This is a genomic window from Longimicrobium sp. (genome assembly GCF_036388275.1).
In the GTDB taxonomy this organism is placed as follows: Bacteria; Gemmatimonadota; Gemmatimonadetes; order Longimicrobiales; family Longimicrobiaceae; genus Longimicrobium.
This window is the reverse complement of record NZ_DASVSF010000033.1, coordinates 1-45,662: the sequence shown is the minus strand read 5'-3', so window position 1 is coordinate 45,662 and position 45,662 is coordinate 1. Positions and strand designations below refer to the sequence as shown.

28 protein-coding genes and 2 riboswitches are annotated in these 45,662 nt (G+C 71.9%); of the genes, 16 read left to right on the top strand and 12 right to left on the bottom strand.

Features of this window, described 5'->3' with window-relative positions; genetic code table 11:
• Window positions 1–596 precede the first annotated feature (596 nt).
• From VF632_RS08690 to VF632_RS08680, 3 genes are all read left to right on the top strand, one after another.
• Window positions 597–1,907 (top strand): hypothetical protein, encoded by a 1,311-nt coding sequence (locus VF632_RS08690; protein ID WP_331022482.1) that lies wholly within the window; start codon window positions 597–599, stop codon window positions 1,905–1,907.
• Complete coding sequence (locus tag VF632_RS08685; protein WP_331022481.1) at window positions 1,904–4,195, top strand: Ig-like domain-containing protein; 2,292 nt, start codon at window positions 1,904–1,906, stop codon at window positions 4,193–4,195. Before VF632_RS08690 ends, VF632_RS08685 begins: the two co-directional genes overlap by 4 nt.
• A gap of 301 nt (window positions 4,196–4,496) precedes the next feature.
• Window positions 4,497–6,059: an Ig-like domain-containing protein gene (locus tag VF632_RS08680; RefSeq protein WP_331022480.1), complete on the top strand. Its 1,563-nt coding sequence runs from the start codon at window positions 4,497–4,499 to the stop codon at window positions 6,057–6,059.
• Between the two features lie 136 nt (window positions 6,060–6,195).
• On the opposite strand, the gene VF632_RS08675 is transcribed toward VF632_RS08680, so the two are convergent.
• The 3 genes from VF632_RS08675 to VF632_RS08665 all read right to left on the bottom strand — a co-directional run bounded on the left by VF632_RS08675 (window position 6,196) and on the right by VF632_RS08665 (window position 9,749).
• Window positions 6,196–7,950, bottom strand: a complete 1,755-nt coding sequence (locus VF632_RS08675) for a DUF885 domain-containing protein (protein WP_331022479.1) — start codon at window positions 7,948–7,950, stop codon at window positions 6,196–6,198.
• 137 nt (window positions 7,951–8,087) lie between these two features.
• On the bottom strand, window positions 8,088–8,525 hold the full coding sequence (locus VF632_RS08670) for a hypothetical protein (protein WP_331022478.1): 438 nt from the start codon (window positions 8,523–8,525) through the stop codon (window positions 8,088–8,090).
• A 57-nt stretch (window positions 8,526–8,582) separates the two neighbouring features.
• Window positions 8,583–9,749: a hypothetical protein gene (locus VF632_RS08665; protein WP_331022477.1), complete on the bottom strand. Its 1,167-nt coding sequence runs from the start codon at window positions 9,747–9,749 to the stop codon at window positions 8,583–8,585.
• Between the two features lie 143 nt (window positions 9,750–9,892).
• On the opposite strand from VF632_RS08665, the gene VF632_RS08660 reads away from it, so the two are divergent.
• Window positions 9,893–12,577: a BTAD domain-containing putative transcriptional regulator gene (locus tag VF632_RS08660; RefSeq protein WP_331022476.1), complete on the top strand. Its 2,685-nt coding sequence runs from the start codon at window positions 9,893–9,895 to the stop codon at window positions 12,575–12,577.
• On the opposite strand, the gene VF632_RS08655 is transcribed toward VF632_RS08660, so the two are convergent.
• Window positions 12,507–13,205: a hypothetical protein gene (locus VF632_RS08655; protein WP_331022475.1), complete on the bottom strand. Its 699-nt coding sequence runs from the start codon at window positions 13,203–13,205 to the stop codon at window positions 12,507–12,509. The two genes, VF632_RS08660 and VF632_RS08655, sit on opposite strands and share 71 nt — an antisense overlap.
• 260 nt (window positions 13,206–13,465) lie before the next feature.
• On the bottom strand, window positions 13,466–15,010 hold the full coding sequence (gene guaA / locus VF632_RS08650; protein ID WP_331022474.1) for a glutamine-hydrolyzing GMP synthase: 1,545 nt from the start codon (window positions 15,008–15,010) through the stop codon (window positions 13,466–13,468).
• A 238-nt stretch (window positions 15,011–15,248) separates the two neighbouring features.
• On the opposite strand from guaA, the gene VF632_RS08645 reads away from it, so the two are divergent.
• A complete protein-coding gene (locus VF632_RS08645; RefSeq protein WP_331022473.1) occupies window positions 15,249–15,989 on the top strand; it encodes a hypothetical protein in 741 nt (246 codons plus the stop codon).
• A 58-nt stretch (window positions 15,990–16,047) separates the two neighbouring features.
• Here VF632_RS08645 and VF632_RS08640 read toward each other — a convergent pair whose 3' ends face one another.
• Genes VF632_RS08640 through VF632_RS08630 form a run of 3 tightly spaced genes read right to left on the bottom strand, consistent with a single transcriptional unit; the run spans window position 16,048 to window position 21,717 of the window.
• Window positions 16,048–16,347 (bottom strand): hypothetical protein, encoded by a 300-nt coding sequence (locus VF632_RS08640; RefSeq protein ID WP_331022472.1) that lies wholly within the window; start codon window positions 16,345–16,347, stop codon window positions 16,048–16,050.
• A gap of 5 nt (window positions 16,348–16,352) precedes the next feature.
• Window positions 16,353–20,153 carry a glycosyltransferase gene (locus VF632_RS08635; RefSeq protein ID WP_331022471.1) on the bottom strand — a complete coding sequence of 1,267 codons (3,801 nt, stop codon included), beginning with the start codon at window positions 20,151–20,153 and terminating at the stop codon, window positions 16,353–16,355.
• 55 nt (window positions 20,154–20,208) lie between these two features.
• Window positions 20,209–21,717, bottom strand: coding sequence for an HD domain-containing phosphohydrolase (locus VF632_RS08630; RefSeq protein WP_331022470.1), 1,509 nt, complete (start codon window positions 21,715–21,717; stop codon window positions 20,209–20,211).
• A gap of 258 nt (window positions 21,718–21,975) precedes the next feature.
• On the opposite strand from VF632_RS08630, the gene VF632_RS08625 reads away from it, so the two are divergent.
• Entirely contained in the window at window positions 21,976–23,514 is a 1,539-nt protein-coding gene (locus tag VF632_RS08625) for a DUF3131 domain-containing protein (protein ID WP_331022469.1), read from the top strand.
• Between the two features lie 468 nt (window positions 23,515–23,982).
• On the opposite strand, the gene VF632_RS08620 is transcribed toward VF632_RS08625, so the two are convergent.
• Window positions 23,983–25,113: a glycoside hydrolase family 26 protein gene (locus tag VF632_RS08620; protein ID WP_331022468.1), complete on the bottom strand. Its 1,131-nt coding sequence runs from the start codon at window positions 25,111–25,113 to the stop codon at window positions 23,983–23,985.
• Window positions 25,114–25,127: 14 nt separating this feature from the next.
• Window positions 25,128–25,218, bottom strand: a riboswitch (cyclic di-GMP riboswitch).
• A gap of 1,016 nt (window positions 25,219–26,234) precedes the next feature.
• The gene (locus VF632_RS08615) at window positions 26,235–30,119 is read right to left on the bottom strand and encodes an HD domain-containing phosphohydrolase (RefSeq protein WP_331022467.1); all 3,885 of its coding nucleotides are present in this window, start codon (window positions 30,117–30,119) and stop codon (window positions 26,235–26,237) included.
• A gap of 290 nt (window positions 30,120–30,409) precedes the next feature.
• On the opposite strand from VF632_RS08615, the gene VF632_RS08610 reads away from it, so the two are divergent.
• The 10 genes from VF632_RS08610 (at window position 30,410) to VF632_RS08565 (ending at window position 43,552) form a co-directional block, all read left to right on the top strand.
• Window positions 30,410–31,135 carry a polysaccharide biosynthesis/export family protein gene (locus VF632_RS08610; protein ID WP_331022466.1) on the top strand — a complete coding sequence of 242 codons (726 nt, stop codon included), beginning with the start codon at window positions 30,410–30,412 and terminating at the stop codon, window positions 31,133–31,135.
• Between the two features lie 6 nt (window positions 31,136–31,141).
• Window positions 31,142–33,577 carry a GumC family protein gene (locus tag VF632_RS08605; protein WP_331022465.1) on the top strand — a complete coding sequence of 812 codons (2,436 nt, stop codon included), beginning with the start codon at window positions 31,142–31,144 and terminating at the stop codon, window positions 33,575–33,577.
• Between the two features lie 369 nt (window positions 33,578–33,946).
• Window positions 33,947–34,038, top strand: a riboswitch (cyclic di-GMP riboswitch).
• Between the two features lie 16 nt (window positions 34,039–34,054).
• The gene (locus tag VF632_RS08600; protein ID WP_331022464.1) at window positions 34,055–35,647 is read left to right on the top strand and encodes a sugar transferase; all 1,593 of its coding nucleotides are present in this window, start codon (window positions 34,055–34,057) and stop codon (window positions 35,645–35,647) included.
• Window positions 35,648–35,672: 25 nt separating this feature from the next.
• Window positions 35,673–37,220, top strand: a complete 1,548-nt coding sequence (locus VF632_RS08595) for a lipopolysaccharide biosynthesis protein (RefSeq protein WP_331022463.1) — start codon at window positions 35,673–35,675, stop codon at window positions 37,218–37,220.
• 110 nt (window positions 37,221–37,330) lie between these two features.
• Window positions 37,331–38,395: a glycosyltransferase family 2 protein gene (locus VF632_RS08590; protein ID WP_331022462.1), complete on the top strand. Its 1,065-nt coding sequence runs from the start codon at window positions 37,331–37,333 to the stop codon at window positions 38,393–38,395.
• A complete protein-coding gene (locus VF632_RS08585) occupies window positions 38,392–39,318 on the top strand; it encodes a glycosyltransferase family 2 protein (protein ID WP_331022461.1) in 927 nt (308 codons plus the stop codon). The genes VF632_RS08590 and VF632_RS08585 overlap by 4 nt, the downstream gene beginning before the upstream one ends.
• Window positions 39,308–40,702, top strand: coding sequence for an O-antigen ligase (locus VF632_RS08580; protein WP_331022460.1), 1,395 nt, complete (start codon window positions 39,308–39,310; stop codon window positions 40,700–40,702). The genes VF632_RS08585 and VF632_RS08580 overlap by 11 nt, the downstream gene beginning before the upstream one ends.
• Entirely contained in the window at window positions 40,699–41,763 is a 1,065-nt protein-coding gene (locus VF632_RS08575; RefSeq protein WP_331022459.1) for a glycosyltransferase family 2 protein, read from the top strand. The genes VF632_RS08580 and VF632_RS08575 overlap by 4 nt, the downstream gene beginning before the upstream one ends.
• A 17-nt stretch (window positions 41,764–41,780) precedes the next feature.
• Window positions 41,781–42,617: a WecB/TagA/CpsF family glycosyltransferase gene (locus VF632_RS08570; RefSeq protein WP_331022458.1), complete on the top strand. Its 837-nt coding sequence runs from the start codon at window positions 41,781–41,783 to the stop codon at window positions 42,615–42,617.
• Complete coding sequence (locus VF632_RS08565; RefSeq protein WP_331022457.1) at window positions 42,614–43,552, top strand: GNAT family N-acetyltransferase; 939 nt, start codon at window positions 42,614–42,616, stop codon at window positions 43,550–43,552. Before VF632_RS08570 ends, VF632_RS08565 begins: the two co-directional genes overlap by 4 nt.
• Window positions 43,553–43,638: 86 nt before the next feature.
• Here the strand turns inward: VF632_RS08565 and VF632_RS08560 are convergent, their stop codons facing one another.
• Window positions 43,639–44,391: a polysaccharide deacetylase family protein gene (locus VF632_RS08560; RefSeq protein ID WP_331022456.1), complete on the bottom strand. Its 753-nt coding sequence runs from the start codon at window positions 44,389–44,391 to the stop codon at window positions 43,639–43,641.
• A gap of 4 nt (window positions 44,392–44,395) precedes the next feature.
• Window positions 44,396–45,556, bottom strand: coding sequence for an acyltransferase (locus VF632_RS08555; protein ID WP_331022455.1), 1,161 nt, complete (start codon window positions 45,554–45,556; stop codon window positions 44,396–44,398).
• Window positions 45,557–45,662 lie beyond the last annotated feature (106 nt).

Sequence of the window (45,662 nt, the reverse complement as noted above, 5' to 3'; positions counted from 1 at the left end):
CGCGGGCCGAAGGATCCAGCCTGGGGCACGTACAAACTGGGGCGCGGCAGCGGTCACCGTTGCCGAGGCCTCGGCTGCCGTGGGGCCCTCACCCCGCCGCGCTGACACGCGTGCGACCCTCTCCCACAAACAGCGTGGGAGAGGGGGTACACTTCGGGCTGGGGGCGTGTCCGGCGGAATCCGGTGCTCGGGCCGGCGCCCCCCCTCCCCAGCCCTTCCCCCGCAAACAGCCGCGGGGGAAGGGAGCCAGTCGAGCGCGCGCGGCCTGCCTTCGTGCAATCGAATTCTCCTCTCCCCCATGGGGTTTGTGGGGGAGAGGCCGGGAGAGGAGGGCGGCCCCAGCATGCGCCAGAGTCAGCCTGACCGCACGCTCTTCCCCTCGGCGCGTCCCCCCACCGGACCGCGATCACGTTTCCGAACCCTGCCGGTTCCTGCAACGCGCTGCTACAAAAACCGGCAGCGTGCCCGTCGCGAGGCATCGCGGAACCGGGAAAACGTGAGCAATGACGACCTTTTCCATCGGTCCTCGCCACGGAACGGCACGTGCCCTTACATCGGCCCATGACCGCAGCCGACTGCCCATCCATCGACCACGCGTGACCCAGCGAGCCCTGAAAATCGACGCCGCGCTGAAGGCCATCCCCGAAACGGATGACCTGGCGCACCTGCGCGCGGCGCTGCTGTCGGCGTCGCGTGCGGACGTCGGGCTGGAGTGGGGCTCGGCGGGGGACTACGCTACGATCGACATGCGCCTGGCGGACCCGGCTGCGCTGGAAGCCCAGATCGAAGAACTCGCGGACCGGGTGCGCCGCCGGGTGGAGCGGGTGATGCGCCACACCGTCCGCGCCCTGGGCGCCGTGGAACGCGGAGACGTAGCCGAAACCGCACGGCACCTGGTGGCGGCCGGCGAGGTGGAGGAGGGCGAGCGGCGGCTGCTCGCGGCCCAGCATTTCTATGAGCGCGCGCTGGAGTTCGGGCGCAAGCCGCGCGACCGCCGCGGTGAGGGCCTGGCGCTTCGCCGGCTGGGCCGCGTCGCCCGCGCGATGGGCGAGTGGGAGCTGTCCGCGCGGCGATACAAGGAGGGCTTCGAGGTGTCCGTCGCCCAGCGCGACGACGTGGGCGCTGTGGTGGCGTGCCAGGGGCTGGGAAACGTGCACGTGGACCAGAGCCGCTGGAGCGAGGCGCGCGCCTGGTACCTTCGCGGCGTGGAGCGCTGCCCGGCTCGCCCGCCCACCGTGGAGTACGTGCACCTGTGCGTGGGGCTGTCGGTGGTGGAACGCCGCCTGGGCGACCTGGATGCCGCGGCGGAGTGGCTGGCGCGCGGCGAGGAGACCGCGGAGGCGGGCCTGGGTGACGCGGTGATGGGGTTCGTGGACCACGCCTGGGGGCGCCTGCACCTGGCCCGCGGCGAGGCGGCCGAGGCCGAGTCCGCCTTTCGCCGTGCACTCGCGCGGGAGCTGGACCCGGTGGTCCGCGTGGCGGTGATGGTGGGGCTTTCCGAGCCCCTGGTGCGCCAGGGCCTCGCCGGCGAAGCCTTCACCATTGCGCGCGACGCCGAGGCGCTGGCCATCCACTCCGGCGCGGTGCTGAAGCTGCCGGACGTGTACCGGGCGCTGGGCGCCGCCGCGGCGGCGCGCGGCGACACCGAGGCGTTCCTGTTCTACGAGCAGGCGCTGGAGGTGTGCCGCGACCACGGGCTGCCGGCGTTCGAAGTGGCCGCGACGCAGCACCACTACGGAAGGTTCGAGGCACGGCGCGGCGATTTCGAGGCCGCGGCCGCCCGGCTGCGGGAGGCGCACAGGTCGTACGCGGAGATGGGCGCGGGGATGGAGATGGACGAAGTGGCGGAAGAGCTGGGGCGCATGGGCGCCGCGGTGCACGACAACGAACCGGGACACACGGTATGAGGATGATCGCGAGCGCGTCGGCGCTCCTCCTGGGATTGCTCGCCGCGGCATGCAATGGCGAAGTGGTAGGCGGCGGCCAGCGCCCCGCGCGCGTGGTGGTGGTGTCGGGCGACCTGCAGCGCGACACGGTGGGCAAGGAACTGGCGCAGCCCCTGGTGGTCCGCGTGGTGGACGAGCGCGACAAGCCGGTCAAGAACCAGCTGGTCAACTTCGTGGTGACCGCGGGCGGAGGGTCGGTGTTCGCGGGCTCCGCCCTCACCAACGGTCAGGGCGAGGCGCGCGAGCGCTGGACGCTGGGCACCGTGGCCGGCGACACGCAGCGGGTGGAGGCGCGCGCGGTGGACGCGGCCACGGGGCAGGCCATCGTCTTCGAAACCTTCCGCGCGGTCGGGGTTCCGGACGTGCTGGCCGGGCTCGCGGCCGTGGGACCCACCACGCGTACCGGAACCGCCGAAGACCCGGTGGCGGATTCCCTGGCCGTGCGCGCGGTGGACAAGCGCGGCAACGCGATCGCCGGCGTGCAGGTGCAATGGGCGGTGGTGGAAGGCGGCGGAACGCTGAATCCTGCCGTGTCGGCAACGGACGCAGGCGGAATCGCGCGGTCGTCCTGGACGCTCGGGCCCGCGGTGGGCAGCCAGGTGGCCCAGGCCACTGCCGCCGCCGGCGCACCCGTCAGTTTCACGGCGACGGCCGGGGCACTCCCCGCCGTCCGCGTCGAAATCAGCCCCCGTGCCCTGAGCTTCAGCTCTCTCGGGGTATCCGCCCCCATCACGGTGAATGCGTACAACCGCAACGGCGCTCCGGTCCCGGGAGTACCCGTGATGATCATCGCGGAGAACGCGAACGTCGTCGACGTCACCAGCCTGCCGTCCGTGGTTTCCAAGGCCGAAGGCACCACGCGGGTGATCGCCGCCATCGGGAACCTGCGCGACACCATCCCGGTGACCGTGCGCCAGGTAGTCGCGTCCCTGTCCGTGGAGCCACCGGGCGGCTTCGACGTGACCGTGGGGGGCGAGGCCCGGTTCGTAATCCGCCCGCTGGACGCGAACGGCCACTTCGTCGCCACTCCCGGGCTTGCCTTTTCCAGCTCGGCGCCGTCGGTGGCTACGGTGGATGCCACCGGCCTGGTGCGAGGGGTGGGCCCCGGCGCGGCGGAAATCACCATCACCGCCGGAACGATCTCGGTGAAGCGGCCGTTCCGCGTTCACCAGCCTGGACTCAAGGCGCTCGCCGTGGGCGCCGGAACCGACCACGCCTGCGTGAGCGACGACCAGGGCCGCACCCTCTGCTGGGGCCGGTTCCACGAGTCCGACGCCAGGCGGACGCCGGTCGCGGTGGGCGGGCCCCGGCTCGAGAAGATCGCCGGAGGGAACCAGTTCTCGTGCGGGCTGACGGGCAGCGGCGCAGCGTATTGCTGGGGACTGAACGGGGCCGGCCAGCTGGGCAACGGCTCGAAGACCGCGTCCAGCACGCCGGTGGCGGTGTCGGGAGGGCGTCAGTTCACCGAGCTCGCGCTGGGCGGGTACTTTGCCTGCGGGCTGACCGGCGACGGCCGCGCGTTCTGCTGGGGCGCCGGCGGCGATGGGACGCTCGGCAACGGGCAGTGGGAGAATGCCTCGACGCCGCAGCCGGTGAGCGGTGGCCACTCGTTCACGTCGATCGCGGCGGGAGACCATCATGCGTGCGGGCTCGTCGCCGACGGGAGTGCTTACTGCTGGGGCCTGAACATGTCGGGAGAAGTCGGTGTGGCACCGGACCGCTGCGTCACACCGACGCAGGACATCATCGGGCGGAGTTGCCACAACGCGCCTGTGGCAGTGTCGGGACAGGTGCGCTTCAGAACGCTGGCGCTGGGCTACGACACCTCCTGCGGCCTGGCCGCGGACGGGGCAGCGTACTGCTGGGGCAACAACTCGTACGGCCAGATTGGGATCGGGACGAAGGGCGGCGAGCGGACCACGCCGACGGCGGTAGCCGGGGGGCACACGTTCAGGTCGATCACCTCCGGCCTGTACACCGTCTGCGGAACGACCACGGGTGGCCAGGCTGTCTGCTGGGGCAACAATGGCAGTGGCCAGTTCGGGAACGGAACCCGTGACGAACCCGGCACCACCTCCGCGACGCCCGTAATCGTGCAGCGGGGGAGGCAGTTCGGCCAGCTGTCGATCGGGCGCAATCACGCGTGCGGCATTGCATCCGACGGCTTCGTCTACTGCTGGGGCGAGGGCTCGCTGGGCCATCTGAACGATCAGTCGCTGTACCCGCAACTGGTGATCGATCCTGGTTGATCACCTCGGTCGCGCCTGAATCAGAACGGGCCCGGAGCGAATCGCTCCGGGCCCCGTTCTCGTCCGCGCGGTCAGCCGCGTCGGGCTCACAGGTGCGATGCGATGCACGCCCGCACGTTCTCTTCGAGGACGGTAGCGGTACCGAGCTGGAGCCCAGCGCCACGTCGTGGATGGTGCGCAAGCGTGCGCCGCGCGCCTACATCTCGCCCTATGTCCCGAAGCACACGCTCCTTGATTTCTTTTTTCAGAAGGACTATTCTCGAATCAGGCCAGTTTTTTCCCTCCCGCCAAGAGGCGTCCCATGCAGCCCCGCCTTGCTCTCGTCGCCGCGGCCATGTTCCTGGCGGCGTGCGACATCCCCTCAGGCGCTGGCCACGGCCCGCCGACGCGGCTGTCCATCGTTTCCGGCGACGGCCAGCAGCAGACCGCGGGAAGCGCCCTTCCGGAGCCTCTGGTGGTGCGAGTCACCGATCCCTTGGGCCGTCCCGTTCCCGGCACACGCGTGTCCTTCCGGGCGGTTTCCGGGGGCGGCACCCTTGCGGAGCAGGCGGCCACGACCGATCGCGCCGGAAATGCGAGTGTCCGCTGGATTCTGGGGACCGTCGCCGCGGAACCGCAGCGGGTGAGCGCTCGCGTGCAGATCGAGGGGGCGGAGTCGCGTTCGCCGAGGCTGGCGGCCACCTTCGAGGCCGTCGCGCGCGCAGGTGATGCCGCCACGCTGTACGGGCCGTCCCCCGACGCGGTGCTTCTCGCAATTCCCGGCTCTCCCGTGCGGGACGGTCCTCACGTAACCGTGGTGGACCAGCATGGAAACGCGGTGGCGGGCGTCACGGTTACCTGGTCCGTGCTCTCCGGGGGAGGCACTCTCTCCGCCTCGTCCACGCAGACGGGAACCGAAGGCACCGCCACGGTCGCGTGGACGCTCGGCGCTTCGGGAGCCCAGGCACTTCAGGCGACGGCGGGAACGCTGGGCCCGGTCCGGTTCAACGCGCGCCTGCAACTCCCCTCCACCGGGCAACTCACCGGCCCCGACATGATGGTCGGCGGGCAGGTTGTGAAATGGCGTTTCGAGGTGCGCGATTATTCCAAGATCCCGATCCCGAACTTTCCCGTGGAGTGGGCGCTGGGTGGCAGCGGAGGCACACTAACCGCCGCCGACTCGCACACGGGACCGGACGGATGGGCCGAGGCAACGGTGATGATGAGCGAGCGGGGAAGTTTCACGCTGGATGCACGTGCCGGGGCCGTGGGGCGCTGGAGAGAGATCCACGTGAACGGCGGAATGTCGCTGGTAATCCTGAAAAAACGTGGGTCGCAGGGATACGCTAACTCTCATGCGGATGCCTCGGCACTCATCCGGTCCGCAGGGGGCGGCATCAGCGCCGCGCGCTTCACGCTCTCCGGGCGCAGCACGGCAATGAAGTTTCTCCCCCCGGATCCCTATAACGATCTGCCCTCGCATTGGTCTGGTTCAATAGCGGCCTACGATCTACCCATGGGGCACCTTCCAGCGCAAATCCTGGCGACGGACGCGAGTGGAAACATAGGGACGTTCTCATTCACCATATTGAATGAGACGGACCCGGTGGTCCGGTTCGTGGAACCGGCCAGTTCCAACGACACCGTGACCGCGACCGGCAGCCTGCGTGTCGTTGCTCGATGCGTCTGGTTCCAGGAATGCACGCAGCTCCAGGTCCGTGTTCCTCAGGACGCCCATTCAATAGAGCGCCAAGGGCCGTCCCAGGTGGCTTTTACCCTCGATTTACCACGCGGGCCTGCCACGGTGGGGGTGACGGTTACGTGGCATACCGAGAGCCGCCTATACGCGGGAATGCGCACACTGGTCGTGAAGGTGCCGCCGTGAGGCATTCCTGCCGCGCGGCGACGCTGGCAGCAGACGCGAGAAGGCCCCGGAGCAGTTCGCTCCGGGGCCTTCTCGCGCAACGCACTTTACAGCAACACCGGTGGGGCTTCATGCGGTGATGCGATCCTGGCCCCCGCTATCGCTCGGCCGCGATCCACGCACGGACGTTTTCCTCCAGCACCGTCAGGGGCACCGAGCCGGAGCCCAGCACCACGTCGTGGAACCGGCGCACGTCGAAGCGGGGCCCCAGCGCCGCCTGCGCCTCGGCGCGCAGCTCGCTGATCTTCATCTGCCCCGTCTTGTACGCCAGCGCCTGCCCGGGCCAGGCGATGTAGCGGTCTACCTCGTTGGTGATGTTCAGCAGGGTGAGCGCGCTGTTGGCGGCCATGAAGTCGATGGCCTGCTGCCGCGTCCACCCCTTCCAGTGCATCCCCGTATCCACCACCAGGCGGCACGCGCGCCACATCTCGTACGTCAGCTGGCCGAACTGGCTGTACGGGTCCTGGTAGAAGCCCGTCTCGTAGCCCAGCTGCTCGGCGTACAGCGCCCATCCCTCGACGAACGCCGTAAAGCTGGCGAACCGGCGGAACCGCGGCAGCCCCTCCAGCTCCTGCTGAAGCGCGATCTGCAGGTGGTGCCCCGGCACGGCCTCGTGGAACGACAGCGCCTCGATTTCGTACGTGGGCCGGCTGGGCAGGTCGTAGGTGTTCACCCAGTACGTGCCCGCCCGGGTGCCGTCGCCGGAGGGGCGCGAGTAGTACGCCGTGGTCGTACGCGGCGCGATGTAGGCCGGGATCTCCTTGATGCCGTACGGCATGCGCGGCAGACGGGTGAACAGGCGCGGCAGCTCGCCGTCCATGCGCTTGAGGACCAGCGAGGTGCGCTCCAGCAGCGCCTGGGGGGTGGCGACGTAGAATCGCGGGTCGGTGCGCAGGAAGTGGACGAACTCGGGGAAGGTGCCCGCGAAGCCGGTGGCGCGCATCAGCGAGTCCATGCGCGCGCGGATGCGGGCCACCTCGCGCAGGCCGGTCTCGTGCACCTGGTCAGGCGTCAGGTCCAGCGTGGTGTAGCTGCGCACCCGCTGGGCGTAGAGGGCGCGCCCGTTGGGCAGCTCCGACGCGCCGATGCCGCGGCGCGCACCGGGAACGTACTCGCGCTGGATGAACGCCAGGAAGTCGCGGTAGCCGGCGACGACCCCCTCCTGGATGGCCGCGCGCCCGGCCGCCGCCAGCCGCTCGCGGTCCGCCTGGGGCACGCCAGCGGGAAAGTCGGCGAAGGGGGCCCAGAGCAGGCTCTTCGTGGGGTCGTCTACGACGTGGGGCTGGATGGTTCCCTCGATCCCCTGCAGCGAGACGGAGGGAAGCACCATCCCGCGCCGGATGCCTTCGCGCATCAGGTTCACGTGGTCGGCCACCCACGGGCGAAAGGCGCGCAGCCGGGCGATGTAGTTCTCGTAGTCGCGGACGGTGGCGAGCGGTACGTTTTCGCCCAGTTCCGGGAACCAGGTGTGGAACCCCTCGCGGTTGGTGATGGGGACCAGGTGAAGCCCCAGCTCCACCTCCTGGATGGTCTCTTCCTTCTGGCGGGCGAAGATGTCGTAGTCGATGCGGGCGCCGGGGTCCAGCGAGTCGCGCGGGATGGCGCGCAGGCGCGCAAGGAACCGGCGGTTCTCCTCCGTCTGCCGCTGCACGTCGGCCAGGGAGGCGGGGTCCAGGCGGTCGTTGAAGCGCGTGTCGCCCAGGCCGGTGGCGAAGGTGGGGTTCTCGCGCAGGCGGAACTCCCATTCGTCGGCGAACAGCTGCTCCAGCCGCTGGGCCGCGGTCTGCGCGGAGGCGGGCTGTGCGAGCGTCGCGAGCGTCAGCGCGGCAAGGGTGGGGAGGAGACGGCGCATGGTTCTCGTGCGTGGGTGGGAGTGCCGGCTCGGATCGGGGAGAAGTTGCACGCGCCGCGCACCCGGCGCAACGCGGACGAGCCCGCGCCGCCGAAACGGCGGCGCGGGCACCGGCGCCGGGTCTGCGCCGGCCGCGGTCAGCCCGGCGGCGCGTCCAACTCGCGCGCCGCCTCGCCGGCCGCCATTGCCTCCGAGCCCGGCCAGAAGCCGATCCACGCCGGCACCCCGCTGACCCCCAGCCACGTCCACTGCTTGTCGTTGGCGGTCAGGCTCAGTTCCCGGCCCGCTACCTGGATCTTGAGGTAGCTCCCGTCGGTGTGGTAGGCGCAGCCGTCATGCCGGGTGCCGTTCAGGACCACGGTGCAGGTGCCGTGGTCGGACGCGTCGGGCATTTGGATGTCGACCGTGCCGGCGACCCTGTTCCCTAGCACGGTGGCGTCGCCCTGCAGCACCAGGTGCAGCGGCTGCGCCACCTGGAGCACGCCCGTCCCGATCTGCGGCGTGCGGTTCAGGTAGATGTCCAGCGGCATGCCATCCTGCGAGCCGCTCCAGATGAAGTTGCGAAGGTTGGCCACGATTGCGCTCCTCTGCGTGTGTGGTGGTCGGATGTGTGTGCGACGAGGAAACGTGGATCAGGCGCGCGCCATGTACACGCCGCCGAACGGCCGTCCCTCACTCTTGGCGACGGCGGCGACCTGCTCCTCCGTCATCCCGATCGTCAGGCTGGCGGGGTTGGTGACCTTGGTGACCTCGACCAGGGTGAGGTCCTGCGCCAGCGCGTCCACGGACTGCCAGTCGCCCCGGGCGCGCTCCAGGTCGTCGATGATCTCGTCCCAGTCGGCCTGGGCCTCGGGCCGGGCGTCCTCCAGGTCCACGATCATGGTGTGCAGCACCTCGCCCAGCGCCACCCAGCGCGCCTCCATGCGCTCCAGCGACGCCTGCACCCGCTCGTTGCGCTCCACGAACTCCTGAAAGGTCTTGGTCACCTGCTGAAGCTGGACGACCGCCTGCGCGTCGTCCGTCATCCGCGCGCTCTTGGCCGCGATTTCGGCGTTGGCCTGCTTCAGCTCGTGCGCGGTCAGCCCGATGCCCACGGAGCCGGCTGCGATGACGGCGGCGGCGGGAACCAGCAGCACCAGGCTGCCCCCGCCGGTGAACGGGGCCAGCGCCAGGCCCACGATGCCGATCACCACGCCGCCCGCCGTGGCCACCGAGAGCGCCGCCACCGACAGCCCCAGCACGCGCACCCGCTCACGCAGTGCCGTGATCGCCTGGTTGAGCGCCTTGATGTCCACCTGCTTGGTGGCGATGGTGCCCTCGGCCCGCTTCACGATGTCGTGGAACACCACCACGTGCCCCTTCAGGCGCAGCGTGTAGCCGTCCAGGTCGGACGCCAGCTGCTGTGAGTTGCCCGCGAAACCCGTGGCCACCATCTCCATGGTGCCGAGGCGGTTGCGGAACACCGCCAGGCGCAGCGCGTCGCCGGGGTTCTGCTTGAGCGCCCGCGCGTCGGCGAAGGCGGCGTTCAGCTCGTCCTTCATGGCGGCGGAGGTGCTCATGATCTGCCGCGGAACGTCGAACAGCCGCTGGTAGATGAGCTCCCAGGCCCCGATATCACTGCGGACCCCGCGCAGCTTCTCGGCATATTCGGCGTACCAGTCGTAGGTGCGGTCGCTGGGCAGGGCAACGTGGTACAGCGCGTTGGCGTACGCGCACACCTCCAGCACGTCGGTCTGGTAGGTGGCCACCTCCAGCTGCAGCTCGGGCGCATCCAGGCGAATGGCGGACAGCTTGGTCATGGGTCGATGCTCCTTGTAAAGCGTGGGTGTGGGATGCGGGAATCGCGATCCCGGTGAGTCCGGCGCCTTGTGCGTCACGGAACACGCGGCCAATTTGACCTGCCCGCTTCAACCCGCTGTCCCCCGTTCTTTCATTCCGCGCGTTGATTTCGCCCCCCGCTCCCGAGTTCACGCTTCAACTCCTTGGCAGCCCCGTACTTAGGGGCCGCGAGGGTCCGGTCACCGGGCGCGCGGCGCACAAGCGGCGCATTGCCCTCCTCGCCATCCTGGCCCTGGCGCGGGGCCGCGCCGTGGGCCGCGAGCGGCTGATTGGCCTGCTGTGGCCGGAGAACACCGCCGAGAGCGCGCGGCACAGCCTGTCGGAGTCGCTGTACGTGCTGCGCAAGGAGGTGGGCGAGGGGCTGTCTTCGTCGGGCGACGAGGTGCGGCTGGACCCCGCCATGGTGGCCAGCGACGTGGGCGAGTTCGAGTCGGCGCTGGAGGCGGGAAACCTGGAGGGGGCGGTGCGGGTGTACGCGGGCCCGCTGCTGGACGGCTTCTACGTGGCCGATGCCCCCGAGTTCGAGCGGTGGGTGGATGGCGAGCGCGACCGGCTGGCGCGCGCGTATGCCCGTGCACTGGAGCAGCTGGCCGATGCCGCCGAGGCCGAGGGAAGCGCGCTGCGGGCCGTGGACTGGTGGCGTGCGCTGGCGGTGCACGACCCGTACAGCTCGCGGGTGGCACTGCGGCTGGTGCGCGCGCTGGACGCGGCCGGCGAGCGCGCGGCGGCCCTGCGCTACGCCTCCACGCACGCCGCGCTGATGCGCGAAGAGCTGGGCGTGGACGACGACGCCGAGATGGAAGCGCTAGTGGAGCGCCTGCGCACGGACCCGGTACGCACCCCCGCGCCGCCTCCCCCGCCCCGCTTTACCGTGGGCGCGGCGGCGGCGACGGAAACCGCGCCGTCCGATCCGCCGCCTTTGTGGTCGATCGGGGGACCCACCGGCGCCCCGGCCCTGGCGTCAGCGGGGACCACGGACGCAACGGTGGATGTAACGGTTCCCGCGGATGCGGCGGAGGATGCAGATCGGCCCGTGCCCACGCCGGGCAACGAAGCGGGGGTCATCGACACGGATGCGCCGATCTCGACGATCGATCGCACCCCTCCGGTGATCGCTCCTTCGATGGACGGCGATGCCGCGCCGCCGCCGCCGGTTCGGCCACCCGCACGCCGGGCGCTGCCGCGGCTTGCGGGGGTGCTGGGGCTGGCGGCGGGGCTGCTGCTGGCACTGCTGACGCGGCGTTCGGAGCCGGCGCAGGCGCTCGCCGCCGACGACTCGTCCGATCCGCGCCGCATCGCCGTTCTCTACTTCGACGACCATTCGCCGGGAGAGGAGCTGCGCTACCTGGCCAGTGGCCTCACCGAGTCGCTGATCCACGAGCTCAGCCAGGTAGAGGCGCTGGAGGTCATCTCCCGAAACGGGGTGAAGCCGTACCGCGACCGCGCCGCCCCGTTCGACAGCCTGGTGGACGCGCTGCGGGTGGGCAGCGTGGTGGAGGGCAGCCTGCAGCGCTCCGGCGACAGCGTGTTCGTGACGGTGCAGCTGATCGACGCCGCCACCGAGGCGCACCTGGAAAGCCGCGTCATCGGCCGGCCCATGGGCGACGTGATGGCCCTTCAGCGCGCCGTGTCGCAGGAGGTGGCCGCGTCGCTCCGCCGGCGGCTGGGCCGGCAGGTGCGCCTGCGCCAGGACCGCGCAGAAACCGAGAGTGCCGATGCCCTGGCGCTGGTGCTGCAGGCTGAGCAGGTCCGCGACGACGTACGCAGCCTGGATACCCGGCGCCACCCGGTGGACGCGGGCTCGTGGCTTCGCCTGCTGGCCCGCGCCGATTCGCTGCTGGCCGGCGCCGAGGCGGCGGACCCGCGGTGGGCGCGCCCCAGGCTGCTGCGCGGGTGGGTGGCCATGGACCGCGCCGCCCGCGCCGGCTCGGAGCGTGCCGCGCTGGTGGCGCTGGCGCTGCAGCGCGCCGGGCAGGTGCTGGCGCGTGATCCAGGGGACGCGCGGGCGCTGGAGCTGCGGGGGTTCGCGGTGTTCTGGAGCGCGGTGCAGTCCGAGGGCGCCGCCGCCGACACGTCGCGGCTGGAAGGCGCCGAGCGCGACCTGCGTGCCGCGGTTGCCGCCGAGCCGTCGCTGGCCACCGGCTGGAGCCGGCTGAGCCAGGTGCTGCGCTACCGCGGCCGCCTGGCGGAGGGCGACCTGGCCGCGCGGCGGGCGCTGGAAGAAGACGCGTGGCTGGACGGCGCGGCCGACGTGCTTCACCGGCTGTACAGCAGCGGGGTGATGCTGGAGGACTACCGCGGCGCGGGCGAGTGGTGCGACCGCGGGCGCAGCCAGTTTCCCGACGACTGGCGCTTCACGGAGTGCCGGCTGACGCTGATGCGCGAGGACCGCTCGCGGCCGGCGGACCCGGCGCTGGCGTGGCACCTGGTGGAGGTGATGGAGCGCGTGGACCCGCCCGCCCGCGCCGCCGCCGAAGGGCGCGGCTACAGCTCCATCTACCGGCGGGTGGTGGCGGCGTCCGTGTCTGCGCGGGCGGGGGATGCGCAGCGCGCCCGGGCAGAGCTGGCCCGGGCGCGGCGCGATGCGGGAACCGACGAGGACCTGCGCCTGTCGCTGGCCTACGACGAGGCGTACGTGCGGCTGATGCTGGGCGAGCGCGCCCAGGCCCGGCGGCTGCTGGACGGGCTGGTGGCGGCCCGTCCCGCACTGGGCGGCTTCATTCGCCGTGACCCGCTCTTTCGCGATCTCTTTTCTTCGGCGGGAACTGCTCCAGCGGCGTCGCGCTGACCCCCTCCGACGAGGAGACGGCCAGCACGTGAAGCCCGGTCGCGGCCGGCTGCTGGCCATCCACCGTCACGTACTCCGACTTGGGAATGTGGGCGATGGCGAACGGCTCCGCGTCGTCGAGTACCACGCCGACCCGCTTCTGTCGCCCCCGGTTAAAGACGTTCAGCAGCTTGCCCACCACCTGCTCGGCCCGGTCGCCGGCGACCGAGGCGTAGTACGGAACCAGGAACTTCTCCACCGCCGACTCGCTCCAGAACACCGCGTCCGCGGCGGTCGGCTTGCCCCCTTTCGGCTTCTGGTTGTACAGGTCCAGCAGGTTCACCGCCCGTGGCTTCGTGGAGGCATCCCCGCCGCTGCCGGGCAAAATCACGGATTGCAGGGCCGCGGCATCCAGCTCGCCGCCGTGGGGGAGCATCCCCGATCCCAGGATGGCGACGTCCACCTGGGGCTCATGGGTCACCGCCGGGTTCTCGCACTCGATGACCACGGTGTACGTCTCCGGCTTGGGCTCTTCGTCATGCATCTTCCATCCTCGCTCGTTCACCACCAGCCAGAACTTCTTTCCGCGGACGCTGCTGGCGCACTCCGCCATCGCACGGAGCGCCTGGTAATCCAACGTGACAGCCATGGTGATTCTCTCCGATCGAAAGATGATGAGGGGGGCGGCGGCTGGTCCACGTCCGCCGCGGCGCACCGTTTCAGGGTGCGCGAGAAAGATGGCGCCGGCCCGTCAACCCGGCGTAGCAAGGCCGATCATCCACGAGGTTGAAAGCCGAAAATCTGCGCGGCGCCTGGGAAATTCGGGTGGATCAGGCGACTGGCCCCAACGAAGAACGCCCCGCCCGGGACCTCCCCGGGCAGGGCGTTTTCGCGGGCGGACTCACGTCCCTACTCCCACTCGATCGTCGCCGGGGGCTTGGACGAGATGTCGTAGCACACCCGGTTGATGCCGGTGACCTCGTTGATGATCCGCGTCGAAATCCTCGCGAGGACTTCGTGCGGGAACGGGTACCAGTCCGCCGTCATGCCGTCGCGGCTGGTGACGGCGCGCAGGGCGCAGACGTTCTCGTACGTCCGCTCGTCGCCCATCACCCCCACCGAGCGCACGGGGAGGAGCACGGCGAACGCCTGCCAGATGTCGTCGTACAGGCCCGCCGAGCGGATCTCTTCCAGGTAGATGACGTCGGCCTGGCGCAGGATGGCCAGCTCGCGCGCATCCACCGCGCCCAGCACGCGGATGGCGAGGCCCGGCCCGGGAAACGGGTGCCGCCCCACCATCTCCTCCGGCAGCCCCAGCTCGCGCCCCACCTGCCGCACCTCGTCCTTGAACAATTCGCGCAGCGGCTCGATCAGCGCGAACCGCATCTCCTCCTTCAACCCGCCCACGTTGTGGTGCGTCTTGATGGTGGCCGACGGGCCTTTGACGGACAGCGACTCGATCACGTCGGGGTACAGCGTTCCCTGCACCAGGTACTTTGCGTCGCCCCCCAGCCGGTCCGACGCGTCCTCGAACACGTCGATGAAGGTGTTGCCGATGATCTTGCGCTTCGTCTCCGGGTCCTCGACGCCCCTGAGCCGCTCCAGGAACAGCGCCGACGCATCCACCACCTCCAGCCGGATGCCCATGTGCGCGCGGAAGGTGCGCTCCACCATCTCGCGCTCCCCGTGCCGCAGCAGCCCCGTGTCGACGAAGATGCACGTCAGCTGGTCGCCGATGGCGCGGTGCACCAGCGACGCGGCGACGGACGAATCCACCCCGCCCGAGAGGCCGCAGATCACGTTGTCGGCACCCACGCGGGCGCGGATCTTCTCGATCTCGTTCTCGATGTACGACCCCGCCGTCCAGGTGGGCTCGCAGCCGCAGACGCCGAAGACGAAGTTGCCGATGATGTCGGCGCCGCGGACGGTGTGCGCCACCTCCACGTGGAACTGAACGCCGTACACGGGCCGGTCGTCGGCCGCGAACGCCGACCAGGGCACGTCGTCGGAGCTGGCCAGGCGGTGGTAGCCCGGGGGCGGCTGCACCACGTGGTCGCCGTGGCTCATCCACACCTGCGTGCGCTCGCCGGGGCCGAAGCCGGCGAAGATTCCCGCGGGCTCGTCGATGGTCACGTGCGCCCGGCCGTACTCGCGCCGGCCGCGCTCCACCACCCCGCCCTCCAGGAAGGTGATCAGCTGCATCCCGTAGCACACGCCCAGCACGGGAATGCCCATCCGCAGCAGCTCCGGCTCGGCCGTGGGCACGTCGTCGCCGTACACGGACGACGGCCCGCCGGAGAGGATGATCCCCCTGGGCGCCCACTCGCGCACCCACTCCAGCGAGCGGGTGGGCGGCTGGATTTCGCAGTACACGCGCTGCTCGCGGATGCGCCGCGCGATCAGCTGCGTGAACTGCGAGCCGTAGTCGATGATCAGGATGCGATTGGGATCCACGTGCCGCGCGCCTGAGGATGCGTTTGCCGATGGGGTGGGCCAAGATAGCCCGCGGGAACAGGCCCGGAAAGGAGCCTGGAGACCCGCGCCCCGGTGCCGCTCCGCCCGCCGTTCACGACGGTGATACTGTAGCAGATTGCACACTGCGGACGTTCGGCATGGAAATTCCACGGGCGAACTCGCATTGGGCAGGATGCCAGCGGGAGCGAGATCCCGCGGACGCGACTGAGAAGCGAGGATGAGGATGGGAACGGTGATGCGCGACGCGCTGTCGCTTGGCGGTGCCGCTCTGCTGGCCGCGGTTCTGGCCGCCCCCGTGGGGGCGCAGGAAGCAACCGTGTTCGCCACGGGCTCGGTGGACGGCAACGAGACGGGAATCGGGCTGCTGGGGGTGTCGGTGCGCGGGTCCGGCTTCGGCCTGAAGCCGGTGGGCGTGCTGCAGGGCTACTATCTCCAGTACACGGTTCCCGCCAGCCTCGACCAGGACAGTTCGGTGAACCTGATCGGGTTTCAGCCGCAGGTGGGGCTGGGGTGGTACGGGCTAGGCGGGTCCGTCGAGGCCCGTGTGGGCTACAACCTGGTCTCGGGCCAGGACGAAGGTGCCGAGGGCGACGACGTGCCGGTGGTCGAGGTAGAGGGCGGCGGCTCTGGCCTGACGACGACGCTTCAGGCGCAGACGTGGTCCACGCGGCCGGAGCTGTTCGGCTTGGCGACGTACAACTGGGGCGAGCATTTCCTCTATACCCAGGCGCAGGCCCTGGTGCCGCTTGGGCGCCTGGGCCTGGGCGCCGAGGCGGTGTGGCAGCAGCAGACCGGCGACGAGGGCGACTACCAGTCCACCTCGTTCGGCCCCGTGGTGCGGTTCGGGCTGAGCACCCAGTCATCCGTCAGCTTCGCCGGCGGATACAAGGACGACAACGTGCGCGACCCCACCTGGTACGCGCGCCTCACCTTCGTCCGCTGGGGCATCAGCTTCTGATCGCCGAAGTTCCCGCACGACGAAGCGCCCCCGCCATGACGGCGGGGGCGCTTTTCGCTTACAGGAGGCCGGAGAGACCGCCCTTCGCCGCCGCGATCAGCATCGCTACGGAGCTGGCCAGCTGAACGGCCCGCAGTCTCCGCAGGCGGCGAACCATCTCCTGGCCCTGACCATCCGAGTAGTTGCTTGCCTGGAAGACGTTCACCTGCCAGAACGGACTCCTCCCCATCCCGAAGTGCTCGCCCGGCTTGAGGTCCGTCCGATACCGCTGGGCGAGGGGCAACAGTGCGAGTTGCCAGAATCCCGCGGCGATCCAAGCAATCGCGGCCATCAAGAACGCGAATCCAGCCGCGCTCATGCTCGTCAGGTGTTGAGGATGCGCGAGGCGGCGCGGAAGTAGCCCGACTTGCGGCCGTATCCCGACTTCAGCGGGCCGCCGGTGTGGGCCACGCCCACCGCGTAGCGCACGCCGATGGGCGTCTCGATGGCGCGGGAAAAGACGACCTTGCCGGTGCGCTCGGTGCTGGTGCCGGGAACGCGGAAGCGGATGGGTGTGCCGGGCGACACCGGGCGGTCCATCACCAGCCGCGCGCCGCTCTCGCTCAGGTCTTCCAGGAACGCCATCGGCGACCCGCCCGCGTGCTCCGGGCTGCCGCGGGGCAGCATCACCTGCGCGGGAAGCTGCACCGCGTGGCGGGTTTCGCCGCGAAGGTTGCGCACCCGCTCGCCGGCGCGCTCCAAAAAGCGCAGGGCGGTGCGGTAGCGCGACTGCTCCAGCGGCACCGCGTGCTGCGTGCAGTGAAGCTCGATGGCGTCGCGCACGGGCACGGGCAGCCCCACGAACGCCGCCCCGCTGCGGTACATGGGCGGATCGGTGTCTGCGATGCGGCTGGAGTGCACGATGCGGCCGCGCACGTTCATGGTTCCCGTGGTCAGCGACAGCGTCAGGCGCACCTCGGTGCCCACGCGCATGGGCTCACCGGTGCGAAACCCCACGCCGCCGGGGTTCAGGTTCTCGGTCAGCGCCACCATGTTGTGCGGGGTGCCGTCCGCCGAGCGCATGCGCACGTGGATGGGAAACTGGTCGCGGAAGCGGTGGTCGGCGCGCTGCTGGCGGATCCGCAGGCTCATCTGCACCACCGACGAGGCCAGCACGAAGTTGAGCGCCGCCCACACCATGTTCGCCACGAACCCCGGCGAACGCGTGCCCTCCCAGCCGTAGTCCACCCAGCCGAACCGCGCGGCCGCGAACGCGAACGCCACCGTGGCCGCCGTCACCCCCATCAGCACGGCCTGCGGCGCGTACGTGCCGAAGGGAACGTGCCCCGGGCCCTTGGGCGTCACCTTGAAGCTCAGCGGCTTGCGGCGCAGGATGCTGAAGACGGCGCGGGTGTACGTCCAGAACTTGGCGACGTGAAAGCGCTCGGAGATCAGCAGGTTGCCGATGCCCCGCGACAGCAGCATCGACATCACCAGCGTAAGCGCCAGCACGGGGAGGAAGCGCGTCAGGAAGCCCGCGTTCAGCGCCCGGATGGGCAGGATGCCGGTGAGGAAGAACACGATGGGCGCCAGCAGGAACACCAGCTTCTGCAGCCCGCCCACGTACGCCGTCAGCGAGGCGAAGTACGACAGCCGCTGCGAGAGCGTGAGCCCGCGCGTGAAGAGCGGGTTGAAGCGCTTGATCACCTGCATGGCGCCCTGGCCCCAGCGCAGGTGCTGGGTGTGGAACGCCACCGCAGACCCCGCCGCCAGCCCGTACGCCAGCGACTCGCCATAGAACGCCGACTTCCACCCGCGCGCGTGCAGGCGCAGCGAGGTTTCGATGTCTTCGGTGATGCTGTGGTGGCTGAAGCCGCCGATCTCATCCAGCGCCGCGCGCCGCAGCACCGCCGCCGAGCCGCAGAAGAAGGCGGCGCCCCGCGCGTCCTTGCCGGGCTGCAGCACGGAAAAGAACAGCCGCTGCTCTTCCCACATGCGGCGGCCCGTCTCATCCACCTCGTAGGTGAAGGCGTCGGTGTTGTAGAAGTCCTGCGGCGACTGCACGAAGGCCAGCGTGCGGTCCTGCGAAAGGATGCCGAGCAGCCGGTCGAGCATGTGGGGCAGCGCCACGTGGTCGGCGTCCAGCACCAGCACGAACTCGCCGTCGGTGTTCGCCAGGCCGTGGTTGAGGTTGCCGGCCTTGGCGTGCTCGTTGGTCTCCCGGCGCAGGTAGCCCACGCCCGCTTCCTCGGCCATGGCGCGCACTTCGTCGCGCTTGCCGTCGTCCAAAATCCACGTCTTGTGCGGGTAGCGCATGTTGCGCGCGCCCACGGCGGTGCGGCGGATGACTTCCAGCGGCTCGTCGTAGCAGGGGATCAGCACGTCGGCCGTCAGCCCGGGCGGGGCCTTTACGGCGGCGCGGTGCTTGAGGCCCCACACCGAGTGGACGAACAGGAAGCCCGAGATCAGCCCCCAGGTTTCCGCCAGGGCCAGGGGAATGGCGAACCACAGGTGGTCGGGGTTCAGCGTCCATCCCCAGCGCCAGACGATGTAGTACGTCCACACGACGAGCGTGAGGATCGCCTGGGCGCGGATCAGCCATTCCTTCCACTCGGCCTGGCGCGGCACCACGTACCGCGCCAGCGCCCCGCCCTCGTCCTGGCGGCCCCTGCGGCCGCGCCGGCTGGGGCGTCCGGCGTCCTCCTCCGGGGGCAGCACCAGGGCCGGGTCGGCGTCGACGGCGTCGAACTCCGGCACCAGCTCCTCGACCGCCACCGGAACGATGTCCGGCACGGAGCCGTCGCGAAGGTCGCGGTCCGGCACCTGGGCCAGCGTGGCCACTTCGGCCAGGATCCCCGGATCGGTGTCCACGTAGGGCGGCACCGCGACGGGCCTGTCCTCCCGCGCAACGTCCAGGACAGCGTCGTCCCGATCCCCGTCGAATTGATCCGCATCGGCGGGGACAGCATCAGACCGATCCGCATCGGCCAAGGCAACGTCGGATCTATCCGCATCGGCCAGGGCAACGTCGTGCTGATCTGCCTCAAGCCGCTCCGGGTGGATCCAGTCCGAACCGCGTCGATCCGTGTCCGCGAGATACGCATCCGCTTGATCCACATCCGCCGACTCGACTGCCGAAACGTCCGGCTCCGCGGCTTCGCTCCGCGCGTCCACGGCCGCGAACGGATCGTCGGATGCGAAGGCGCTCGCCACCGGCTCGGCGGTCGCGGACACCTCGTACACCGATCGATCTTCTTCGGCGGATGCGGACGCGTCGGCATCCGGAACCGGCGTCTCGGCTGCGGCGGGCGGCAGCGCGGTGTCGGATGGGGCGACGACCTCCGCAGTCGCCGCCTCAGCTTCAGCGGGCGGAGGAGCGAAGTCGACCGGGGGCGCGAGCTCGGCAGCCGGAGCCTCGACCTCGACCAGCGGAGGCGCGATGTCGGCCGGGGTCACGACTTCCGCAGCCGGAGCCTCGGCCTCAGTCAACGGAGGCGCGGCTTCAGCGACCGGCGGTGCCGGCTCGGACGGGGGGGGACGGCGCCGCGGGGCCGCGGAGGGGGCCAGGACGGCGAAGACGCGGCACTCGTCGGGGAGGCCCCAGCTTTCGCGCGGCGCGTCGGGCCCGGCAAAGACCAGGGCGGCGCCTACCTCGCGGGCCAGCTCCTGCAGCCCGGGAGAGCCGGCGGGGACGTACAGGAAGAGGAGGAGATCGGGATCGGGGTCACCGTGCAGCAGCGGCCCCGTGCCGAAGCTGGACAGAAGCTCGTCCAGGTTCGCCACGGGCGCGCCGGCGGGCAGAAAGCAAAGCCCGCGCGCCTGCACCGGCCGCGCGGCCTCGCTGATGGAAAGCCCATCGAACAAGGCGTCGGTGACGCCCGCGCCGTCCAGCAGCCCCAGCGCCTGGTGCAGCGAGGGGCGCTGAAAGCCGAGGTCCGCCAGCACGGGTGAGCGCCCGAAGCGCGCGGCGGCCGTCGCCAGCTCCACGGCAGAAAGCGCGGCGCGGCCGCTGGACTCGGCCTCGCCCGCGGCCAGCAGAAGCACGGCGCGCCGGCCCGCCAAGCGCTCGGTGAAGAGCGCCCGCAGGCCGGCTTCGGCGCGGCTCGCCCCCGGCCGCGGACGCGCCGGAGCGCCCCCGGCGGGCGGGGCGCCGGGTGCGTCGGCGGGGGGAAGAGGCTCGGTCATTCGGTGCGATGACTGCGTTTCCGGGCCCCGCGGAACGCGAAGCCCGGGGTGTGCCTCACGCGAACCCGCGGCCGGCGAACGGCGCCGCGGGCGCGGCACCCATCACCAGCTCGCTGCGCCGCAGGAGAGCGTCGAGCGTGGCCTTGAACTCGGTGAAGCTGACGTCCGGCGCAAAGCACACGTCGGCGCCCGCCGAAAGCAGCGAGATGCGCAGGTCCGGCGAGTCGGCGTCGATGACCACCACCGGGATGGCGCGCAGGTGCGCCGCGCCGCGGATCTCCTGCACCAACGCGGCCACGTCGCCGCCCGCCAGCCGTGCGCCGACGACCAGCGCCTGCACGGCCCCGGCGCGAAGCCGCTCACGAACCCCGGCCACGTCCGCCGCCGTCTCCGTCGCGTACCCGGCCGAGTGGAGTCGGGTGGCAAGCCCCAGCCCGCGAAGCTCTTCGGGGTGCGCCACGTACACGTGCCCGCCCCAGCCGTAGCCGATGCCGTGCCGCTCGCGCTGGGCGAACACCCGGCGGAGCAGGCTGGCGACCACGGGATCGTACACCGAGCCGGCCTGCCGCTGCATCTCGTCGACCGCGGCGGCCACGCCCATCGGCTGGCGCCCCGGGCCGTCGGCCAGCAGGTGCGAGCAGCCGCGCGCCACCGCCAGGACGCGCGCCGGGAAGGGAATGCGGTCCTCGGCCAAGCCGTCGGGGGTGCCGGTGCCGTCCCAGTGCTCGTGCTGGTGCGCCAGCGCGTCGTGCACCCCCGCGGGAAGCGCCACGCCCTGCAGCAGCTGAAGGGTGATGGCCACCTCGCGCTGGCCGTCGTCCCCCGCCCCGTTCATCGCCAGCCCGCCCAGGTCGCTGAGCAGCGCGGCGAGGGCCAGCGCGTTCAGGTGCTCGTCGCGAAGCTCCAGCTCGCGGCCCAGCGCCACGGCCAGCAGGCGCGTCAGCGAGCTTTCGGCGCCGAAGACGGCGCCGCGGTGCTCCAGCGCGCGCACCAGAACCTCCACGAGCGCCACGGCCTCGGCACCCGCGCCGGGGGCGGCCGCGCCATGCGAGGTGGAGACGGCCATCGACTGTGCCCGCTGCCCGTCCGGCGCGGCTTCGGCGGCGGGGGCGGCGCGGCCGGCCGGGACGTCGGCGGCTTCGGGGGCGGCCGGGTCGGCCGCGGCTTCCGACAGCTCGGTCATCATCCTCTGTACCTCCACGTCATCTTGCAGGGTGAGCAGGCGGCGGAAATGGTCCAGCGCCTCGTCGCGGCGTCCGGCGGCCCGGGCGGCCAGGCCCAGGCCGCGGAGCGCGGCGGGGTGGTCGGGGTTCAGCTCCAGCACGCGGCGCCACGACTGCTCGGCCTCGCCGTGCCGGCCCCGGGCGGCCAGCAGCTCGCCGAGCATGGCGTGGGCGCTGGCGTCGTCGGGGCTGTGGAGCAGGCCGGCGCGCAGCACGCGCCTGGCTTCTTCGGTGTCGCCGTACCGGCGGTGCGCGTCCGCGAGCTGCACGAAAACCCCGCCGGGATCCCGGGCGAAGGCTTCGCGGAGCTTGCGGATTTCGCGAAGGGTGGCCTTGGCCATGAAGGCGCTGAACGGGAGCGTGCCGGGCGCCGAGGGGGCGCCGGGCCGGTGGGCGGAAGCGCGGGGAGAGGCCTTTGCCCCGTGCGCCGCGGACCTTTCGCATGTATTCTGGCATGGTGCACCCCCGGCGCGCCAGAGCCTTGCGCGTTCCGGGACGCAGGAACCGCGCGCCCGTGCACGGTTCCTGCGCGCCGGGCAGGAACCGGCCGGCCCCCGCGCCGGCGGCACGCCCGCCAAAAACCCGAGAAAACTATCCCCATGCGCCCCAACGAGGCGGCCGCCGCGGCCATCGGCTGGCTGAACCGCATCGTGATCCTGGCGGTCAGCGTGTTCGTCGTGCAAGCCCTGTGGCCCTCCGGCCCGCGGGACGACGACGAGTTCCCCGCCGCGCCGCCCCCGCCCCGGGGCGAACGCGTGGCGGCCGCGCCGGTGCGCCCCGCCCCGCCCGCGGGTCGGCCCTCCGCCCCGGCCGAGGCGGTCCGGCGCGCGCTCCCTGGCGACGACTCGCTGCACGCCGACGCGGCTCGGCGCGCGTGGGCGTACGTGGAGCAGCAGTACCAGCCGGCGACCGGGCTGGTGAACTCGGTGGCGGGCTATCCGTACGCCACGCTCTGGGACGTGGGGAGCGGGCTGGCTGCGCTGTACGCAGGCGCCGAGCTGGGGCTGCTGGAGCGCGAGGAATACGACCGGCGGATGGCGCGGGCGCTGCAGACGCTGAACACCATGCGCCTGTACGACGGCGCGGCGTTCAACAAGAACTATTCGACGACCACCGGGCGCATCGCGGGGCGCAACGACCGCGAGGAGCCCGACGCGATCGGCTACGGCTGGTCCGCCACGGACATCGGGCGGGTGCTGATCTGGCTTCGCATCATCGCCACCACCCAGCCGCGGCACGCCCAGGCGGCGCGGGCCGTAGCGGCGCGGCTGGACCTGGACCGCATGGTGGACGACGGCTACCTGTACGGCGAAGACCGCGCCCCCCGCAGCGGGCGCAAGCGGCGCTACCAGGAGGGCCGGCTGCCGTACGAGCAGTACGCGGCGTCTGGCTTTGCGCTCTGGGGACAGCGGGCCGAAAAGGCGCTCTCCCTCCGCGAGAACGCGCGCCCGGTGAACGTGCTGGGCATTCCGCTGATGGCCGACAAGCGCGGCTACGACCACGTGACCAGCGAGCCGGTGATCCTGGCGGGGCTGGAGGTGGGATGGACGCCCGAGATGGCGCGGCTGGCGCGGGGGATGCTGGCGGCGCAGGAGGCGCGGTACCGGCAGACGGGCACGGTGACGATCGTCAGCGAGGACGCCATTCCGCGCGCGCCGCACTACTTCTACTACTACTCGGTGGTCGGCAACGGCCAGCCGTTCGCGCTGAACGTGCTGAACCCGCGCACCCGGATCTCGGAGCCGCGGTGGGTGAGCGCCAAGGCGGCGTTCGCCTGGCACGCGCTGCTGCCGGGCGAGTACACGCAGCGCGCGGTGACGACCGTGGCTCCCGCCGGGGCGGGCGAGGGGGGATGGGCGTCGGGCGTGTACGAGGGAACGCGCACGTCTACGCGCGGGCAGAACGTGAACACGGCGGCCGTCGTCCTGGAATCGGCGCTGTACCACGCGCGCGGCGGGCGGCCGTTCATGCAGCCGGCGGCCACGAAGCCCATCGTCCGGCAGCAGGCCCGGGCGGATTCGGTGCGGCGCGATTCGGTGAGGCGGGATTCTGTGCGGCGGAGCGCGGCTCGGCCGGACTCGGCGCGGGGCACGGCAAGGGGAGCTCAGCCCGCCGCCAAGGCCCGCACGGGCGACTGAAATCGCTGACCCGCACCGGATTGTGCCCGCCGCCAGGCTGCACGGGCGACTGAAGTCGCTGCAACGACCACACGAAGTCTGCCTTCGCAGACTGGCCGGCCGTGGCGCAAGTTCGGCCATGTGGCGCGACCGAAGTGTGGTGCAGTTCTCCCCCTCTCCCGCTTGCGGGAGAGGGGGCCGGGGGGAGAGGGCAGCCGGGGACTGCGCCGGACCAGATCGAACGCTCCGACGCTCGCCAGGGTTCCCAACCGACGCGCGACAGCGTCACGGAGACCGAGGCCGCCCCAGACACGGGCGACTGAAGTCGCTGCAACGACCACACGAAGTCCACCTTCGTGGACTGGCTTGCTGTCGTGCTAGTTCTGGTCTGACGCGCGACCGGGATGCGATAGAAAACGCGCCGGAGAGGAAGCCCTCTCCGGCGCGTTTTTCCATCCTTTACCGTCGTTACCGTCCTTACCGTCGTTCTCAGTTGCTCGCCAGCATCGTGGGGCGGATGGACGACACGTCGCTGTAGCTGGCCAGCACGCCGGCGTCGCGGACGGCTTCGCGGTAGGCCTGCAGCGACTCGGCGCTGGAGTTCACGCGCCAGTCGGTTTCCTTGTCCATGTGGAACCACACGGCCCCGACGACGGCGGGGTGGCGGCGCATGTGGGCGAAGGCGCCGCGGATCCAGCGCGCCTTGGCGTCGCCCGTGCCCTCGTCGCTGGCCACTTCGCCGATGATGATGGGCTTGCCGGGATAGCGCGAGGCCAGGTCCGAAAGCATGTGGTCGGCCTCGGCGCCGTCGACCATGGCGTCGAACTCCTGCCACGAGCCGCCGTGCAGCCGCGGCGCGTTGAAGCCGTGCGCGCCCACGTAGTCCACGTACGCGTCGCCGGGATAGTAGTGGCCGTACCAGTTCCAGTGCGCCGGGCCCGTGGCGCGGTTGGTCAGCGGGTTGCCCACGTTGGGGTTGAACACCCAGCGGACGTTGCTGGCGCCCTCGCGGCGGAAGATGTCGACGATGCGGCGCCAGGCGGCGGCGTACTTGGCCGGCGCGCTCTGGTCCCCGCCGTTCTCCACGCCCTGCCACACGTACTGCCAGTTGCCGTTCATCTCCCACGCCGGCTCCAGCAGCACCGTACCGCCGACCGCCGCCAGCTGCCGGCCGATGCGCGCGAACTCGGCGTCGGCGCGGCCCGCCGCGATGGCCTCCAGCAGCCCCGACTGTGGGGCGCCGCTCCAGCGCAGGTCCAGGGCGAGGAAGTTGGTGGCGCCCGCCGCGCTCACCTCGCGCAGCACCTTGCCGCACCAGCCGGTGGCGGAAAAGTCGCACGACACGGGGTGATAGGTCTTCACCAGCGCCGGGGCCTTGCCCACCATGTCGCCGTACTGGCGGATGGCCGCGCCGATGCGCTCGGGCTTGCTGTCGGCTTCGCCCAGGAAGGCGCCGTGAAAGAACGGGCCTGCGGTGGGGGTCACCGGCGTCTCCGGCTTCGTGGTGTCATCGGGACCGGTAACGGAGCCCGCGCCGTCGCAGGCCGCGCTCATGAGCACGAGCGAGCCGGCGAGGACGACGGATGCGAACGACGAGACACGAGACGAGAGCTTGCGCATGGACGGCACCTTGCTTCGGCGGCCCGACTGGCGTGGCGGGAGCAGTCCCGCGGTAGCCTCGTAGCTTTGCGTCCCCGCCTTTCGACGGGTTTGCCATTATCGATCGGTACCCGGGGGATTTCCGGGCGGGAACATCGAGCGCGGGGAGATTGCGCCCGCGCACCACTCTGGCACGTCGCGTTCCGCACCCGGTCAATGAGTCTAAGTAATTGTAATATGAAGGTTTAGGTCCAACACCGCGATGGCACCTCCATGCCAAGCGCGTGGCATTTTGCAGAAGCCCCCGACATTTGCAATCGCTACGCAAATCGTGACGCCACTGCTACATAGGATGCTAACCACCGCATCTGGCGTCCCGCCCGATGTCATCCCGATGGAGCGGCCCCGACACACCAGCCGCTACCCCGTACCTGGCAGCGACTGAGGGATCCGCCACACACCATCCGAAGCGCACCGCTCTCGCCCCCACATCGCGACCCTTCGGGGGATCATCCCCTCGACCGGCTGCCGGCGCATGCCTCGGAGGGCCCCTCCCCCGGCAAACTGCGCCGGGAGAGGGGAGAACGTCGATTGAGGGCCGAATGGCTGCCGGCGCATGCCGCGTCCGCCCCCTCTCCCGGCCTCTCCCCCGCATACTGCGCGGGAGAGAGAAGCACTTCGATCGAGTCTCGAATGGCTGCCGGCGCATGCCCCTGGGAGCCCCCTCTCCCCGGCCCTCTCCCCCGCTTCGCAGGGGAGAGGGAGAATTCGATTGCGCTTCGACTGGCTCGCTCCCGGCCCGAACACGCGTGCCGTTGAAGCCCCGGGCGGGACGCGACGGCGGCCCGAGCCGGGGCTTACCGCTGTCCGAGCGGGGGTTCACCCGCTCCCGGTGAGCCGGGGCCGCGCGGCCATCGGCGCGTTCATCCGTGGAGAAACTCCGGTGCATTCACCCGAAGGACGCCGCGCGATCGGCAGCGACGCTGCATCACGCGTGGTGTGTGGCGGATCCCTCAGTCGCTGCGGTGTTTGGCTCACGCGGCGGGTACGGTGTGGCCGCTCCATCGGGATGACATCGTGGATGGCGAAAGCCCCTCCCCGCGTCGCGCGGGGAGGGGCTTCTGCCGTGCGAATCGCCCGGTTTATTCCGCGGTGCCGCCTGCCAGCGTCGAGAGGCGGCGGAGGAGCGCGTTGAGCGCGGCGCCCACCTCGGTGAACGTGGCCGACGAGGCGAAACACAGGTCCGCGCCCGCCGCCAGCAGCGACGGGCGGACCTCGGCGTCGTCCGCGTCCACGACGACGACAGGCATCCACGCCGCCGCCGGGATCGCGCGAAGCTCGCGCAGGGTGTCGGCTTCGGATGCGGCGAGCTCGGCGCCCACGATCAGCGCCAGCGGCAGGTCGCCGTGCAGCCGCTGCCGAAGCGTGCCGGCGCCCGGCGTCTCAGCCTCGAAGCCGGAGGCGTGCAGGCGGCCCGCCAGATCCATCGACCGAAGCTCGCGGCGATGCGCCACCATCACCCGTCCGCCCACGCCATAGCCGATCCCGTACAGCTCGCGCCGCGCCAGCACCCGCCGCAGCACGCTGACCACCATGGGATCGTACGTGGTTCCCGCGCCCCGCTGAAGCTCGTGCACCGCCGCGTCCGTGCCCCGGCGCGACGATCCCGTCAGCAGGGACGCCGCGTCGCGGGCAACGGCCAGGACGCGCGCCGGGAACGGAATGCCGTCCTCGCGCGGGCCGCCGTCGCTGCCGTCCCAGCGCCGGTGCTGCATCGACAGCGCCTCGTGCACTTCCGGCGTCAGCGGAACGGACTCCATGAGCGTGAGAGAGACGTCGGTGCCGCGCTGCGCCTGTCCGCCGCCGCGAAGGAACAGCCCGCCCAGGTCCGCAAGCACGGCCGCGAGCGCCAGTCCGTCCAGGCGCGTGCCCTCCATCCCCAGCTCGCGCCCGATGGAAACCGCCAGCAGGCGCCGGACGCTGCTCGCGGCGCCGAGCACGTCGCCGTCCCGCTCCAGCACGCGCACCAGCGCCTGCGCCAGCTGCACGGGGTTGGCGCGCCCGGTGAGCGTCGGCGCGGGGGCCCACGGCTCCCGAGCGGCCGCGACCAGCGCGACGGACGGAGCCGGCGCGGCCTTGGGCTCCTGCGGCGCGCGCTGCGTGGCGCGGTCGAACCAGGCGCGCGCCACCGCGGGGTCCGGCGGAAGCGCGGGCGGGAAGTTGGGAGCGTCCGCGGGGCGCGCCTCCGGATTCGCCAGCGAAGCAGCCGGACGCGCCGGCGCCGGACGGGCCTGGGGCGTCGCGATGGGAGCCGGCGGCTCGGACGGGGCAGCGAGAGGCGATGGCTCCGGGTCCAGTGTCACCCCGTGCGGCAGCCTGGCCCGCGTGGGCCAACCGCCTGCGTCCACGGGAGGCGCATCCGGCGCGGCGGTGCCGACGTCCACGGGCTGCTCGAGTTCCGCATCCTCATCCGCCGCGGGAGCCGCGTAGGCTTCCACGGCATCCAGCGCTTCCGGATCGCCGGCGACCACGTCGTCGAACACGTAGCCGGCCGCAGGCTCTCCCGGCTGATCCGCATCCGAAGTGTCTGCCAGCGTGGACGGACCTACCGACCCCACGTCCACGTCCGCCGTCACGGACGCATCCATCGGCTCTACGTGCGCGCCGATCGGCTCGGCGTGGTCCGCGAAGTCCACCGGGGCGGCAGGCTCATGGTCCCCGGGCTGATCCGCGTCCGAAGTGTGTGCCATCGTGGACGTACCCAGCGATTGCACGGCCACATCCCACGTCGCGGAAACATCCACCGGCTCCACGTTGGCCCCGATGGGAGCGGAGAGATCGGCGAAGTCCACGGCGGCGGCGGGATCGACCTCGTCGCCGTAGTCCACCGCCTCCGCGAGGTCCACTTCGTCCGCCCGATCGTCCTCATCCGGCGCAGCCACGTACGGCGCAGGGACAACGGCGATCGTGGGATCGGCATCGTCGATGGCGCGCAGCCAGTCGGCAATCGGCTCGGGCTCGGGCTCGGCGGCGGATGCTTCGACTGCATCCATTGCATCCGCCGTGGCGGCCACGTCTTCCGCAGCGCTCACGGTGTCATCCGCGCCGGCGCTGCCGCCCGCGAACGCGTCCGCATCCACAGCGGCGCTGACGGGCTCGTCCGCTTCAACGATGCCGCCCGCGTACGCATCCGCATCCGCCGCGGCGCTGACGGGCTCGTCCGCGTCGGGGATGCCGCCCGCGAACGCATACGCATCCGTTGTAGCGCTAATGGGCTCGTCCGCTTCAGTGATGCCGCCCGGGAACGCATCCGCATCCGCCGCGGCGCTAACGGGCTCGGCCGCTTCGGCGAAAGCCCCCGCGTTCACGTCGGCATCGACGGCCTCATCCGCGTCGGCCACTCCGGTCGTGGAGCCTTCCTCGGCGACGGCATCCAATGCCTCGTCCGATTCGGCCACCTCTTCGAAGGCCGCGGGCTCCGCCACTGGAATCGCGGGAAGCTCGAAGCCGGGGCCGAAGCCGTCCTCGCCAGCCTCGGCGGGCGCAAAGGCTTCGTCGGACCACGCGGCTTCGTCGATCCCTTCCACGGCCTCGATCGTCTCAGTCGCATCCACGGCGCTGGATTCGGCGGGGGCGAACGACTCGTCGGACCAGGCGGACTCGTCGACGCCTTCCGCGCTTGCGACCGCCTCGATCACCGCCGCGGCGTCCGGTGCTTCGTCGGACGCGGCTTCGTCCACGGGCTCGGACGCGAGCGGGGCCGCGTCCACCACCACGGCTTCGTCCAGGGGCTCGGACGTGAGCGGCGCGGCGGCGACGGTCTCCTCCACCTCGGCCTCGGCGACATCGTCCTCATCCATGAAGACGATGTCGAAGCCGGCGAGCGCCTCGTCGTCGTCCCACTCGTCGAACTCCGCCTCGGCGAAATCCGCGGAATCGCCGACCGCGCCCTGCAGCGCCGCGTCGGCGTGGAAGGCGATGGGCACGGGAGCAACGTCGTGGGCCTGGGGCGACGGATCGGCCGCGCGCATGAACGGCGACTGCTCCGCATGCGGGCCATCAGCCGTGAACGACGGCGCCACGAAGGCATCCCGGGACTGCCCGGAGGTCGGGTCATCCCCCTGGCTGAACCGCCCCTGCGCCGCATCCGGCTCGTCCGCGCTGAACGACGGCGCGGCGAAGGCCTCGCGGGACTGTCCGGAGGTCGGATCGTCCCCCTGGCTGAACCGCCCCTGCACCGCGTCCGGCTCGTCGGCCGCGAACGACGGAGCCGCGCCCGAGTGCGCCACGTCCTGCTCGTCCGCCGTGAACGCGAGCGTGGCGGGGGGAGGCGCGGCAGCGGGCTCGTCGCCGGTGAACGACGGACGGACGTGGGAATGCCTGGCATCCACGTCGTCCGGGGTGAACGACAGCGGCGCGCCGGCCTGCTCCACTTCCCGCTCGTCGGGGGTGAACGAGGGGATGGCATCAGCGGACGGCTCGTCGCCCGTCGCGGCGCGCTCCGCTTCCCAGGCGCGGGAGGCCGCGCGCAGCACCTCGGCCGGATCGGCATCCGGGTCGATGGCGGGGTCGGCCGGGACGTTCGCCGCGGCCGACGACGCGGGCGACGCCGCAAAGGGATCGCTGGCGGCGGGCTGCGCCTCCTGCCCCGCGTGGCCGAAGTCGAAGCCCGCGTTCTCCACGCGAATCAGGCGGCGGAAGAAGCCCATGGCCTCGTCGCGCCGGCCCGCGGCCTCGCTGATGTCGGCCAGCGCGCGCAGGGCGGGCACGTAGTCGGGGTCCAGCCCCAGCACGTCGCGCCACACGCCCTCAGCCCGCTCGGTGTCGCCGCGGTCGGCCAGCACCCGCGCCAGCGCCGCCCGCGCGCGCGGGTCGCCGCCGTGATCGCGCAGGCCGCGGACGAGCATCTCCTCGGCGCGGTCCAGGTCTCCCGATTCACGGAGCGACTCGGCCTGCTGCACGAAGCGAGGCAGGGGGTCGCGGGCGCCGGCCGCGGGCGAGGGCTGGGCGGGAGAGCGGCTGAACACGTGCGGTGGCGTGGTTCGGGAGTCGGGGCACTGCGGGCGCGGCGCGCCCATGGAGATTGAGGTCTGCCCAAAATGCACGCCCTACGCGCGAAACGCCAGTGTCGTCGCGCCGAAGCGCCCCAACGCTGGACGACGTGCGTTGCAGCTCGACCAGGAGCAGAGCCATCTGGTACTACTCGATGTGGCACCTTGCTTGCACCGGCCGTGCCTGCGGTTCCCGCGCGAAAGCCATCTTTTTCCATCCCGGAAGCCCTCGCGCGGGGGTGCCCGAGCCTCAAAACGCCGTAACCATGCCTGCTCCTGACCGCATCCGCCGCCTGGCAGTGATGCTCGCTTCTTCCTGCGCACTGGCCGCTTCGCTGGCCGCGTGCGGCGTCTTCGCCGTGCCGCCCGAGGGAACGCCGCCGCCGGCCACCGTCGGGCCCACCGTGATGCCCGACGAGGGCCCGCCGCCCGAGGTGACGGCGGCGCTGCTGAACCAGGGCCCCGACCCGCTGCGGCAGGGCGACATCGTGCGCCTGCGCATCTGGCGCGAGGCAGAGATGTCCGGCGACTACACCGTCAACGAGGACGGCGACGTGGTGCTGCCCCGCGTGGGCAACATCCACGTGGCCGGCGAGCAGCCCGCCGAGATCAAGACGCGCATCACCCAGGCGTTCTCGCGCTTCCTGCAGAGCCCGTCCATCGAGGTCACGCTGCTGCGCCGCGTGCAGGTGCTGGGGGCCGTGCGCAACCCGGGGCTGTATCCGGTGGACCCCACGATGACGGTGTCCGACGCGCTGGCGCTGGCGGGAGGCACCACCACCGACGGCAGCCCCAACCGCGTGGTGCTCATCCGCGACGGAGTGCGGCTTCCCGTGAAGCTCGAGGCCAACACCCCCATCGCGGGCGCGTCCATCCGCTCGGGCGACCAGATTTACGTGGACCAGCGCAGCTGGATCAGCCGCAACACGGGCGTAGTCACCGCCGCCATCACCGGCGTGGTGAGCCTGATCATCGCCTTCGGCACCAGGTAGGAACAGATGGAACCCTTGATGCTGCCGGGGCAGGTGGCGCCGCCGCCGTACGTTCCCCCCGCGCCCGAGCCCGTGAAGGTGCGCGAGCTCTGGGGAATGGTGAAGCGCCACCGCCTGCTGATCGGCGCCTGCACGGCCGTGGGGTTGGCGCTGGGGCTGCTTCTCGTTTCCCGCAGCCGCCCCGAGTACGAGGCGACGGCCACGATCGTGGTCGACGACAACCGCGAGCGGGTGGCGCGAGTGCTGGGGAACGAAGTGACGGACCAGAAGGGACGGATGGCCACGGAGATGGAGCTGCTCCGCAGCCGCCTGCTGGCCCGCGCCGTCGCCGATTCGCTGGAGCTCCGCGTTTCGGTGGTGAAGCCCGAGGGGGTGCCGCGCAGCCAGGTGCTTTCGGGCATTCGGCTGAACCGGGAGGCCGATACGGCCACGATCACCTTCGTCAAGCAGGCGTACGGCGAGTTCGAGGCCCGCAACGCCGACGGCAAGGTGATCGGACGCACCAGCGCCGGCACGCCCATGCAGGTGCCGGGCGGGCAGCTCATCCTGGCCCCCGAGGCCGTGGACCACCCCGAGTTCACCGTCGCCATCGGCACGCGCGAGGGCGCCGCCGAAGCCGTGGCCGACCAGCTGGACATCTCGCAGCCGGCGGAAGATGCCGACGTCGTGCACGTCGCCTACCGCTCGTCGGACCCGGCGCTGGCCCGCGACGTTCCCAATGCGCTGGCGGCGCGCTATACCGAGCTGCGGCGCGACATGCACGGCAGCGAGGCGCGCAGCACCGTGCAGTTCCTGCGGGCCCAGGTAGACACGCTGCGCGGCCAGCTCACCGCGGCCGAGCAGCGGCTGCAGGCGTTCCGCGAGCGCGAGGGCGTGGTGGCCCTGCCGGTGGAGGCCAGCACCCAGGTGACGCAGCAGGCGCAGCTGCAGGCCCAGCGCAACGCGCTGGAGGCCGAGCGCTCGGCGCTGGCCCGCAGCATCGCGCAGGCCCGCTCGTCCACCGGCCCGGGCGCCTCGTCGCCGTATCGCAACCTGACGGCGTTCCCCACCCTGCTGCGCAACGAGACCGCCACGCAGCTGATCACCCAGATCGCGCAGCTGGAGAACGAGCGCGCGACGATGATGCGCACCCGCACCGCCGCCGACCCCGACGTGCAGCTCCTCACCCAGCGCATCGAGCAGCTGGAGGGACAGCTGGGCGGGATCGTGAACACGTACGTGCAGGGGCTGGGCAACCAGGTGGCCTCCATCGACGCCAGCCTGGGATCGTTCGGGGCGCGGATGGACCGCATTCCCGCCCAGGAGGTGGAGCTCGCGCGGCTGAGCCGGCAGACGGACGTGCTGGGCGGATTGTACGGCCAGCTGCAGGCGCGGCTGAAGGAGGCCGAGGTGGCCGAGGCGGTGGACGAGCCGGGCGCGGTGGTGGTGGACCCGGCGACGCTCCCCTCCAAGCCGTCCAACGGGAGCACGCCCCTGATCGCCGGGGTGCTGGCCATCTTCGGCATGCTGCTGGGCGTGGGCATCGCCTTCGCCCGCGAGTACGCCGATGTGTCGGTGCACACCCGCGACGACCTGCAGGCCGCCACCGGGTTCCCCGTCCTGGGATGGGTGCCGCGGATGGGCGCCACCCTTTCCCCCGGCAAGAAGGCGCTGCGGGGGATGCGGCGGATGCTTCGTCCCGGGCGCGCAGCCGAGTCGCACGCGGGCCGGGCCCTGGTGCCCACCGCGGGCATCGCGTCGCTGATGCCCTCGCTTCCCGCGGGCGCGCCCACCGCCACGGCCGATTCGTACGAGTGGCTGTACCGCAACCTGCTCTTCCTGAAGCCGGGCGAGGACGTGCGGGCGGTGCTGGTCACCAGCCCGCTGCCGGGAGACGGAAAGACGACCACGGCGGCGGGGCTGGCCTCTACGCTGGCGCAGCGCGGGCTGCGGGTGCTGCTGATCGACGCCGACCTGCGCCGGGGAGCGCCCGCGCCCGAGGGCGGCGGGGGCACCCCGGGGCTCTCGGACCTGCTGGCGGGCACCGCGCCCCTGGCCGACGTGGTGCAGCTGGTGAACGTGGGCGAGGGGCGGCAGCTTCACTACATCCCCGCCGGGCACCTGCCGCCCGACCCGGTGCAGCTGCTGGGGTCGCCGCGCATCCAGGTGCTGATGGAGTGGCTGCGCGAAAAGTACTTCATCGTGGTGCTGGACTCGCCCCCGCTGAACCTGTTCGCCGACGCGGCCGTGCTGGGCGCGTGCGCCGACGCCACCCTGCTGGTGTCGCGCGCGGGCGTCACCCCCTTCGAGGCGGTGGTGCACGCCGCCGAGCAGTGCCGGCGGGCGCGCATGCCCACCGTGGGCACGGTGCTGAACGACATCGTCCCCGACCGCGACCGCGACTACGACCCCGCCTACAGGTGGTACGAAGAGGGTCGCGCCTACTACGCCCGGGTGGCCTGACAGCGAAAAGTACCGGTCTAGGCAGAGAAGAGGAGCAGGGGACAGGCCGTCCGCTGCTCCTCCGCCGTTCTGCGCGATCGAGGGACATGCCGGGGATTCTGCGCGAATGCTGGCGTTTCGCGTGATTTCCGTACATACTGGGGAACGTCGGCCGAAACGACGGGGCCGGGGGAAGCCCCCTCCGTTCCCTCCGCGCCTCGGCGTGCCGACGCTTCCGGCGGCGACAGAGTTGGGGAACATCCGCACCTGCCTCAATGCGCCCCACGCCGGGCTAACTCGTTCCCAGATCAGGACGAGAGGGCACAAACAGGTGCCCCGGTGGTATAGAATTCGCTTTGATAGCGGCCTGGGGCTTCCGGGCCGTGCAGCACCCGACAATAGCACTCCCGCCGCGAGGCGGGGCCGCAGAGCCAGGGGTCTTGGTTGGCGCAGGGGATCGCCAAGACAGCCCAGCCGCCGAAGGTGGTAGGACAAGCCATGCAGCGTAGCATCATCGCCCTCGAGGGCACCACCCTCCGGGGATCGCCCGAAATCGGCCCCCCGCGTGAAGTTCCGCGCGAAGCCCCGGCCGTTCCCGTCATCCACGAGCCCGCGTCGGTGCCCGTGCCGCCCACGCTCACGGTGTCGGCGGCGCCCACGATGCTGCCCTCGCGCGCTCCCGCGCTTCCCACCGAAGTGCAGCGGACGGTGGACACCTTCGTGTGCGTGGGGCTGCTGCTGGCGGTGTGGATCGGCACGGCGCTGGGCACCATGCCCGGCGGGCTGAACGAGGTGCTCAAGCTTCAGATCACCATCCGCCATGCGCTGCTGGCCGGGCTGTTCGCCCTGCTGTGGCCGCGGCTGTTCTCCATGGCCGGCGTGTACGACGCGCACGTGGCGCCCAACCGCCGGCACGCCATCCTCCGCATCGTGGCCGCCACGGGGCTGGGCAGCTTCATCGCCATGAGCTTCGTGATGCCCACGCTGGCGGGGCCGTACCGCATTCCCGCCGCGGCCGCGTTCTGGTTCGCCTCGGCCGCCATCGCCGTGGCCGTGCGCGTGCCGGTGTGGGCGCTGGCCAACTCGGCGGCGCGCACGCACGTGCCCCGGCGCGTGCTGATCATCGGCAGCGGGCCGCGCGCCCGGCGCCTGCGCGACGAGATCCTGTCGCGCAAGGACGGCGGGGTGGAGCTGCTGGGATGGGTGGATTCCGACGACCACGCGCTGGCCGCCCGGATGGACCTGCCCAAGGTGTGCAGCCTGGACGGCCTGGAAGACTGGCTGATGCACCACGTGGTCGACGAGGCGCTGATCGCCCTTCCCGTGAAGTCGTGCTACGCCGAGATCCAGCGCTCCATCGAGGTGTGCGCGCGGGTGGGCGTGGAAAGCAAGTACCTGGCGGACGCCTTCCAGGTGTCGGTGGCCCGGCCGCGGCTGGAGCACGACCGGGCGCTCCCCTTCCTGACCATGAAGACCTTCTGCGACGACCACCGCGTGCTCATCAAGCGGGCGGTGGACATCGTGGGGGCGGCCATGGGGATGCTGGCGCTGTCGCCCTTCCTGATCGGCATCGCGCTGGCCATCAAGCTCACCAGCCGCGGGCCGGTGCTGTTCGCGCAGGAGCGCTACGGGCAGAACAAGCGCCGCTTCAAGATGTACAAGTTCCGCACGATGGTGCCCAACGCCGAGGCGCTGATCGCGCACCTGGAAGACAAGAACGAGGCGATCGGCCCGATCTTCAAGATCAAGGACGACCCGCGCGTCACCTCGGTGGGCCGCTGGCTGCGCAAGACCTCGCTCGACGAGCTTCCGCAGCTGTGGAACGTGCTGATGGGCGAGATGTCGCTGGTGGGGCCCCGCCCCATGGCCGTGCGCGACGTGCAGCTGTTCGACCAGGCGTGGTTCATGCGCCGGTTCAGCGCGCCCCCGGGAATGACCGGGCTGTGGCAGGTCAGCGGGCGCAGCAACCTGGGCTTCGACGACTGGGTGACGCTGGACCTCAAGTACATCGACGAGTGGTCGATGACCATGGACCTGAAGATCCTGGCCCTCACGCTGCCCACCGTGCTCCGCGGCACCGGCGCCGCGTGACCGGCCCGCCCCTTCGCGAAACCACGTGACCGAACCGCCCCTTCCGGGGCGCACACTGGGCGCCCGAACTCTTTCGGCCGCCCAGTGGCGTCTTGGCACCTCCCTCGTGCAGGGCTTTCTCCAGTTCGCCACCGGCGTGCTGCTGGCCCGCCTGCTCCCGCCCCGCGACTTCGGCCTGGTGGCCCTGGCGCTGGTGGTCACCGGCCTGGCCACGCTGGTGGCCGACCTGGGGCTGGGGCCGGCCATCGTGCAGCGGCGCGACCTGACCGGGCGCCACCTTCGCACCGCCTTCACCGCATCGCTCCTCTTTGGGCTGGCCATCACCGCCCTGGTGGCCCTGCTGGCCCCGCTCGCGGGCGTGCTGCTGGCGAGCCCGCAGCTTCCCGCCGTGCTGGCCGTGCTGTCGCTGCTGTTCGTGATGGGCGCGTTCGGCGTGGTGCCCCGGGCCCTGCTTCAGCGCGACATGCGGGCCGTGCCCCTCTTCACCGTCAGCGTGGTGAGCTACCTGGTGGGCTACGCCGTCGCCGTCACCGCCCTGGCGCTGGCGGGCTTCGGCGTGTGGAGCCTGGTGTGGGGATCGCTGATCCAGACGGGGCTGGAAAGCGCGATGGCGCTGGCCATCGTCCGCCCCCCCGTTCGCCCGCTGCTGGGCCGCGCCGAGCTGCGCGACCTGCTGGGGTACGGGGCGAAGGCCAGCCTGAACGCCGTGGTCAACTACTTCGCCCGCAACGGCGACAACGCCATCGTGGGGCGCGTGCTGGGCCCCGGGGCGCTGGGCCTGTACAACCGCGCCTACGGGCTGATGCTGCTGCCGCTCACGCACCTGGGGGGGGCCACCAACGCCGTGCTCTTTCCCGCCCTGGCCGAGGTGCAGTCGGACCTGCCCCGCGTCAGGCGGGGCTACCTGCTCGCCGTGCAGTTCACCGCGCTCGTCGCCGCGCCGGTGATGGCGGGGATGGCCGTCGCGGCGCCGCACATGGTCGCGGCGCTCTACGGCCCGCGGTGGGAGGGGATGGTTCCGGCGCTGCAGGTGCTGTGCGCGGCGGGGCTGTTCCGCGCCGTCTACCACCTGGCGGGGGCGGTGACCTCGGCCTGCGGCCGGCTGGGCGAGGAGACGCGGCGGCAGTTCGTCTACGCCGCGCTGGTGGCGGCCGGGGGCATCGCGGGAACGCGCTGGGGGGTGACCGGCGTGGCCGTGGGCATCAGCATCGGGATCGCCTACATGTACGTGGCCATGTCGGGGCTGGCCCTGCGCATCACCGGCGGCACCTGGGGGGAGTTCCTGGGGGTGCAGGCGCCCGGGGTGGCGCTGGGCGCCGTGGTCGGCGCGGCGGCGCTGGGGGTACGCCTGGCGCTGGAAGCGCTGGGCGCGGGGCACGGCGCCGTCTTCCTGGGGGTGCTGGCGGCGTGTGCGGCGGCGCTCCCCGCGGGGCTGTACCTGCTTCCGGCGCGCGTGCGGCCCGCCGCCCTGTTCGACCGGCTGGCCCCCAACGTGGGCCGCCTTCCCCGCCCGCTGCAGTTCGCCATGGTGCGCGTGCTGCGGCTTTCGCCGGAGGGCGGGCGCCTGCCCTGAAGGCGGTGCCCGGCGTGGCACGGGCGGTGCACGCATGTGCAGGCGACGCACGAACCCACGCAGCACCCCGCGCGGCCCCAGGCCCACGGGGAACGCCGTACAGGAGCACGATGCAGACGAGCCCCCCGGGCGACGGGACGACGGAGCTGGTTTCGGTGGTGGTCCCTTGCCACAACGCCGCGCCCTTCGTGGCCGAGACGCTGGAATCCGTCCTGGCCCAGACCTACCCGTCCGTGGAAGCCGTGGTGGTGGACGACGCCTCGACCGACGGGAGCTGGGAGGTGGTGAAGCGCTTCACCGACCGCTGGCCGGACCGCGTGCGGGCGCTGCGGCTGGAAAGCAACCGGGGAGGCGGCTTCGCGCGGAACCGCGGCGCCGAGCTGGCGCGGGGCGGCTTTCTGATGTTCCTGGACGCCGACGACTACGTGGCGCCCGGCGCGATGGCGGCGCTGGTGCCGGCCGTGCGATCGCAGCCTGGCGCGCTGGCGGCCGGCGAGTCGTGCAAGGTCGAGCTCGACGCCGCCGGCCGCTGGACGGAGGCCGGGCGAAACGCCCGCCTCCCCAGTCCCGATCCCGACGCGGCCCTGCGGGGCTGGCTGGAAGGCTCGGCGTGGGTGCCCACCTGCGCGCTGCTCTGGCGCCGCGACGTGTACGAATCCACCGGCGGCTGGGACGAATCGGTGGCACGCAACCAGGACGGCGACATCGCCATGCGTGCCCTGGTGAACGGCGCGCGCATCGTCCGTGTTCCCGAGATGGTGGGGTTCTACCGGATGCACGGCTCCGCGCGGATGTCGGTGAGCCGCAACTTCGTGCACGCCGACAAGCTGAGCTCGCAGCTGAAGGTCATCGACCGCATCGACTCCATCCTCCTCGCCCAAGGACGGCGCGACGACTTTGCGCAGGCACTGGCGGCGGACTACGAGAGCGTGGCCCTGCAGGCGTTCCAGAACACGCACTGGCAGCTCGGGCGCGAGTGCCTGGCCCGCGCCCGGCGGCTGGGAGGACGGGGCATGCAGTCGGCCACGCGCCATGGCCGCGCGCTGGAACGGGTCCTGGGGATGGAGGGAAAGGAGCGCCTGACGCAGGCCCTGGCGCGCGCCGGCCTGATGTCGGCGGGGCGCCGCACCATGGTGGGGCTGCGGGTTCGCGCGGCGGCGGACGGCACGCCATGAAGGTGGCCGTGTGCGCGGTGACCTACCTGCGGCCCCGCGGCCTGGCGCGGCTGCTCGAAGGACTGTGCACCCTGCGTTTCGAGGGGGCGCCGCCGGAGCTGGAGATCGTCGTGGTGGACAACGACCCCGCGCGCTCGGCCGAGGCCGTCTGCGACGAGTGGTCGGACCGGCTGCCCTGGCCCCTGCGCTACCGGCACGAGGAGCGCCGCGGCGTGTCGCACGCGCGCAACGCGGCCGTGGCCGCCGCGCGCGAGGCCGGGGCAGACATGATGGCCTTCATCGACGACGACGAGGTGCCCCTGCCCGGCTGGCTGAGCGAGCTGCTCCGGGTGCAGGCCCAGCACGGGGCCGACGTGGTGGCGGGCCCCGTGCTGCCGGTGTTCGAGGGCGAGGTGCCCGACTGGGTGAAGCGCGGCGGCTTCTTCGAGGCGCCGCGGCTCCCCACCGGGGCCCACAAGGGCGACCCGGGCGCCGGCAACGTGCTGATCCGCATGGCCGTGCTCAGGGACATGCCCGAGCCCTTCGACCCCCGGTTCACGCTCAGCGGGGGCGAGGATACCCACCTGTTCCTGCGGCTGGCGCGTGCGGGGGCGGTGATGGTGTGGGCCGACGAAGCCGTGGCGCACGAGTGGACGCCCGCCACGCGCACCCGCGCCCGCTGGATCCTCCAGCGCGTGTACCGCACGGCGAACACGTGGAGCGTCTGCGAGCGCGAGCTCCAACCCACGCTGGGCGCGGCGGTCGTGCGCGCGGGCAAGGGCGTCGCGCGGATCGGCCTGGGGCTGGCCACCCTGCCGGTGGCCCTCGTGCGCGGCCGCGCCGGCGTGGTGCGCTCGCTGTGGTACGTGTGCTGGGGGGCGGGAAACCTCACGGGGCTCACGCGGCTCCGCTTCCAGGAGTATCGGACGATCCATGGCGACTGAGCTCCTGGCGGCCCCCGGGACCGCCACGCTTCCCCGCCCCGCCTTTTCCGCGCGGCGCCGCCCGCCCCGGCAGGCGGCGCTGGAAAGCGCGTTCGCCACGGCGTACCGGGGCGCGGAAACGGCGTTCGCGGTGGTGGCGGTGTACCTGATGTCGCACGCGGTGGTGCTGCTGGTGCTCGAGGGAAGCGGCAGCGACGCCGTCGGGGGCGCCTACGAGGGCAACTACGTGCTGCGCACCATGTTCGCCAGCATCCACGCCGTGAGCCTGGGGCTGGTGGCGGTGCGCTGGCGGGCGTCGCTGGCCGCCATCGCCCGCCGGCCCAGCGTGCTGGCCCTCATGGCGCTGGCGCTGGCTTCCACCGCCTGGTCGGCCGCGCCGGACCTTACGCTGCGGCGTTCGCTCGCGCTGCTGGGCACCACCGCGTTCGGCGTGTTCCTCGCCGCGCGCTTCGAGCCGCGGGAGCTGCTGCGGGTGCTGGGCGCGGCCCTGGCGCTGCTGGCGGTGAGCTCGCTGGCCTTCGCCCTGGCCCTTCCCCGCCTGGGCGTCAACCACGGCATCCACGCGGGCGCCTGGCAGGGGGTGTACACGCACAAGAACATCCTGGGCAAGGTGATGGCCCTGGGGGCGATGGTGTTCCTGCTCCTGCGCGCCGACCTTCCGCGTTCGCGGCGGTGGATCGGCACCTCGGGGGTGGCGCTGTGCCTGTTCCTGCTGCTGATGTCCACCTCCAAGACGGCGCTGAGCGTGCTGGTGGCGCTCTTTGCCTCGGCCGCGCTCTTCCGCCTGCTCCGCCAGCGCATGGACGTGGCGATCATGGTGTTCGTGGGCGCCGTGCTGGTGGGCGGCAGCGCCGCGGCGCTGCTCGCCACCAACTGGGAGGCCTCCCTGGCCGTGCTCGGCAAGGACCCGTCGCTCACCGGCCGCGTGCCCATGTGGGAGGTGCTGGTGCGCGCCATCGGCAGAGAGCCCTGGCTGGGATACGGATACAACGCCTTCTGGCTGGGCGACGCGGGCCCGTCTGCCCAGCCGCTGAAGGAGATCGGCTGGGAAACGCCCACGGCCCACAACGGCTTCCTCGAAGTGCTCCTGCAGCTGGGCATCACCGGGCTGGCCCTGTTCCTGGTGGGGTACCTGTCGGCGTTCCGGCAGGCGCTGGGCGCCCTGCGCCGCACGGTCACCCCCGACGGCCTGTGGCCGGTGCTCATCCTTACCATGACCCTGCTCTACAACGTCAGCGAGTCGGTGCTCCTGGAAAAGAACAACCTGAACTGGGCCCTGTACGTCGCCGCCGTCTGCTCGCCCCTGCTGGCCCGTCCGGCGGCGCCCGGGCGCGGCGGCTGGCTGCGCCGGCCGCGGGCGGCACCCGCCGGGAGGCCGCGATGAACGGGCCAGGCTCGCCGGGCGGCACCGGGGCCCCGCCGGAGTTCTCGGTGCTGGTCGCCGCCTACAACCAGGCCGAGTGGGTGGTCGACACCCTCGACAGCGTGGCGGCCCAGGCGTTCGGAGACTGGGAGCTCGTGGTGGTGGACGATGGCTCCACCGACGGCACCGCCGAAGCCGTGCGGGGGTGGATGGACCGGCTGCGCGCCGCGCGCCCCGCGGTGAGGGCCGTCCTGTCCTCCATCCCCAACGCCGGTCAGTCGGGCGCCATGGAGCACGGGTTCGGGCTGTGCCGGGGGCGGTGGATCGCGCTGCTGGATTCGGACGACCGCTGGGTCCCGGAAAAGCTGGCGCGCGTGGCCCAGGCCGCGGCGGCCGATCCCGCCGCGGGGATGATCGTGCACACCATGTACGTGATCGACGAGCACGGCCGCCGCACCGGCGACGTCCGGCCCCGGCGCGCGGCCCTTTCCGAGGGCGACCTCCGCGACCAGATCCGCCGCACCACGCGCCACGTGGCGCCGGCAACGTCGGCCGTCGCCATCCGCGCCGACGTGTTCGCCGGGCTGCTGCCCATGCCCACCAAGGGCTTCCGCACCGCGGCCGACGCCTACCTGACCATGGGTGCCTCGCTGCTGGCTCCCGTGAAGGCCGTGCACGAGCCCCTGGCCGAGTACCGCATGCACCCCGACGGCAACCACATCCGCACCATGCTCTCGCCCGACGGCGTGCGCCGCTGGGTGGAGCTGCAGTCGGTGATGGCCCGGCACTTCGGGCTGACGGGGGTGGCCGACCGCAACTCGTACTTCCTGCGCCACGTGTTCGCGCTGCAGAAGTTCGAGGGCGGGGTGGGCGGCCAGGTGGCCACCTTCGGGCGGCTGGCCCGGGCCACGTGGACCGACGCGGCCTTCGGGCCGGGAGAAAAGCTGGTCTTTTCCGCGTTCTGGACGGCGTGCCTGCTCGCGCCGCGGCCCGTGTTCCGCCGGCTGTGGCGCGCGTTCCAGCTGAAGCAGACCGGCTTCGACAAGATCGGCCTGCGGTCCACGGCCGACAGCGCCATCTGACGGGCGGGGGCGAGCCGATGTCTTCGGCGGGCGAGCGGGCGGAAATCCGCCCGGCGGACGGCGCGCCTCCCGCCGGGGCGCCGCGCCGGCTTCACATCGCCGGTGTGCCCGTCGACGCGCTCACCCAGGCCGAGGCCATCGCCTGGGTCCTCCAGCGCGCCCGCGCGGGAGGGCCGCCCGCCTACGTGGTGACCCCCAACGCCCACCACGCGGGGCTCCTCCGCGACTCCGCGCGCTTCCGGCGGGCCTACGCCTCGGCGGGGCTGTCCGTGGCCGACGGCGTGTCGCTGGTGTGGGCGTCCCGGGTGCTCGGCGCTCCCCTTCCCGCCCGGGTGCCGGGCGTGGACCTGTTCGAGGCCGTCTGTGAAGCGGTCGCGGGAACGGGGCTCCGCGTGTTCCTGCTGGGCGGCCGGCCGGGCGCGGCCGAGGGGGCGGCGCGCGCGCTCCGGAAATCGTATCCGGGGCTGGAGGTGGCGGGCACGTACTGCCCTCCCGTGGGGTTCGAGGCCGACGCCGCGGAATCGCGGCGAGTGGCCGACGCGGTGCGGGGCGCGGCGCCGCACGTGCTGTTCGTGGCCCTTGGCGCGCCGAAGCAGGAAGTGTGGCTCCAGGACCACCTCGCGGAGTTGGGCGTTCCCGTGGGCGTAGGGGTGGGCGCCGCATTCGACTTCGTGTCGGGGCAGGTGCGCCGCGCTCCCCGGTGGATGCGGCGGGTGGGGCTGGAGTGGCTGTTCCGGGTGATGGTGGAGCCGCGCCGCCTGTGGAAGCGCTACGCCGTCTACAACACACGACTGGTCGCACTCGTCTTCCGCCAGCGGCTGGGCGGCGGCGTGCGCGCGAATCGGAGCGGATGAACTTCTTTTCGACCGACACGTTCCTCGACGCGCTGGCCGCGGCCCGCTTTCCGGGGCGGCGGTGCCAGCCGGTGCTGGTCTCGGTGGAGGGCGCCGTGTACCGCGTCCTCGACGTGGAGGGCACGGCCGTCACGCAGGTGCCCTTCCTGGATCTCCTGGAGCCGGTCGCGGACGCCGCACCGTCCGGGCAGCGGCCGCTGGGGTGGATTCCCGTGGCGCTGCGCGGAAACGTCACCCTGGCCGAGTGGAGATCCGCCGGTGCGCCGCCGGAGTGCGAGCCCTGCCCGTACCTTCGCTGGGCCGACTACCCCGCCACCTGGGACGAAGCGGCCCAGCGGCTGCCTCACGGCTCCGACATCCGCCGCAAGCAGCGGAAGCTGGAAGGGGAGGTCGGCCCGCCGCGGTACGTGGGCGACGACCCCGACCCCGCCGCCCTGCGCCTGTGCCTGGAGTGGAAGTCGCACCAGTACCGCGCCACGGGCCACCTGGACCAGTTCGCCGATCCCCGCAACGTGGCGCTGTTCGAGCGCCTGCGGGACGCAGGCGCGCTGGTGGTCTCTTCGCTCTACGCGGGCGAGCGGCTGGCGGCCGTCCACCTCGGCGTCGCGGACGAGGGGCGGTTCCTGTCGTGGATCCCCGCCTACGACGCCTCGCTGCAGAAGTACTCGCCCGGCCGCATCCTGCAGCACCGGATGATGGAGGACCGCTTCCGGCGCGGGGACCGCGAATTCGATTTCCTGATCGGCGACGAGGAGTACAAGTACCACTACGCCACGCACGTGAGGATCGCGGGCCCGGTGGGCACCCCGCCCCTCTCGCTCCGCGCGCGCCGCGCGGCCAAGGGGGTGGCCCGCGCGGCGCTGCAGGGGACGGGGCTGCTGGGCGGCGCCAAGCAGCTGAAGCGGTGGCTCCGGGAGCGGGCCCAGGCGAGGTAGGCGCGCGCCGGTGAAACGGAAAGAGCCGCGGAGGGCGCCCAGCCCTTCCGCGGCTCTTCCGCTTCGTGCCTTCCCGCGCCGGGCGGCTACGCTCCCGTGGCCTCGCGGAGCGCTTCGCGGATGGGAAGCACCGGCATCCCCGCCGACGCAACGGTGTGCAGCGCGTGCTCCAGCATGGCCGGCGTGCACCCGTACGGAGCGGGCGTTTCGGAAACGTCGTGGGTAAAGAAGACGATCCACCCGTTTTGCCGCCGTGCCTCCTCCACCCGCTCCTCCACCTGCTCCGCCGTCCAGTGCCGCACCTCCAGCGGCACCGCCCACAGCTGCGCCAGGTCCAGCACGCCCGCGTTGACGCCGGGGCGGATCCCGCGGCAGCAGGGATAGAGCCGCGAATAGAGCAGCTTGGTGCGCGGAGACACGTCGCCGAAGGGAAAGGCGAAGCTCGACAGGGTGACGTCGCCCAGGATGCCGCGGACGAATTCGGCGTTGCGGCGGGCGTCGGCCACCAGGTCGCGCGACAGCACCTCGGGAACGTAGCGGTGAAAGAAGGTGTGGGAGCCCACCTCGTGCCCGGCCGCGTGCACCGCGCGCAGGTCGTCGGCGTCGTAGTACTCGATCCCGTATTCCTCGATGCCGCAGTACCGGCCCGACGCGAAGTAGGTGCCCCGCGCCCCGAAGCCGCGGAGGATGGTCCCGCCCGCCGTCCACGCCGACTTCGGGAAATCGTCGAAGGTCACGCTGGCCAGCGGCCGGGTGAGCCGCGAGCGCGCGCGTTTGACGGGGATCTTGCGGCTGGCCCAGTTGTTCAGGCGGTCGCGAAAGGTGAACGGCTTCTCCATCTCCCTACGCAGTCGCGGGGTTGTCGCCCGCCACCGGGGCGGCGGGGACCACGGCGGGCCCGGCCGGCGTCTGCCACCCCGGGGCGGGGCGGCGGCCGGCGAAGCGGTCCTTCAGCGCCAGCAGCGGCGTCTCGAACCAGCGGTAGCTGAGCGACGCGGCCACGATGGTGATGGCGAGGGCGGCCAGGTACAGGGCCCACCCGGAAAGCGAGAGCTTGCGCGAAACGTTGATGGCCAACATGTGCATCAGGTACAGCCCGTACGAAATGGTGCCCAGGTAGGCGAGCACCCGGTTGCTCAGTGCCTGCTTGAGCCCCGCGTCGGGGCGGATGCACCCGGCCGCCACCACCCCGGCCATCAGCAGCGTCATCCACGGGTTGGGCACGCGCAGCGCATACCCCGCCGCCATGGCCGCGAACGCCGCGGGAAGGCTCCAGCGGCGCCCCAGCACCGCGTGCACCACGTCGAACGACCGCGCCCAGTGAAGGGCGTACGCCAGCGCGCAGCCGATCAGGATGGGCGCCGACGGGCTGGTGACCACGCGGGCGGCCGTGGTGCCCAGCCGCAGCACGCCCGAGTGCAGCAGCCCTTCCAGCAGCAGGTCCACCGCGAAGACCACGGCCAGGAAGGCGGCCGGCATCCACCGCCTGCGGGAGTGCTTCACGATCCACGGCCACACCAGGTAGAACTGCTCCTGCGCGGCCAGCGACCAGGCGAAGTAGAAGATCACCCGGTCGGCCTCGAGCGAGACGAACCAGTTGGCCGTGAACGTCAGGTACGCGGGAAGGTTCTTCCAGAACCCGGCGCCCGCCTCGGTGCCGCCCTCCAGGGCCCACACCAGCACCACGTACATCGCCAGCACCGTGTAGTACAGCGGGTACAGGCGGATGGCGCGGCGGATGAAGAAGCGGCGGAGGGAGATGTCGCCGTGCTTGTCGCGCTCGCGCAGCAGCAGCGTGGTGATCAGGAAGCCGCTGATCGCGAAGAACAGGGCGAAATGCGTCCCGTAGCCGAACAACGAGTCGTCCGGCCCCAGCGCATGGTGGCCGATGACGAAAAAAATGGCCAGCGCGCGAAGCCCGTCGAGGGTGTCGAAATACCGGATGGACCGGAACACCTGGTGGGGGCTCGCGGGCGGCGCCGCCGGCCGTGCCGGATCTGCCATGAGGCCCTCGGAACGAAAGTACGAATGTGCGCCGCGGCCGGCGCGGGCCCGGAGCCCGGGGGATTCAGCGGACGGCGAGGCGCGGAGGCCATGGCCTCCGCGCCTC

Coding starts and splice junctions, on each gene's coding strand:
- VF632_RS08610 (WP_331022466.1), top strand. CDS start 30,410: ATGCCTGCTCCTGACCGCATCCGCCGCCTGGCAGTGATGCTCGCTTCT.
- VF632_RS08640 (WP_331022472.1), bottom strand. CDS start 16,347: ATGAGCGCGGCTGGATTCGCGTTCTTGATGGCCGCGATTGCTTGGATC.
- VF632_RS08565 (WP_331022457.1), top strand. CDS start 42,614: ATGAACTTCTTTTCGACCGACACGTTCCTCGACGCGCTGGCCGCGGCC.
- VF632_RS08580 (WP_331022460.1), top strand. CDS start 39,308: ATGGCGACTGAGCTCCTGGCGGCCCCCGGGACCGCCACGCTTCCCCGC.
- VF632_RS08635 (WP_331022471.1), bottom strand. CDS start 20,153: ATGACCGAGCCTCTTCCCCCCGCCGACGCACCCGGCGCCCCGCCCGCC.
- VF632_RS08645 (WP_331022473.1), top strand. CDS start 15,249: ATGAGGATGGGAACGGTGATGCGCGACGCGCTGTCGCTTGGCGGTGCC.
- VF632_RS08630 (WP_331022470.1), bottom strand. CDS start 21,717: ATGGCCAAGGCCACCCTTCGCGAAATCCGCAAGCTCCGCGAAGCCTTC.
- VF632_RS08585 (WP_331022461.1), top strand. CDS start 38,392: ATGAAGGTGGCCGTGTGCGCGGTGACCTACCTGCGGCCCCGCGGCCTG.
- VF632_RS08625 (WP_331022469.1), top strand. CDS start 21,976: ATGCGCCCCAACGAGGCGGCCGCCGCGGCCATCGGCTGGCTGAACCGC.
- VF632_RS08570 (WP_331022458.1), top strand. CDS start 41,781: ATGTCTTCGGCGGGCGAGCGGGCGGAAATCCGCCCGGCGGACGGCGCG.
- VF632_RS08680 (WP_331022480.1), top strand. CDS start 4,497: ATGCAGCCCCGCCTTGCTCTCGTCGCCGCGGCCATGTTCCTGGCGGCG.
- VF632_RS08675 (WP_331022479.1), bottom strand. CDS start 7,950: ATGCGCCGTCTCCTCCCCACCCTTGCCGCGCTGACGCTCGCGACGCTC.
- VF632_RS08620 (WP_331022468.1), bottom strand. CDS start 25,113: ATGCGCAAGCTCTCGTCTCGTGTCTCGTCGTTCGCATCCGTCGTCCTC.
- VF632_RS08655 (WP_331022475.1), bottom strand. CDS start 13,205: ATGGCTGTCACGTTGGATTACCAGGCGCTCCGTGCGATGGCGGAGTGC.
- VF632_RS08590 (WP_331022462.1), top strand. CDS start 37,331: ATGCAGACGAGCCCCCCGGGCGACGGGACGACGGAGCTGGTTTCGGTG.
- VF632_RS08560 (WP_331022456.1), bottom strand. CDS start 44,391: ATGGAGAAGCCGTTCACCTTTCGCGACCGCCTGAACAACTGGGCCAGC.
- VF632_RS08600 (WP_331022464.1), top strand. CDS start 34,055: ATGCAGCGTAGCATCATCGCCCTCGAGGGCACCACCCTCCGGGGATCG.
- VF632_RS08665 (WP_331022477.1), bottom strand. CDS start 9,749: ATGACCAAGCTGTCCGCCATTCGCCTGGATGCGCCCGAGCTGCAGCTG.
- VF632_RS08685 (WP_331022481.1), top strand. CDS start 1,904: ATGAGGATGATCGCGAGCGCGTCGGCGCTCCTCCTGGGATTGCTCGCC.
- VF632_RS08605 (WP_331022465.1), top strand. CDS start 31,142: ATGGAACCCTTGATGCTGCCGGGGCAGGTGGCGCCGCCGCCGTACGTT.
- VF632_RS08575 (WP_331022459.1), top strand. CDS start 40,699: ATGAACGGGCCAGGCTCGCCGGGCGGCACCGGGGCCCCGCCGGAGTTC.
- VF632_RS08555 (WP_331022455.1), bottom strand. CDS start 45,556: ATGGCAGATCCGGCACGGCCGGCGGCGCCGCCCGCGAGCCCCCACCAG.